Here is a 46,140-nt window from a genome sequence, read left to right on the forward strand (position 1 = left end):
CCCCGACATCCACCCCCACCTCCACGCCCACGCCGACGCCGACCGCGCCGGCGGGCTGTGTGACCGCGTCCAACGCGGACCACAAGGCGGCGGGCCGCGCCACGAGCTACGGCACCAACCCCTACAACCCGTACTACGCGGTCGGGAGCCTCGACTACCTGGGACAGGGGGATGCGACCGTGACGAGCCTGCAGCAGGTGTCGGCGACGCGGTGGACCAAGGTGGCCGGCTGCTGAGCCGACCCGCATAGGCTGGCCGGATGGAACGCGCCGAGCTCACCGCCCTGCTGACCGCCGACGGTCTGCGGCTGGTCGACGAGCTCGGCGCGATCGATTCCGCCGACGACGTCGCCCGCACGGTCTCACGGCTGCGCGCCGCGGGGCTGTCGCCCGAGCTGGTCTCGGCCGCCGTCGGCCAGGCGCGGCTGCGTACCCGCGCCCGCGCCAAGTTCGGCGAGTTCGCCGACCGCATGCTGTTCACGAGGGCGGGGCTGGAGCAGGCGACGCGGCTGTCGATCGCCGCCCGTCACGCCGGCCGCTTCCGCGATGCGGGCGTACGGCGCGTGGCAGACCTCGGATGCGGCATCGGCGGCGACGCGCTCGCCCTGGCCGGCATCGGGCTGGAGGTGCTGGCCGTCGACGCCGACGAGACCACCGCCGCCCTCGCCGCCTACAACCTGGCACCGTTCGGCGACGCGGCGACGGTGCGCCACGCCCGTGCCGAGGATGTGCCGCTCGACGGCATCGACGCCGTCTGGCTCGATCCCGCTCGGCGCACGGCGGGACACGTCGAGACCGCCCGGCTCGGCGCGGCCGACTGGTCGCCGTCGCTGGAGTGGGTGTTCCCGCTGGCCGCGCGGATGCCCGCGGGCATCAAACTCGGGCCCGCCTTCGACCGCGCCCTCATCCCGGACGATCCCGCCGGAGTGGAGGCCCAGTGGATCAGCGTCGACGGGTCGACGATCGAGCTCGTCCTCTGGACGGGCGCGCTGGCCCGCCCGGGGGTGCGGCGGGCCGCCCTCGTCCTCCGCGCGGGCGCCGCCTCCGAGCTGACGGCCGACGCGGACGCGCCCGACGCCGAAGTGCGCCCGCTCGGCAGATTCATCCACGAGCCCGAGGGCGCCGTCATCCGTGCCCGGCTCATCGGGGAGGTCGCGCGCCGGCTCGACGCCGGCATGCTCGCCCCGGGCATCGCCTATCTCACCTCGGATGCCGAGGCCACGAGCCCCTTCGTGCAGACCTTCCGCGTCCGCGAGCAGCTGCCGACCGATGTCAAGGCGCTCGCCCGCGCACTGCGCGAGCGCGAGATCGGCACGCTCGAGATCAAGAAGCGGGGCGTCGACGTCGATCCGGCCGCACTCCGCACGAAACTGAAGCTGCGCGGCCACGGCACGGCCACCCTCATCCTCACCCGCGCGGGGACGTCACGGGTGGCGGTGCTCGCCGACCGGGTGTGACCCCACGGCGGCGCCGTCAGCCGAACAGAGGCCCCTGGGTGGAAGCCCACCACAGCCATCCCGCGCTGTAGGCGAGCGAGAGCAGGCTCAGACAGAGTGCCCACACCGCGACGGCGCGACTCTCCCACGGCCGGCGAATCGCCACGATCGCCAGCACCGCGCCGACGAGGCCGATGAGGAAGCCCCAGCCCACGAGCATCGAGACGATGAGGCCCAGCACGGCGAAGGTGAGCGCCCACGGGGCGCTGCGCGGCAGGACCTCGGGCGGCGGCGCCCAGCGCACCTCGGGCTCGGGCATCCAGTTCGACTCCCCCTCCCCCGCGACCACGGGCGTCGCCAGCGGCACGGGCTGGGTGAACTCGCGCTGGAAGCCGCCCCGGTGCTCACCGGGGAGCGCCGCGGTCGCCGCGGGCGCCACGTCGTCGGAGGGCGCCTCGACGCGCGGCTCGGGCGGAGGTGCGGGGGTACGCTCGTCGCTCATCCGGCCACCTGGATCTCGGTCACGGGCAGGGTCGAGTCCGCACCGAAGCCGAGGTGCGAGGCCGGGCGTCCGTGAGCGATGAGCTCTGCAGCCAGCGCGGCGATCATCGCTCCGTTGTCGGTGCACAGGCTGAGCGGCGGGATGCGCACCGCGACGCCGGCCTCCGCCGCGCGCGTCAGCGCGACCTCGCGCAGGCGCCGGTTCGCGATGACCCCGCCGCCGAGGAGCAGCCGCGGCACGTCGTGACGCGCGCACGCGTCGAGCGCCTTCGTGACGAGCACGTCGACGACCGCTTCGCGGAACGAGGCGGCGACGTCGGACACCTCGGGTGCCCGCCCGTCGGCCTCGGCTTGCTCGACCCATCGCGCGACGGCCGTCTTCAACCCGGAGAACGAGAAGTCGTAGCGGTGCGCAGCCATGTCCGACGCACGCGACAGCCCCCGCGGGAACCGGATCGCCGCCGGGTCTCCGGTGGCCGCGGCGCGATCGGTCTCCGGGCCGCCGGGATAGGGCAGCCCGAGGATGCGCGCGATCTTGTCGAAGGCCTCCCCCGCCGCGTCGTCCAGCGTCTCGCCGAGCAGCTCGACGTCCGACACGAGGTCGCGCACGAGCAGCAGAGAGGTGTGACCGCCGCTGACGAGGAGCGCGATCGTCGGGTACTCCACGTCGTCGCCGGTCAACAGGTCGGCGGCGATGTGGCCCACGAGGTGGTTGACGGCGTACAGGGGCTTGTCCAGCCCGACGGCGAGCGCCTTCGCCGCGCCGATGCCGACCATGAGCGCGCCGGCCAGGCCCGGTCCGCTCGTGACGGCGACCGCGTCGAGGTCGGACAGAGCGATCCCCGCCTCCGCGACCGCGGCGTCGATCGCGGGCTGCAGCGCCTCCAGGTGGGCGCGGGCGGCGACCTCCGGCACGACGCCGCCGTAGCGGGCGTGCTCGTCCATGGAGCTCGCGATCGTGTTGCTCAACAGGGTGCGGCCGCGCACGATGCCGATGCCGGTCTCGTCGCAGCTCGTCTCGATGCCGAGGACGAGGGGTTCGGTGGCCGTCACGAGCACGCTCCCGCATCCGTCGAGGTGGCGCCCGCCGCCGCGGTGCGGGCGGCGGCCCACCCCACGAGGTCGAGCTTCATGACGACGGCGTCCACGTCGTCGGGCTGGTAGTAGCGGGGACGGCGGGCGATCTCGATGAAGCCCTCCGAGAGGTACAGCGCGGACGCCGTCGGGTTGTCGGCGCGCACCTCGAGGAACACCTCGCGGGCGCCGCGCTCGCGCGCCGCGTCGAGCAGGGCGCGCAGCAGCAGGCGTCCCCGGCCCCGTCCACGGGATGCCGCGGCGATCGCGATCGTCTGGATGTCGGCGTCGGCCGCGCGCGCGACGGCGCGCACCCCGCCGTAGCCGACGAGCCGGCCGCCCTCGACGTCGACGAGGTAGCGCGCGTGCGGCGACGCGAGCTCCTCGCGCATCATCGCCGCGCTCCACGCGTCGGTCGGGAACGAGGCGCGCTCCAGCTCCATGATGGCGGGCAGGTCGTCGGCCGCCGCGGGTCGCAGGCTCATCCGGCCGCCCCCGGCGGACGGGCGGCGGCGCTGCGCGGGAGGGTGACGTCGGGAGCGCGCAGATACAGCGGCTCGGGACCGGCGAGGGTCCGCCCGGCGGCCACCGCGCGCGCCGCGAGCACGGCGAGCACGGGCGCGCTGACCGCCGCGACGTCGTGTCGCACCGCACCGGTGCGGGCGAGGAGGTCGTCGATGTCGGCGCGGGGGCTGAGGGCGGGGCCGTCGGTGCGGATCGGGATGCCGTCGGCATCCACCCCCTCGTACACCGAGTACGCGACCTCGCGCCGGCGTGCGTCCGTGACGACGGCGAACCGCTCCGGCTCGGCGAACGGGTCGACCAGGGCGATGGCCAGAAGGATCTCGAGAGCGGCGGCGTCGTGGCTGGGCACGGCGACCACCGGCAGCTCCCGGGCCAGGGCGAAGGCCCGCGCCGCGGCGATGCCGACCCGCAGCCCCGTGAAGGGTCCCGGACCCATGCCCACCGCGACGTGGGTGAGCACGACCGGCTCGCTCACGCCGGTCTGACCGAGCGGACCGCGTTCGGCCTCGACGAGCGCCTGCCGCAGCAGGTCGCCGATGACCTCGGCATGGCCGAGCGGGTTCGCGCTCGCGCTCTCCGCCCGCACGGCCCCGTCGGGATCGACGATGCCGACGGCGGTGCCGAGCGAGGTGTCGATACCGAGGATCATCGTTCCAGGGTAGTCGGGGTGCGCGCGCCGGCGGGCAGGACGGCTCAGCCGTGGCGGGTGATGCGGACGAGGCGCGGGGCGGCGTCCTCCATCGCGGCCGCGTGGGGGCCGGCCGTGCCGCAGGCGTTGTCCACCCCGGTGCCGCTCCAGCCGCGGTCGATCTCGACCTCCCACCAGCGATCCGCCACGGCATCCGCGAAGGGCGCCGCCCACTCGGCGATGACCACGGCGTTCTCGAAGTCGATGTCGAGGTCGTCGAGCTCGCCGTCGGTGCCGAGACGATACGCGTCCACGTGGACGAGGGCGGGGCCGTCGCCCAGCGACGGATGGGTCCGCGCGATGACGAACGTCGGACTCTGCACGCGTCCGCGCACCCCGAGGGACGCGGCGATGCCGCGGGTGAGGGTGGTCTTGCCCGCCCCCAGCGGCCCCGTCAGCACGACCAGGTCTCCCGCGCGCAGGGCCGCTCCGAAGCAGCGTCCGAGGTCCTCCATGTCCGCGGGCGATGCGACCTCGCGCTCGCCGAGGAATCCGTCCAGTCCGCTCATGCGCTCCCCTCCCGCCGCGGCACGCGCGGGCCGATGCGCGTCACGATCTCGTAGTTGATGGTGCCCGCGGCATCCGCCCACGCCTCCACCGGCGGGGCGCCGAGGGTCGGGTCGCCGAACAGCACCACCTCATCGCCGACCGCGACCGGATGATCGCCGACGTCGACGACGAACTGGTCCATCGCGATCCGGCCCGCGACGGGGAACACCTCGCCGCCGATGCGCACGGCCGCCCCGCCCGAGGCGGCGCGGGGGACCCCGTCGGCGTACCCCGCCGGCACGAGCGCCAGCGTGGACTCCTGCGCGGTGCGGTGACGGTATCCGTACGAGACGCCCTGCCCGGCCGGCACCCGGCGGACGGCGGCGACGGCCGCGCGCAGCGTCATCGCGGGACGAAGGCCCAGGTCTGCCGATGTGCGCTCGGGGAACGGCGACAGCCCGTAGATCGACACGCCGAGCCGCACACAGCCGAAGCGCGACTGCGGAAGGGCGATCGCCGCGTGCGAGGCGGCGATGTGTCGCAGCTGCGGGGCGAGGCCGTGGGATGCCGCGAGCGCGAGCGCGTCGGTGAACCGCCCGATCGCGGCACGGTCGTCGTCGGCCGACGCGTTGGAGAGGTGGCTGAAGATCCCGATGACGCGCAGCCGCCCGATGCGCTCGAGCCGTGCGGCCTCCGCGAAGGCGGTGGCGTAGGCGGCCGGAGCCAGACCGTTGCGGCCGAGGCCCGTCTCGAGCTTGAGGTGCACGCCGACGGGACGGTCGCCGGATGCCGCGGCCGCGGCGGCCTGCAGCTGGTCGAGGCTCGACACGCCCAGCTCGACACCGCGGCCGGCGGCCTCGGCGAAACGGGCTCCGGGGGCGTGCAGCCACGCCAGGATCGGGGCGTCGATGCCGGCGCGTCGCAGCGCGAGCGCCTCGTCGATGTCCGAGACGCCGATCCGCCGCGCGCCGCCGTCGAGGGCCGCACGGGCCGAGCGGACCGCGCCGTGCCCGTACCCGTCGGCCTTGACGACGGCGATGACCTCGGATGCCGTCAGCTGTCGCAGATGACGCACGTTCGCGCTGATCGCGGACGTGTCGATGAGCGCTTCGCGCAGCACGCCCTCCGGAAGTCGGCTCACGCGTCCCCCTCGATGTCGCGGATGATCGGCCCGCCGCCCACCGCGGACTCGGCGACGACGTAGGCCGCGGCCAGTCCGGCGTCATGGCTGAGCGAGAGGTGGATCATGCCGATGCCGCGGGCGGCGACCGTCGCGGCGGTGTCGCCGCTGAGCGCGAAGACGGGGCGTCCCGAGGGCTCGCTCGCGACCTCGATGTCGGTCCAGTGCACGCCGTCCGAGCCGCCGAGCGCCTTGATCAGCGCCTCCTTCGCCGCGTAGCGCGCGGCGAGCGAGTGCGGCTTCAGGCGACGCTCCGCGGGCGCGAAGAGGCGCTCGCGCAGTCGCGGCGTGCGCTCCAGCGACCGCTCGAAACGCGGGATGTCGACGAGGTCGACGCCGATTCCGATGATCACGGCATCCCCCTGTTCTGCTCGGCGGCGTTGTGGTCGACCTGTTCTGCTCGGCGGCGTTGTGGTCGACGCCGCGTCGCCCGCGCCCCCGCCAGCCTACTGGCGCCGCATCCCGATCGCCGCGGCCGGCCTGCCCGCGCTCGCGCTCCCGAGAAACCACTCCCGCGCCGAGAAACCCGCCACGGAGTGGTTTCTCGGCACGCAAGATGCGTCTCGCGGTGCGGCGCGAGGCGCGCGGGTTACTCGACCGTGACGGACTTCGCGAGGTTGCGCGGCTGGTCGACGTCCAGGCCCTTCGCCGTGGCGAGGCCCATCGCGAACACGTGCAGCGGCACGACGGCCAGCAGCGGCTCGAACAGGGGCCCGGCGAGCGGGATGCGCAGCACCTCGTCGGCGAACGGGAGCACCGCGGCATCCCCCTCTTCGGCGACGACGATCACGCGGGCGCCGCGAGCGCGGATCTCCTGGATGTTGGAGACCACCTTCTTGTGCAGCTCGGCCGACTCGCGCGGCGACGGCACGATGACGAACACGGGCTGGCCGGGCTCGATGAGCGCGATCGGGCCGTGCTTGAGCTCGCCGGCGGCGAAGCCCTCGGCGTGGATGTAGCTGATCTCCTTGAGCTTCAGCGCACCCTCGAGGGCGATCGGGTAACCGACGTGACGGCCGAGGAAGAGCACCGACTGCGTGTCGGCCATCCAGCGCGAGAACTGCTCGATGTGCGCCTGCTCCTCGTCGAGCACGCGCTGGATCTTGCCGGGGACGGCCTCCAGCTCGCGCACGTGCAGCGCCTGCTCGGCGTGCGAGATGGTGCCGCGCACGCGCGCGACGTGCAGCGCGAGCAGGTACAGCGCGGTGATCTGGGCGACGAAGGCCTTGGTGGATGCCACGGCCACCTCGGGTCCGGCGTGCGTGTAGATCACGGCATCCGACTCGCGCGGAATCGTCGCGCCCTGCGTGTTGCAGATCGACAGCGTCTTCGCGCCGTGCTCGCGCGCATACTTGACCGCCATGAGCGTGTCCATCGTCTCGCCGGACTGGCTGATCGAGACGACGAGGGTGTCCTCGCCGATCACCGGATCGCGGTAGCGGAACTCGTGCGCGAGCTCGACGTCGACGGGGATGCGCGTCCACTGCTCGAGCGCGTACTTGCCGGTCTGGCCCGCGTACGCGGCGGTGCCGCACGCGATGACGACGATGCGACGGATGCCGGTGAACAGCTCGTCCATGCCGTCCAGCTCGGGGATGGTCACGGCGGCGTCGTGGAGGCGCCCGCGGATGGTGTTCGCGACGGCCTCGGGCTCCTCGGAGACCTCCTTGGCCATGAACGACGACCAGCCGCCCTTCTCCGCGGCGGAGGCGTCCCAGACGACCTCGAAGGGCTCCACCTCGACGGGCGCGCCGGCGAAGTCGGTCACCTCGACGCCGGCGGGGGTGATCGCCACGATCTCGTCCTGCCCGATCGCGAGGGCGTTGCGGGTGTGCTCCACGAAGGCCGCGACGTCGGATCCGAGGAAGTTCTCCCCGTCGCCGAGGCCGATGACCAGCGGCGAGTTGCGGCGGGCGCCGACGACGAGTCCCGGCTGGTCGCGGTGCATCGCGAGCAGGGTGAACGCCCCCTCCAGGCGCGCGACGACCGTGCGGAACGCGGCGACGAGGTCGCCCGAGGCCTGGTACTCGCGGCCGAGGAGGACCGCCGCGACCTCCGTGTCGGTCTCGGAGCGGAACGTGAAGCCCTCGCTGAGCAGCTCGGCCTTGAGCTCGGAGAAGTTCTCGATGATGCCGTTGTGGATGACGGCGAGCTTGTCGTCGTCGGCCAGGTGCGGATGCGCGTTCGCGTCGGTCGGGCCGCCGTGGGTCGCCCAGCGGGTGTGGCCGATGCCGGTGGTGCCGTCGGGCATGGGGTGGGCCGCGAGGTCGTCGCGCAGCACCTGGAGCTTGCCGGCGCGCTTGCGCATGTCGAGATCGCCCTGACCGTCGATCACGGCGATGCCGGCGGAGTCGTAGCCGCGGTACTCGAGGCGGGCGAGCCCGGACAGGAGGATGGCCTGGCTGTCGCGCGGGCCCACGTATCCGACGATTCCACACATGGGGTCCATGCTAGGTCCGGGTATTTGCGCGGATCCCTCACAAACGCCGTGAGATTGTGCTCAGAGTTTGCGCAGCCGCACCGACTCGACGGCGTGCGCCGCCGCCTTCTTCAGCACGAGGGTCGCCCGATGCCGCGTGGGCGCGACGTTCTCGCGGAGGTTCGGCAGGTTGATGTCGTTCCAGTAGCCGAGCGCCGTGGTCACCGCCTCCTCGTCGGAGAGCTCCGCGAACACCTTGAAGAACGAGTGGGGGTTGCTGAAGGCGCCGCGCCGCAGGGCCAGGAACCGGTCGACGTACCACTGCGCGATGTCGGCCTCGTCGGCATCCACGTAGATCGAGAAGTCGAACAGGTCGCTGACGGCGACGTCGTTCGGCGTCGGGGGCGGCGAGAGCACGTTCAGGCCCTCGACGATCACGACGTCCGGGCGGCGGACGGTGACGTGGGCGTCCGGGACGATGTCGTACCGCACGTGGGAGTAGAACGGCGCCCGCACCTCCGCCGCACCCGACTTGACCTCGGTGAGGAAGCTGACGAGGGCGCGCCGGTCGTACGACTCGGGGAACCCCTTACGGGCCATCAGCCCGCGCCGCTCGAGCTCGGCGTTGGAGTAGAGGAAGCCGTCCGTCGTGACCAGCTCGACGCGCGGCGTGCCGGGCCAGCGGCTCATCAGCTCGCGCAGCAGCCGCGCGATGGTCGACTTGCCCACGGCCACCGAGCCGGCGACGGCGACCACGAACGGCGTCGTCGAGTCGGGCTCGCCCAGGAACGCCGCGGTCTCGGCGCCCAGCCGCTTGGTGTTCTCGGCGTAGGTGCTCAGCAGTCGGCTGAGCGGGAGGTACACCTCGCGCACCTCGGCGAGGTCCAACCGGTCGCCGATGCCGCGCAACTGCACGACCTCGGTCTCACTGAGGGGGGTGGGGATGCCGGCCGCCAGCCGGGCCCACTCGGAACGGTCGATCTCGCGGTACAGCGAGTCGATGGCAGTCGTCTCGTCTTCGGTGGACATCGGGCCTACTCTATCCATGCGGCGGCTCCGCCCCGCGAGGGGATGCCGGGCCCGCGTCGGCTGTGACGGCGCGGAACCCATCTGTGGATACGCTGAACGCATGCGTCTCGGAGTCCTCGACATCGGCTCGAACACCGTCCACCTGCTCGTCGCCGATGTCCACCCCGGAGGACGCCCCCAGGCCACCACGAGCCAACGCACGGTGCTGCGCCTGATGCGCTACCTCGAGCCCGACGGATCGATCAGCGAGACGGGCGTGACGGCGCTGGTGGATGCCGTCACCCAGGCGCGCGCGGTCGCCCAGGCCGAGAACGTCGTCGAGCTGCTCGCCACCGCGACGAGCGCCGTGCGCGAGGCCACCAACGGTGCCGACGTGATCGCCCGGATCGAGGCGGCGCTCGGGCAGGAGCTGCAGGTGCTCGGCGGCGAGTCCGAGGCCCGTTTCACCTTCCTCGCCGTGCGTCGCTGGTTCGGCTGGTCGGCCGGCCAGATCCTGCTCTTCGACATCGGCGGCGGATCGCTCGAGGTGGCCTCGGGCGCCGACGAACTGCCGGACGTCGCCGCCTCCGTGCCGCTGGGAGCCGGCAGGTCGACGGTGGAGTTCCTGCCGCACGACCCGCCCGGGGAGGATGCCGTCGAGGTGCTGCGCGACCACGCGCGCGGCGTCCTGGCGCCCGTCGCCGAGCTCATGTCCGGCCAGCCGCGGCCGAATCACGTGGTCGGATCGTCCAAGGCGATCCGCTCCCTCGCCAAGCTCGCGGGCTATCCCGCCCCCGGCTGGAGCGGCAGCGAGCGGATGCTGCTGCCGCGCGGCGCGCTGGGCTCGTGGATCCCGCGGCTCGCGCGCATCCCGGCATCCGCTCGGCAGGAGCTGCCCGGCATCACCGCCGATCGCACGTTCCAGATCGTCGCGGCGGCCGTCGTGCTGCACACCGCGATGACCGCACTGGACGTCGACGAGCTCGAGGTGAGCCCGTGGGCCCTGCGTGAGGGCGTGCTGCTGCGGTACATCGAGTCGCTGAGCTGGCAGGAACCGGCCTGACGCCGCGCATCGACCGGTCGGGAGCTTCCCCGGCCGTCCGCGCGCGGCATCCCCGGGTCAGGAGGGGGAGCGACCCCTCCGTCTGGGGGATGCGGGGGGACATCGACGGAGGGGTCGCGCACCCCAGTCGTCAAACCCGTCGCACCCCGTCCCTGTCGGGTCAGGGCGCGGGGAATGGGCATGTGAGTGCACGCCCAGGGTAGAGTCGCCGCCGATCACGGCGCCACTGCTGCGGCGACGTTTAACAGACGCTTAACGTGCGGCGCCCACGGCGTTCAGCCGCGGACGATGTCCGCGAGCTCGTCGGCGATGCGCTGGGCGTCCTCCTGCGAGGCTGCTTCGACCATCACCCGCACCATCTGCTCGGTGCCGGAGGGGCGGATCAGCACCCGTCCGCTGTCGCCGAGGGCCGCTTCGGCGACCTGCACGCCCGCCAGGACGTCCGCATCGGTCGCGCGCGAGCGCTCGACGCCGCGCACGTTGATGAGCACCTGCGGGAACACGGTCATCACCGCGGCGAGCTCGGCGAGAGACCGGCCCGTGCGGGCCATCTCGGCGCACAGGTGCAGGCCCGTCAGCACCCCGTCGCCGGTGGTCGCGTAGCGGCTCATGATGACGTGCCCGCTCTGCTCGCCGCCGAGCGAGTAGCCGCCCTCGTTCATCCGCTCCAGGACGTAGCGGTCGCCGACGGCCGTCTGCTCGACGGCGATGCCCTGTGCGGCCATCGCGCGGTGCAGTCCGAGGTTGCTCATGACGGTCGCGACGAGCGTGTCGTTCTTCAGCCGCCCGTCGCGCTTCATCGCCACGGCGAGGATCGCCATGATCTGGTCGCCGTCCACCAGGGTGCCGTCGGCATCCACCGCGAGGCAGCGGTCGGCGTCGCCGTCGTGGGCGATGCCGACGTCGGCGCCGGTGCGCACGACCTCCGCGGCGAGACGCTCCATGTGCGTCGAGCCGTAGCCGTCGTTGATGTTGATGCCGTCGGGGTCCGCGCCGATGACGGTGACCTTCGCCCCGGCGTTGCGGAACGTCTCGGGCGAGACCCCGGATGCCGCGCCGTGCGCGCAGTCGAGCACGACGTGCAGGCCGTCGAGGCGGTGGGGAAGGGAGGCGAGCAGGTGGATCGCGTAGCGGTCCTCGGCATCCGAGAAGCGCACCACACGACCGACGTCGCCGCCGGTCGGGCGCAGCTTCTCGCCCGACATCGCCTCTTCGATGCGCCGCTCGACCTGATCGGGGAGCTTGACGCCGCCGCGCGCGAAGATCTTGATGCCGTTGTCGGGCGCCGGATTGTGGGATGCCGAGATCATGACCCCGAAATCGGCGTCGATGTCGCCGATGAGGTAGGCCGCGGCCGGCGTGGGCAGCGTTCCCGCATCGAGCACGTCGACGCCGGAGGAGGCGAGACCCGCCTCGACCGCCGCGGACAGGAACTGGCCCGACACGCGGGGATCACGCGCGATGACGGCGGTGAGCCGCTTTCCCGCGGCCTTGCGCGCCTCGGCGATACGGCCCTGGCCCAGGACGACGGCAGTCGCCTGGGCCAGGGTGAGCGCGAGGTCGGCGGTGAGGGGGCCATTGGCCAGGCCCCGCACACCGTCCGTCCCGAACAGCGCCATGAAGCTTTAGCGCTTCGAGTACTGCGGAGCCTTGCGGGCCTTCTTGAGACCGGCCTTCTTGCGCTCCTTGACGCGAGCGTCGCGCGAGAGGAAGCCGGCCTTCTTCAGGGTCGGGCGGTTGTTCTCGGCGTCGATCTCGTTGAGCGCACGGGCGATGCCCAGGCGCAGAGCGCCGGCCTGGCCCGAGGGGCCACCACCGGAGATGCGCGCGATGACGTCGTAGCCACCGGCGAGGTCGAGGACCGTGAACGGGTCGTTGATGAGCTGCTGGTGCAGCTTGTTGGGGAAGTAGTCCTCGAGGGTGCGACCGTTCACCGTGATGGTGCCGGAGCCCGGGATGAGGCGGACGCGCGCGATGGCCTGCTTGCGGCGGCCGACGGCGGCACCGGGAACCGACAGCACCGGGCGGGGCGCGGCAGCGGCCTCGACCGGGGCGCTCTCGGTGGTGTAGCTCTCCGCGTTGTCGAGGGTGTTCTCTTCGATGGAGTCAGCGATCTTCGCCATGAGTTGTCCTTATGTCTCTCGGCGCGCTTACTGGGCGACCTGGCCGAAGGTGTACGGGGTGGGCTGCTGGGCCGCGTGCGGGTGCTCGGCGCCCACGTAGACCTTCAGCTTCGACAGCTGCTGGCGGCCCAGGCTGTTCTTGGGGAGCATGCCGCGGATCGCCTTCTCGACGGCGCGGACCGGGTTCTTCTCGAGGAGCTCGGCGTACGAGGTGGCCGTGAGGCCGCCCGGGTAGCCCGAGTGGCGGTAGGCCATCTTCTTCTGGAGCTTCTGACCCGTGAGGGCGACCTTCTCGGCGTTGACGACGATGACGAAGTCACCGGTGTCGATGTGGTTCGCGAAGGTGGGCTTGTGCTTGCCGCGGAGGATGGCGGCGGCGTGCGAGGCGAGGCGTCCGAGGACGACGTCGGTCGCGTCGATGACGACCCACTCACGGGTCACTTCACCGGCCTTGGGGGTGTAGGTGCGCGTCACAGTAGTGCTGCTTTCTTGATTCGAACGGAGAGGTTCGTGAATCCCGCTCCGGGGTGGTTCGCTGCGCGGTGACGGTGCACGATGCAGGGGAACACGCCAGTGGAGGGCTCACGTTCGCGGTGCCGGCCGCAGGCAGCGCGAGCACCAAAGGGAGAGTCTACGCCATGCGGATGCCGCGGCAAAACCGGACGTACGACGGGCGCCGTGAGAAAAAGGGCGACCGAGGGGCCGAAGGGATACTCCGGGCCCCTCGGTCGCGGCGGCCGCACGCGGGGGGTCGGCGACCGCCAACCGGTCGTGTGGGGACACTACCGGGGGCTGAGGGATCTTCAGCGGACGCCGGTGACGGCGCCGCGTTTATCGGTAACCAGCCTACCGGGCGGAGGGGCTCTGCACCGTAGCCCCGGCCGGAGAAACATCCGTCGCCGCGAGGCCCGCTGCGAACTGCTTGATCCAGGGTCGTAGCTCGGGTCCGAGGTCGTCGCGGTCCACGGCCAGCTGCAGGATCGCCTTGATGTAGTCGACCCGGTCGCCCGTGTCGTACCGGCGACCGCTGAAGACGACGCCGTAGACGCCGGGGCCCTCGGGGTCGGCCGCGAGCTCGCGGAGGGCGTCGGTGAGCTGGATCTCGCCGCCCTTGCCGGGAGCGGTGTGCGCGAGCACGCCGAAGACCTCGGGGCCGAGCACGTACCGGCCGATCACCGCGAGGTTCGACGGCGCCTCCTCGCGGGACGGCTTCTCGACCAGATCGAGCACCCGGTACGAGCCGTCGGGGTCGCGGTCGCCGACGGTGGCCACGCCGTAGAGGTGCACCTGTTCGGGGTCGACCTCCATCAGGGCGACGACCGCTCCGCCGGTGCGCTCGTGCACCGCGAGCATGGTCGGCAGCAGCGGGTCGCGCTCGTCGATCAGGTCGTCGCCGAGCATGACGACGAAGGAGCAGTCGCCGACGTACGAGGCGGCGCGGGAGACGGCGTGACCGAGGCCGCGCGGCTCGCCCTGGCGCGTGATGTGGATGTCGGCGAGCTGCGAGGAGTGGGCGACCTTGCCGAGCTTGGCCGTGTCGCCCTTCGTCGTCAGCGCCGTCTCGAGCTCGGGAACCGAGTCGAAGTGGTTGGCGATGTTGTTCTTGTTGCGGCCGACGATGATCAGCACGTCGCGGATGCCGGCGGCGACCGCCTCCTCGACGACGTACTGGATGGCCGGCTTGTCGACGACGGGGAGCATCTCCTTCGGCATCGCCTTGGTGGCGGGAAGGAACCTCGTGCCGAGACCGGCGGCGGGGATGACGGCTTTGTAACGGGGGGACATGCGATCTCCTGCGGGGCGTAGGGGGGTGTGCTCCGAGGCGTCCGGGGACGCGCGCGTATCGCGAGCATAGCGAACGACGTCACATCGTCTGTGACGGGGATGCGACGGCTCGATGACGAGCGCGGACGTGGCCGACGAGGGCGGACTCAGGCGTGCGCCGCGAGCGCCGGAGCCGGGATCATCGACTCGAGCACGACGTCGTCGCCCTCCTGATACAGGAGCGTGCGGCCCGCGAACGGGCGCATCGGCATGACGGCGCGCGGCAGCGCGCCGGAGGACGCGACACGCACGTGCAGCACGCCGTCGGCGCCTGTCGTGATCTCGATGCGCGCCGCGCGCGCACCGGAGTGCTTGACCGCGTTGACGAGGGCCTCGTTGACGACCTCGGTGACGATCGGTGCCGCCTCGGAGCGTTCGACGGCAGCGACGGCACCGTCGTCGATGCGGGTGTCGAGATGCATGATGGGCTCCCAGCCCGCCAGCATGCGTCGCAGCTCGCCGCCCGACTCGATCTCGGCGGCGCGCACCGGGGCGATGACCTCGTCGAGGGCGCGATCCGTCTCGGAGCGGAAGCGCGCGATCTCCCGCGCCGTCGGGGCGTTCTCGTCGACGTGTGCCGCGAAGATCACGCACCGCCCCTGCACCCGTCCGTGCAGGGTGGATGCCGCCTGGAGCAGCGGCAGCTGCGCGCGGCGGGTGCGGTCGGCGAACTCCCCCGCGGCGCGGGCGAGCTCGACGGTGGAGCGCGCCGCCTCCTCGCGTGCGCGCCGGCGCGTGTCGATGGCGAGCGCCAGGACGGTCGCGGCGAGCGGCATCGCGACCAGCGGGATCAGCATGATGGCGCCCGTGTCGGGCAGCAGCAGGTGTCCGACGGCGGTCGTGGCGGCGCCGGCGAGGATCCAGACCAGCAGGAAGGCGATGCCGCGGGTGCGCGGCGCAGCCGTCGGCAGCGCGCGCAGCACGGCGCCGGCGGCGAGGTCGACGAGCACGACCGCGACGGCCGCGGCGAGCACACCCACGACGTCGGGCAGCGTGACCAGGAACGGCGCGCACATGAAGAGGTAGAGGACGCCGACCCACAGCAGCGGCGTGGGCTGCAGCCGCTCCACGCCACGGCGGCGCGCGGCCGACAGCGGCCGCGGCGTCCACAGCGCAGGCACCGGAGGGCTGGCCGCAGCCAGCTCCTCGAGGCGGTGGCTGGCGGTGCGCACCTGCTCGGAGAAGTCTCGGACGGCGTCGAAGTCGACGGTGCCGGCGAGCATCGCGTCGCGTTCGGTGCGCAGCTCGGCGACCATGCCGCGCACGACCAGTCGCGCATCCCGCTCGTCGTTCAGGACCTGCTGGCTCGCGGCATCCAGTCGACCGAGGGCGTGCGCGAGCCGGTCGACCGTGGCCCGCGTCTGGGAGTACTCGGTCGTGATGATCGCGATCAGGGAGAAGAGGCCGAACGCGACGACGAGGTTGGTGCCCGTGCGGGCGAGCCACACGCCGTTCGAGTGGCCGTGGAAGACGATGCCCACGAGCATCTCGTTCAGGACCGGACGGACGAGGGCGACGGCGACGAGGGTCGTCGTGACGAGGATGCCGCGCGCACGGTGATCGCGCATGCGGCGTTCGGCTGCGGCGACGGCGAGGACGGGCAGTGCCAGCAGGGTCCATGCCATCGCGGCGGCCGCGACGCCCTGGCCGTAACCGTCCGGACGGCCGTCGACGACCGGGACGAGCAGGAGCGTCGCGATCGGCAGCGACACGATGGCGCTCCAGCGCGTGAAGAAACGACCGCTTCCCGCCGCATCCCAGTACGCTGACACGACGTTGATCGTGCGCGACCCACCGCGGGCCATCAGGTGCACCCCAACATTCCTACCCCCAAGTAGTAGTCAGTGTAGCCATTCGTCTACATGATGGGGAGAGGAAGTTCCTTATAATCCAGCGTCTATTCCGTCGCACCGGAGCGGCCCCGATTCGAGGAGCCTGACATGACGGACGAGCCCGCTCCGGCACACCGCCGCACCCGGTGGGCGGCGCGCGTGAGGGATCCCCTCGCCTGGCTGTCGGTCTACGCGGTCGCCCTGGCGCTCGTCGCGTTCTGGCCTGTGCCCGTCGACTCTGGCGCGCGCCCCTTCCTGCGGGCGGTGACGGCGCTGTTTCCCGCGCTGACCTCCGCGCGGATCGAGTTCGTGGCGAACATCGTCATGTTCGTCCCGCTGGGGTTCCTGCTGACCGTGATCCTGCGACGCCGGCGCTGGATGGTGCTGCCGATCGCGTTCCTCACGACGGTCGTCATCGAGACCGGCCAGGCGGTCGCGCTCGCCGCCCGCACGCCGAGCGTGCTCGACGTCGTGGCGAACACGGCGGGTGCGTGCGCGGGGATGCTGCTGGCCGCCCTCGCCGAGCGGCTCGCGCGTGCACGCACGCGGCCGCCCGCGGACGCTCCCGAGCCGCCGCGCGGCTAGCGACGCGGGCGGACGCCGGGCTCCGGAGGGCGCGAGGCCTCCTCGACCGCTTCCTCGAGCCACGTCTGCAGGCGCCACGCGGGGACGCGGAACATCCGCGAGATGGTCGACAGCGGATAGCCCGCCTCGAGCACGGCGGCCACGGCGAACTGTCGCATCGAGTCGAAGTCGCGGTCGGCGAGCGCGCCGGTGCGCAGATCGGCGAGCGAGCGGGGACGCGATACCGGCGCGCCGGATGCGGCGCCGGCGTCCGCCGCGATGCCCGGTGACGGTGCGGAGGCGGAGGCGGAGGCGGAGGCGCGCGCGCTCGTGGCCGGTCGCGCCGGGTGCGGCCGCGCGGGCGGCGGCGTCCGAGGTCCTTGCGGCGCGGGCTCGGCGGGCGCCTCGGGGGTGACCGCAGGCTCGGCCGATGCCGGCGCCGTCGCCGGCGCGGCTGCGGGCTCCTCCGTCGATGTCACCGTCTCATCGACGCCGTAGGCCGCGATCCGCTGCTGGCCGTACTGCACGATCGCCTGCTCCAGCAGGCGTCGGAGCTGCCGGTGCCGCACGCGCCGACGCCACAGCAGCGGCACGCCGACCAGGGGGATGACGAGCACCGACAGCCACATCCACGCCATGGGGTGGGCGTTGAGCCACGTGACGAAGTCGGAACGGAACTCCCACGTGCGCGTGTCGTTGCCCTGGACGGTCGGGGCGGCACCGTCCGAGGTCGCGACGGCATCCTGACCGATGCCGCCGAGGACGTTCTTCGCGACGGTGACACGGCCCTCCCCCACGACGGCGACCGCGTTCCCGAGCCCGACGGTGATGTCGTTGTGCTCCACGTCGGCGACCGAGGCCGCGACCCGGAGCGCCGCCCCCTGCCCGTGGAGGACGTTGCCGGTGACCACGGCCGGCACGACGCCGTCGGCGATGACGACGGCGGGCTCCGCCGAGGAGGTGAGATCGCAGCCGACGATCTCGAGGCGTTTCGCGGGGCCGTTGGCCCGCACGGCGGCGGCGGTCTCGCGGGCCGTGACGCCGGTGAGGATCGTGCCGTCCGCCTCCTCGAGGAGCAGTCCGCCGCGGGCGTTGTCCGCGAACGTTCCTCCCTTGACGGCGAACCCGCTGCTGCGGTCGGTGCCGTAGCCGGCGGCCGTCGGCCCCGTCGCGAGCGCCCGTCCGCTCAGGCGCAGGCCGTACTCGCCCGAATCGCAAACGGTCGCGTCGCCGATGCCGACGGTCGAGGAGCCGCCGCCCACCTGGATGCCGTCATCGCCGGACGCGTCGACGTCCACGCCCGAGAGCGCGACGCGCTGCGACTGGCCGGTGACGGCCACGCCGGAGACCTCGGCGGCGATCGACGAGAAGGAGGTCACCGTGGTGTCGACGACGCCCGAGAGGAAGAGCCCGTAGTGCGAGTCCTCGCTGGACACCCGCGCGAGGTCGGCCCGCGCCGATCCGGTGTCGCTGCCGGTGACGGCCAGCCCGCCGGTGCGTCCGCTCCAGAACCCGAGGTGGTCCACGTGCACGTCGGACATCGTCAGCACCCCGTCGCGCACGCGGAGGTAGGCACGCCCATCGTCGGTGGCGTCGTCGGGGGCGCCGGCCTCGGCATCCCACCCCGTGATCGTGAGCGGCGCATCGGCGCCCCCGTGCAGGTCGAGCGACCCGCCCCAGGCGACGATGCTGACGAAGCCGTCCGACCCGCTGTGCAACCGCAGCGTCGCACCGGGCTGCACGAGGGAGAGGGTGGCACCGGCACGGACGACGACGTTGCGCGTGAGGGCCCACGTGTTCTCGCCGTCGGGGGCGGCGGCGCCGGCATCCACGAGGTCGCTCAGTCCGTAGGGCGCGTCGCGGGCCGCGAGCACGACGGTGCCGAACGTCGAGAGCGCCGCCGGGTCGCCCGGCGCGACGCGGCTCAGCCCCGCGAGGCGTCCGTCCTCGCGGGCGACGGCGACGGCGGGATCGGGGGCGACGGGCGGCGCGTACGTGCCGGCGGTGACCTGCGCGGCGAGGCCGCTCATCGCCGTCGCCACGGCGGTGGCGGTTCCCGGAGGAAGCGTCGGCACGGGCGCGGCCGTCGGCGACGCCTGATCCCACGGGTACCCCTTCTGGTGGATGAGGGGGCCGACGAAGACGATGAGGAGGACGAAGACGGCGATCGCCGACACCACGACCACCCGCCCGAGCACGTGGCGCGTGAGCGTGGTGTCGCCGCGCTCTTCGCGGGTGAAGCCGTCGGGCGCGCTCATGACGCGGCCGTCGCCGCCGGAGGGCCGTCCAGACTCGCCTCGGACTGCCCCTCGCCGCCCTGCTGCGTGGCGGAGCGGGTGAGCCAGCCCTGCTTGTTCATCGTGAACAGGGCATAGACCTTGATCGGCAGGGCGATGAGGATCGTGACGGCGGCCACGAGCGGCAGGACCACGATGTCCTCGGGGCGACGCCAGAGGTGCGAGACGCCGCGGATGCCGCGACCGATGACGACCCACACGAACGCCAGGAGGAGGGCGAGGGCGGGTTGGGGCGAGCGGATCGAGAGGATGATGTAGGCGACCGCCACTCCCATCGTGAACGGCGTCATCAGGATCTGCATCATCGTCAGCTGAGAGATGAAGGGCGTGCGGAACACCCATCCTTTCCCGATGGCCGTGAGGTAGCAGCGGTAGGAGTTCCTGCTCCACCGCACCCGCTGCTTCACGAAGGCGCGGAAGGTGGAGGGGAACATCGAGAGGGCGCGCGCATTGTCCTGGTGGGTGACGCGGAAGCCCTGCGAGAGCACCAGCCAGGTCATCCGCCCGTCGTCGCCGGCGACGCACTCGCGGCCGAAGAAGACCTCGTGCTCGAGCTGCTCGACCTGTGGGACGATCACGGCCGCTCGATACGCCGCCGTGCGGCCGGACGCGCAGATCACGCCCCCGTAGCGCGCCATGGCCGGAACGTAGTCGTAGTAGCGGAGGTCGATGATCCAGTCGGCGACCCGCCGCCACACGCTCGACCGCGGGCGGTAGACGTTCTGCCGCGTGCTGACGGCGCCGACCGCGGGGTCGATGAAGGGCATCTGGATCGCGTCCAGCATCCCCTCCTCCCACGCCGTGTCGCTGTCGACGAAGATGACGAGCTCGGTGTCGACCATCCGCATCCCGTGACCGAGGGCCGATCTCTTGCCGTGGTGGTGGAACAGCACCGCCTCGACGCCGCGGAGGGCCAGGGCGTCGATCCTGGCCTTCGCCTCCAGGTCGGCGACGTCGAGCACGATGATGATCCGCGAGGGCCCCTGGCGATGCCAGGTGTGCAGGCAGCGGATGAGGACGTCGGGGTCTTCGTGGTACGACGGCACGACGACGGTGACGGTGGTGCGATAGTCGTTGACGACCGGTCGCGTCATCATCGCGAGCACCTTGCGGAGGATCCAGAACGACCAGGAGATCAACCCGAGCACGCCGAAGGGCAGCATCCAGAGCGCATGCTGAGTCAGCAGTTCCATCGATCCTCCGGGGCTTCGGGGGGTCCCCACATCGTGCACAGCATATCTACGGCGTGTTCGCGCACGCACGCACGCGCGCAGGCAGCAATCAGCGGCAGGACGGCGACATCGGCGGCGGGGTCGAGGCACCGTCGGACACGTTGTCGCACGTGACCGTGTTGCCCGCCCGCCGCGCGGCGCCGACGACGGTGACGGCGACGGCGGATGCCGAGAGGTCGAAGGTGTTCCGTGACACGGTGTTCGACGCACCGCTGCGGACCTCGACCGGAGTCGAGATGCTGTGGATCTGGATGCCGTCGCCTGCCGCGACGGTGAGGCGATTGTCCGCCACGAGCCAGCCGGTGCCCTTGAGGTCGACCACCGAGTCGACGGCGGCGGCATCCGCGATGGAGAGCGTGTTGCCGGTGATCACGCCGTCCGACGTGCCCTCCTTGACGTCGATGGCCTCGGCGGTGACGTCGAAGACGGTGGTGCCGGTCACCCGGTTGCGGTCGCTGCGGTCGGGTTCGCACGCGGTGACGGTGCACCAGTTCGATGCGGCGGTGCCGATGTAGACGCCTTCGCCGAACTCCGGCGTGGAGCGGCCGGTGCCGTGGATGACCAGTCCGTCGATCACGTTGTCGCTGCTGCCCGCGCGGAGGTGGACCGCCTCCTGGCCGGTGCCGGACACCTCCAGACCCGTGAGGGTCGTCGTGGCGACACCGTCCAGCACGATCCCCTTCTGCCCGCCGGTCACCCGGAAACCGGTGAGCACCCAGTCGGCGACGTGGTCGAGGTGCAACGCGTAGCCGCTGTCGACCGATCCCCCGTCGAGCACCGACGCGCTCGTGCCGCACAGTGTGATGGGCTCGTCGGCGCCGGAGGTCGTGATCGTGAACGGGCCGCGATAGGTGGCTGCGGCGAGCGCGAGCACGTCGCCGGGTCGCGCGTCGTCCAGTGCCCGCTGGAGGGCGTCGGCCGAGGGATCGACGGCCCGCGCCTGCGGTCCGCAGGCACCGACCGCCGCGCCGGCCGCGGAGCCCGGAGCGTCCGGAGCGCATCCCGCGAGCGCGGCAACGAGGACGCCGAGCGCGGCGACAGCCGCGGCGGCTCGTGTTCGCATGCGCACGAGTATGACATCCCGGGCGCGCGGGTCCGCGCCCGGCCCGGACGGGCTTCTCAGACGCTCGGGAGGCGGCGCGTGCGCCGCAGGCGAGCGGAGTGGATACGGTCGCCCCGCCGCAGCCCCCCGGCAGGGGCAGGGCGACCGTCTTCCCGGGCGATGTGTGGGGTCACATCGCTGGTGGGGATGGGGCATGCTCATCATCGACGATGCGGGACCCGTTGTGGGGCTAGATGAGAGGAATCTCACCTGCACCGGGCAACGGCGTCACTCCCGCGTGCGCGAGATACCGGCGCGCGGCCTCGACGCGGGCGTTGCGCTCGGGGTCGGACCCGACACCGAGCAGGGCGTAGGACGTCCGCAGGTGCGCTTCGACCGAACGCGGCGAGATCGCGAGCCGCCGCGCGATGGCGGCGTTGCTCAGCCCGTCGGCGACGAGAGCGAGGACCTCGCGCTGGCGCGGGCTGAGGCGGCTCAGCGGGTTGTTGCGACGCGTCGCGCGCTCGGCGCGGATGGCGGGGTCGAGCACGCTGCGCCCCTCCGCCACGGAGCGGATGGCGTAGACGAGCGCGGATGCCGTCAGCGACAGGTTCTTGGACAGCACGCCCCATCCGGCGGTCTCCGAGCAGTGCACCTCCCGCAGCTGGTCGTGCACGTCCGGCGCCGACAGCACGATGATGCCGAGCCGCGGCGAGCGTGCGCGCAGCGCGTGCCCGAGAGAGATCCCGTCGCCGTCGGGCAGGCGCGGCCCGAGCAGAGCGACATCGATCGCACGGTCGGTCGCGGCGAGCGCGTCATCCATCGAGGCGCAGGCGCGCACCGTGCGCATGTCGTGCTGCTGGTCGACGAGACCCGCGAGAAGATCGCGGAACAGGGGCTGACCCTCGACCACGAGCACCCGCAGCGGTCGCCGACCCTCCGTCACGCGGGTGGGGAGGCGTCGTCGCCACGATGCGTCGTGGTGGCGAGGTAGCGGGCGACCGAGATGTCCCGTCCGACCAGGCCGGCCGAGCGACCGGTGACCCGACTCCACAGGCTCGGCACGACCCGAACCATCGTGATGCCCTCCAGGCGCAGCTGACGCGCGGTGGGAGGGTCGAGGTAGCGGCGGGCCGGCGCCGTCTGCCAGTGCGCGTCGACGTAGATCTCGACGATACGGGCGCCGCCTGCTCGGCTCATCGTTGGTCCTCTTTCCCCAAGGCACGACCCGCCACGGGCACACGCGCGCACCCCGATCGAGCGGGTTGCGCGGCGTCGCGAGTGCTCCGTTCCCAAGGACGGAGGGGTCACGCGGGGCCCCATGACCTCGCGCAGGATCATTGTGGCGCAGGCCGAAACACGCATCCGACCGAACGCCGCGATTTCACGAGAGTTTTACGTGAAATCACCTAGCGCTCCGGGCGGGCGCGGCGGGCGCGTCGATCCGTGAGCGCTCCCACGGACCGTCGGCGGCGGCATCCCGCGGCGCGCCCGGAGCCGTGGTCGCGTCGACCACCGCGCGACCGTCAGCGCGGCGCGTCTTCCAACGGGAGCCGGAGCGTCAGCCGCGCACCCGGCGACGGGCGCGCGCCGGCTCCCGCGACCAGGGCGAGCTCGCCGCCGAGCACCTCCGCCCGGCGGCGCAACCGCGCGAGCCCGGACCACGGCGCATCGGGACGGGGCGGAGCGCCGTTGTTGCGGACGGCGACCCGGAGGTGATCGGCATCGGCCCGCGCGTCGATCGTGATCTCGTCGGCGCCGCCGTGACGCAGCGCGTTGGACAGGGCGTCCTCGATGACGCGGATGACGAGCACCCTCGCCTCGTGCGACAGCCGGTGCTCGACCGTCGCGAGCACATCGGCGGCGGGCGCCCGCACGGCCACCGAGGGCGGCAGGCGCACGACGAGGGCGCGCACGGCGGGCGCCAGTCCGCGCTCGAGGTCGACCGGGTAGAGCCGAGCGCTGAGCGCCCGCAGCTCTTTCTCCCGCAGGCGTTCGAGCTGCCCCGCGATGGCGGTGAGCTCGGCCGCACCGTCCTCGTCGCGCGGCCGCACACCCGCGGCGAGGTGGCGCAGCCTCGTCTCGATCACGACGAACGTGCCCTGCACGCTGCCGTGGATGGTCTCGGCCAGTTCGTACCGGAGACGCAGCTCCTCCTCCTGCAGCTCGGCGACGAGCCCCGCCGCCCGGGCCTGCGCGACGGATTGCCCGCGCTCGGCATGGCGGATGCGGCGGGCCACGTCGACCTGCACGAGACCCAACCCGATCGCGCAGGCCGCGGCGAGGGTCGCGCTCGCGAACTCGCCCGCCCCGACCGAGGTGCCCGCGTCGTCGGCGGCGAGCAGGGAGATGACGACGCGAACCCCCGCCAGGGTGAGGGCGGCGCCGAGGGCCAGCACGAGGACGAGTCCGCAGCGCGCGAGGAGCCCATAGCGCTCGGGGCGCAGCACGTGGACGGCGGCCAGCATGGCGATCGGCGCGACGACGGCCGCCGTGGCCGGCGCGGCGACCCCGACGTCGCTGCCCCAGGTGCGCAGCAGCACCGACTGCAGGCTGGTGTACAGCGTGATGGCGACGGTGGCCGCGGCGGTCGCGACCAGCGCGATGCGATGGTCCGTCGCGGCATCCGACGAGGGATGGCGCGACTGCGACGCGCCGCTCATCCTCCGGCTGTCCAGGGCGACGCGGTGTGCTCCAGATAGCTGCGCACCGCCTCGACGCGCGGGTTGCGCTCGCGGCTGGCGGGAAGTCCGAGCACCGCGTACGCGACGTTGAGGTGCGCGTCGACCGACCGCGGTGAGATGCCGAGACGGTCGGCGATCGCGGCGTTGGTGAGCCCCTCGGCCACCAGGGCGACCACCTCGTACTGCCGGGCGCTGAGGCGCGACAGCGGGCTGTTCCGCCGCACTTCGCGCTGCGCGCGGATCGCGGGGTCGAGCACCGCGCGCCCGGCCGCGACCGCGCGGATGGCGTACACGAGCGCGGATGCCGAGAGCGAGGAGTTCTTCGAGAGGAAGCCCCAGCCCGCCGCTTCGGCGCCCGGCACCTCCAGGAGGGTGCTGATCGAGTCGGAGGCCGAGAGGATCAGCACCCCGAGACCGGGACGACGGCGGCGGAGCTCGCGGCCGAGGCTGATCCCGTCGCCGTCCGGCAGTCGCAGGTCGAGGAGGGCGACGTCGAGGCTGCGGACGTCGACGATGCGGGTGCCTTCGGCGCTGCGCGCGACCGCCGCCACGCGCAGACCCTTCTGCTCGCCCAGGAGCACCGCGAGCATCTCGCGGAACAGCGGCTGGTCCTCGACGACCATCACGTCGAGGGTCGGCAGGCGCCCGTTCACGGCCGCGGCACGGAGGCGGGACGCGGAACCAGAGTGGAGGTGCCCGAGGTGCGCGGATGCCGCGGGCACGAGAGTCGGGGGCGCGCTTGTCGCATGTGAGGTCTCCTGTCGACGTCTCCCCCGCCGCGCACCATTGTCACGCATCCGCTTCGACGCGCCGGTCGAAAAGTCGGCAGAACACGGCGTCCTCGGGCGGAGAAGCGCAGATTCGCTCGGTGATTCCACCTAGGGGCGGGCGGCGCAGAGCGAGGTCCGCGCCGACGCTCTGCTAGAACCGGGGAGGGAGGAAGTCCGTGGCGAGCACGGGATGGGACCCATGAATCTGGCGAGCAGGAGCGCGAACCAGCCGGCCTCTCCTCGGGGTCGGCGGACACGTCACGCCGCCGCGAGCGACGCGTCCGTCCTCGCGACGGTCAGCGATGCGGTCAGTGATGCCGTCGTCGTGACCGACGAGCGCGGCATCCCGGTGCGCCTCAACGCTGCGGCCCGCGAGGCCTTCGCCCGGGCGGGCCTGCCGGAGCGGATCCGCGCCGACGCGGAGTACCGCGATCTGCGGTTCTTCCATGCCGACCGCGTGACCCCGATCACCGTCGGCCCTCCCCTGCTGCACCACGTCACGCACGCCGGTTCCCGCATCCCCTATACGACGTGGGTGGGAGAGGGCGACGACCAGCGGGCGATGTCGATCACGGCCCGGCCCTACGCGGACGCGCGCGGCACCCGTCGCGGCGCGGTCATCGTCGCACGCGACATGACGGTGATGTTCGAGGCGGCCCGCATCCGCGACGACTTCCTCCGTGACGCCGCACACCGCCTGCGCGGACACCTGACGACGGTGGCCGGCTACGCCGAGCTGCTGGAGACGGATGCCCATCTGGGGGAGATCGGCGAGCGGTTGACGCGGGTGACCGGTCAGCTCGTCGACACGGTGGACGACCTCTTCCGCACGGCCCGCGAAGACATCGCCCGATCGATTCCGCCGGCCGATCTCTCCTCGGCCCTGGCCGACGTGTGCTCCGTGTTCCTGGCCGTCGCGGCGGCGCGGGGCGTCACGCTCCAGGTGATCGACGAGGGATGCGGGCGGGTGCGCTTCGAGCAGGCGGAGCTGCGTCAGGTGCTCGCCGATCTCCTCTCGCACGCGATCGGCCATTGCGCCACGGCGGGGAAGGTGGTGGTGCGGGCGCACCGGGACCACCACCGCACGACCGTCTCGGTGAGCGACGACGGACTCCACACGAGCCACGATCAGCGTCGCCGCGAGCTGGCGCAGCTGACGGGCGGGCCGGCGCCGGAGGAGGCGGCCCCGGGCACCGCCCGGCGCAACGTCGTGCGCGCCAATCAGGCGACGCTGTCGGTGCGACCCGACCACCCGGTGGGGACGATCGCGAGTCTCGTGATGATCGCGGTGTGAGGCCCTGCGGGCGGGGAGGCGGCGGGGGTTCGTGCGCCGCGCCTCACCGCGTGTGGATGAGGGCGACCCCGGCCTCCACGAGCTCACGAGCGCCGGGGTCGGTGTCGGGGATGTCGGCGATGATCGCCGTGACGGCGTCGAGGCCGAGCACGCCGTAGCGCGAGGCGGTGCCGATCTTCTCGTCGCTGCCGAGCACGTAGGTGTCGGCGGCGCGCGCGGCGAGGGTGCGCTTCATGGCGGCCTCGTCGGCGTCACCGGTCGTGAGTCCCGCGGTGGGATGGATGCCGGTCACTCCCAGGAAGAAGAGGTCGGCGCTGATGCGGTTCGCCGCTTCGACAGCGGCGGCGCCGCACGCGACCGCCGAGTGCTTGAAGAGCTGGCCACCGATGAGGAAGACGTCGACCGCGTGGTCGAGCAGTGCCGCCGCGATCGTCGGGCTGTGGGTGATGATCGTGCCCGGCTGGCTGCGCGGGAGTGCGGCGACGAGGGCGAGGCTCGTGGTGCCGCCGTCGAGGATGGCCGTCGCGCCCGGTTCGATGAGGGCTGCCGCGGCCGTCCCGACCCGGCGCTTGCTGTCGGGGGCGACGCCGGTGCGGGCGGCGTAGTCGACGACGGCCGGGGATGCCGGCAGGGCGCCGCCGTACACGCGGACGGCGAGACCCGCGGCGTCCAGGTCGCGCAGGTCGCGGCGGATGCTGTCTTCGGACAGGCCGAGCTCCGCGGCGATCTCCTTGGCGACGATGCGACCGTCGCGGCGGAGGCGATCGAGCAGCAGGTCTCTGCGGGCGGCAGCGAGCATTCACGTTCCTTCTTTTTTTTGCACGTTCTTGTCGTATTGTAGCCGACATGACCGCATCTCTCATGATCCTCATCGCCGGCCCGTACGCATCGGGCACCGACGGCGACCCCGCCCGGATGGCGCAGAACCTGAAACGCCTGGAGACGGCGGCCTGGCCGCTGTTCCAGGCGGGGCACGTGCCGATGATCGGCGAGTGGGTCGCATTGCCGGTGCTGGAGAGCGCCGGCGCGTCGGGACCGACCGATCCGCTTGCCGCGCAGGTCATGTACCCGACGGCGGAGCGCCTGCTGCAGCGGTGCGATGCGGTGCTGCGCCTTCCCGGCGCGTCCCGGGGAGCCGACCAGGACGTCGCGATCGCCGAGGCGAGGGGCATCCCGGTGTACTACGCCCTCGAGGACGTGCCCGGGGTGGCGCCGTCAGCGGGACAGGAACGCCGCGCCTGAGGCCGTCGCCGACCTGCGCGACGGCGGCCCACTCGGGACCACGCGGCATCCAGCCCACTCACGACCCGACGTCGACGCTCAGAACGGTGCCGCCACGACGGCGGTCGCGTTGCGGCCCGGCGGGGACGTTCTCGTGGGCGGCGCGACGGCATCGGCCACGAAGGCGACGAGCGGAGTCGGCGCATCTTCTCGGTAGACCCGCCCCGTCGGCGAGGTCCATTCGAGCACTCCCCTCCCGCGCTGTCGCACCGCCCAGGGGGTGAACTGCTTCATCGAATGATGTCGTTGACAGAGGTGCGCGAGGTTCCAGAGCGCGGTGGGTCCGCCTCGAGCCGCATCGACGGTGTGGTCGATCTCGCAGCGGATCGCCGCCCGCCGGCATCCGGGGAACCGGCAGTGCTGATCGCGCGCCCGCAGGAACCGCCGCTGCGGCCAGGGCGTCCGGTAGCGGTCGACCGCGACGACCGTGCCGTCGATCGGGTCGGTGAGCACGCGCGAGAGGCTGGGGGCGTTGGCCGCGAGACACCGCGCCGTCTCGGCATCCACCGGGGTACGTCCGACGAGGTCGACCGGGCCCTCGTCCGCTCCGAGGAGCGCGAGGACCGGCACCACCACCTGTACCTGGGCACGAATGCCGCCCAGCACACCGGGGCCGTCGCCGTGGGCGGTGGGGTCGAGGGCGGGCGTGGCGGTCAGGAGCAGGTCGCTGAGCACGTCGGCGCGGATCTGGTCCACCGAACGCGCGTCGTCGTCGCCCGGCTCGCGGGCATCGACGATCACGGTCGCCTGCCGGGTCAGCCGATCGAGGATGCCGTCGGCGATCACCGTCGGCACGGTGGCGACGACGTCGGACATCCCGTGCGCGCCGGGAACGACGCGAACCCGTCGGCCGGCGCTCGCGTCGCGGTGCCGGTCGGTGAAGGAACGTTCCGCCGCGCGTTCGGCGAGGATCTCGACGGCGGCGCGGACCCGGTTGGGAGTGTCGCCCTCGCAGCGCCGGATCGCTTCGGCCTCGAAGTCGGGCCGCCGATCGACGGGAACCACCGCGCCCGCGTCGACGATCACGCGGACATGGCCGCGCGTGATCCTTCCCCCTTCCCAGGCGTCGAGCGTCGCCGGAAAGCCCTCGACGAGTTCGCGCGCCTCACCGATGCGCTGCTGCACCGTGCGGTCGGTCACCCGCAGCACCCCGCCGAGCTCCGCGGCGATCGAGCGCAGCACCATGTCGTGCTCCCGCACCGATCCGCGCTGGCCGGCCGCCTCACGCTCCGCGAGTCGACCGGCGCGCGCCAGCATCCGGACCTCGGCGACCTGCGCCTGCGTCAACGCGGCCGCCACCCCCTCGGCGTCGGATACGAGGCCGGCGAGCGCGGTCACGTACCCGCCGCCCGCATCAGCCTGGAAGACGCCCCCCGGCGTGAACTCCGTCATGCGTCCATCATGCCGCGACCCCCGGACATTCGTTCGAATGTCCGGACGAGCACGCCGGTCGCGGCGCGGGCCGGCGACACGTCCGGCAGAGGCTTCGCCCAGATGATGACGGCGAGGATCACCGACACAGCGACCAGCGCGCCGGCCGAGACCGCATCCCACCACTCCCGCCACCACCTCGCGGCGACGAACTCCGCCGCTCCGCGAGAGCGACGCCGTCGGGACTCCTCCGTCACGGCATGCGGCTTAGGGGCGCCCCATCCCGTAGTACGTCCAGCCCGCGGCGCGCCAGGCGGCGGCGTCGAGCCCGTTGCGCCCGTCGACGACCACGCGCCCCGCGGTGAGCGACGACGCGTGCTCCGGCGGCAGCTCGCGGCGGTACTCGTCCCACTCGGTCACGAGGACGAGCGCATCCGCATCGCGGATGGCGTCGTCGCGGTCGTCGACGTAGGTCAGCTGAGGGTGGATGCGCCGCGCGTTCTCGATCGCGGCCGGGTCGGTCACGGTCACGTTCGCACCGAGGCCGTGCAGGCGCACGGCGACGTCGAGTGCGGGCGAGTCGCGGATGTCATCGGAGTGCGGCTTGAACGCCGCGCCGAGCACCGTCACGTTCTTCTCGTAGACCGAGCCGCCGAGACCATCCACGACGAGCTGCACGGCGCGGTCGCGGCGTCGCAGGTTGATCTCGTCGACCTGTCGCAGGAACGCCACCGACTCGCCCCGGCCGAGCTCCTCGGCTCGCGCGGAGAAGGCGCGGATGTCCTTCGGCAGACACCCGCCGCCGAAGCCGATGCCGGCGCCGAGGAAGCGCCGGCCGATGCGGGCGTCATGGCCGATGGCGTCGGCGAGCTGGGTCACGTCGGCTCCGGTCACCTCGGCGATCTCGGCCATGGCGTTGATGAAGCTGATCTTGGTCGCGAGGAAGGCGTTCGCCGACACCTTGACGAGTTCGGCGGTCGCGTAGTCGGTGACGATGAACGGCGTGCCCTTGGCGACGGACGGGTGGTAGACCTCGCGCAGCACGGATGCCGCGACCTCTCCCTCGTCACCGGCGGGGACGCCCGCGACGAGGCGGTCGGGGTCGACGGTGTCCTGGACGGCATAGCCCTCACGGAGGAACTCCGGGTTCCAGACCAGCGTCGCTCCGGTCGCCGACACCCGCGGCGCGAGGCTCGCGGCCGTTCCGACCGGGACGGTCGACTTGCCCGCGACGATGTCGCCGGGTGCGAGGTAGGGCAGCAGAGCGTCGAACGCCGCGTTCACATACGTGAGGTCGGCGGCGTAGCTGTCCTTCTGCTGCGGAGTGCCGACGCCCACGAAGTGCACCTTCGCGCCGGCCGCGTCGGCCATGTCGGTGGTGAACCTGAGGTTGCCCGACGCGATCCCGGCGGTGAGGATCTCCTGCAGACCGGGCTCGAAGAACGGCGCCTCCCCCTTCGACAGGGCGGCGATCTTGCGCTCGTCGACGTCGATGCCGACGACCTCGTGACCGATGGATGCCATGGCGGCAGCATGCACCGCGCCGAGATAACCACAACCGATGACGGACAGCTTCATAGGAGCTCCTGTTGGGGGGACGGTGCGTGCGAGGAGAAGGAACACGCAAGACTGTTCCTACCAGAGACGCGTATCCGGCATGTAAACGAGGGAGCGCAAAAAGGAACACACGCGCGAGCGGGCCGCGGGTGGACTCGAACGGACGAGTGCTGGCCGCCAGCGCCGCGGAAATTGCGCACCTGGGTATCTGAATCGCAGAGACTCTGACCGGGGCGCCGTGCGTCCGCGCTTTGGCGCGGACATGGGTTCATCAGATGGGGCCGCAGCCTTGCGGAGGCGTGTCCAGAAGTAGCCCCGACGGGAACAGGGCGTACGCGTCGACCAACGCCGTGCGCTCGTCATCCAGGGGGGCAGTGCGGAAGGACGGAGCGGACGTCGCATTCTTCGCCAGACTCCGCCAAATGTCCGGCTAATCGAAGATGAGAAGATTCTCACCTTCTGCTACATTCGGCGGCACGCGGCGGACATCGGGAGCGCGGGAACCGAAGTGCTGGCTGCGAGAACTGGGGCACAGGGTGACGGAATTCACCGAGATCGACGCGGCGCCGCCGTTGAGGCACCCACGTTCTGACGGGGTCTCGCCCACCTGCAACGAGTGCGAGCACCCCGCAATCATCAAGCCCCGCCGCCCCAGCTTCCTCCGAACGTTGTTCCGGAGGCATCCCCGCCCTGCGGAGTGCCAGGTGCGTGTGCACGACGTCTCCGGCCTCGGAGCCATGCCATGCGGGTGTCGCAACTCCCTGCACGGTTCATAAGATCCGGGGAGGTGCCGACGACCCCACCTGCTGGAAGATCGTTTCCGAAGCCTGCGAGCGTGCGCATGGGCGTAACACTCGGTAGGTATCCTTTCCGGGTCCCCGACTCGAAGGAGCCCTCGTGCCCGCTGGCCCCGCCCAGAGCGTCCACGGATCGTTCGCAATACCCTCGCTGGACGGCATACGCGCGGCTGCCGTGCTCATCGTCTTCATCGGGCACGGCAAGACGATCGGCGGTCCGTGGCCAGGCGACGTCGGGGTGACAATATTCTTCTTCCTTAGCGGCTACCTCATCACTACTCTGTTGCGCCGAGAATACGACCGCAGCGGCCGCATTTCGCTCGGGAAGTTCTACCTGCGGCGCCTACTTCGCATCCAGCCTCCCGCGCTGATTTCGATCGCGCTGTGCGTCATCGTCGGCGCAACAGGGCTGCTGCCGTCGACCATGAACCTGTGGGGCATCGTCGCTGAAGCACTGAACATCACGAACTACTACATGATCTGGGCGGATGGGTCTCAGGGGTCGGCGCACTTCGGCCTACCGCCGGAGTCGAGCATGTTGTGGTCACTCGCAGTGGAAGAGCACTTCTACCTGATCTTCCCGGCGCTGATGATCGGGATGCTGTGGCGAAGGCTCAACTACCGCACGATCGGCTGGATCCTCGTCGCAGCGTGCGCTGTCGCGCCCGTCTGGCGTGTGTGGTTGGCACTCACCGGAGCCGAGTTCTACCGGCTCTACATCGCGACGGACACGCGGTTCGACGGACTCTTGGCCGGTGCGGCGATGGCGCTTCTCGCGAACCCGTCCCTGGGCGACAAGTCACCGTTCGGAATGGCCGACCGTACGATCAGGTACATTGCGGCGCCTATCGCTGCAGTCGTCTTCTGCGTGATGGCCTTCGTGCCACAGAGCCTCGGCCTCACCGTTGGCGACACAGTGATCTACGCATGCCTCGTACCGCTCTTCTGGTACGCAATAGTCCATCCCGAAGGAGTCTCGGGTCGCGTTCTCAACAGCGGTGTCGTCACCCAGATCGGTTTGCTGTCGTTCTCTATCTACCTGTTGCACCGACTCGTGCTTGGCCTCGTCGAGCAAGTTGTCCACGTTGCGCCGTTGATCGATGCGATCTCTCTGGTCGTGGTGATCGGCGTGGCTCAACTCATGTTCATTTCGGTGGAGAAGCCGCTCGGCAAGGTGCGCAAGCGCCTCGAGTCCCGATTCACCGCTCCTACTTCCACGCGGGCCTCGTTCCAGTAACCTCTCTCGCGCGCAGCGGCCTTCCTTCAGCCGCGGCGGTAACCGGGTGATCACGCAACGTAACGTCGCGTTCTCGCCGAACACCTAGAGTTGGGGGCGTCCGGCACGTGACTGGCAACGACGCGTGCCGACGACACGCTCTCGACCACAACCAGAAGAGGTCTCAAAGTGGACGGTGTCTCGCTCGCGTGCATCGCGCTTCTGTTCATCCTGCTGGCGATACTCAGCGCCCACCGCTCACAGTCGTGGCTCGCACCAGCACCAGTGTGGAATCTCTGCTGGGCAGCCCTCTTCGCGATGACTGCTGCTCTCGGATACGGTTTCTACTTTCCGACGACTCCTGTTGCCGCACTCGTCCTCCTCGCGGCGACGTACAACGTGCCAGCCTTCGTCCTCAACTCGGCCGTGACCCCGAGGGGGACGCCCGAGCAGGACGAGCAATCGCGCCGCTATGCTCCGCCTGCCTGGCTTCTGTTGGTGACCGCAGCGATCGGATTCCTCGGGCTCGTCAAGCTTGGACAGGATTTGGGGACGTCTCTCTTCTCCCTCCGATCTCTCGACCAGCTATTCAGCCTCGGTCAGCAGAACGCGGTGACGATCTTCCGAGGAGAAGCCAGCTTCTCCTTCGTGGTAAACATCACTTTCGCCGTCCTCCAGCTCGGAGGCGCCCTCGCCGGAGTCAGGATTGCGCTGAGGCCAACGGCACGCACCGTCTGGGCGACCCTCCCCATCTTTCTCATCGCCTTCCTTTGGAGCTCCGTCACCACCCAGCGCTCGTACCTCCTGGTCCCGGTCGTGTGGTTTGCGGCCGGGTACATAGCCGCCGAAGTGTGGAAGGGTAAGAGATCGCTCCCTTCCAGGGCGATTGCCAGTGCTGCCGCCGGCGGCGCCGTGATGCTCTTGCTCATCGTCTTCCTGAGAGCTGTCCGGACAGGAGGCACCAGCGCAGAGCTGTCCGAACAAGCGTTCGCTCCGACACGTCTGTGGCTCGCTGGCTACGTCCCCACGTTCTCGGCGTGGTACGAGCAATCCGAATCGACTGGACTCAGCTTTGGCTTGTTCAATGGCGTCGTCGCGCTCGTTCAGCCTCTGCTCGGGGGCCGCTCAGTCGATGACAGCGGCGACGGCAACTTCTACTACATCGGTGAGGGCCTGACTTCCAATGCAGGAACGATCATGATGCGCATCGTCGGAACAGGCGGACTGGCATGGGGGGCCCTGACCGTACTCACACTGGGTCTCATCGCGCAGGTGGTATATCGTCGCGCCGCGAGAGGCAGTGCCACAGCGGCCGCGTTGTACGTCGGAGTCATAGCTTTCACGCTGTGGTCGACGAATGCCTGGTTCCTCGGTTACGGCGGGCGGGTGCTGGCGCTGGCGGGTCTTCTCGCCATGGCCTGGCTCGCGGGATCAGCGCTGAGACGTGAACGGAACAAACTCGGCGCCTCGACACCTGTGCCACCGGTGGCGCATAGGAGCCCGGCGGCGCTTCTCTAGCTGCGCCTCAGCCTGGTTCAGAGCCGGGCTGCACGAACCCGCCTCAGCCGTGAACGCGCCCCGGTCGCAGTCCGCCAGAACGGCACGTATGCACGCCGGAGGAGCAGCACGACGGACGAGCGCAACGCAGTCTTCGGTCTTATCGTCGCGACCTCTACGAGCTCACGCCAGCGCATGGATGCGGCCCCGTTCGACACCTCCGCGCGCGCAGTCTCGGGCTTGCTGAGGCGGAGGGCGGTGTTGACCCGAGACAGCATCCAGAACTCGTAGTCATAGACCAGCTTCAGTCGGCGCGTGCGCGATGTGTCCGGCAGCACCTCATCGGCGACAGCCTGAATCGCCTCACGACACCGATCGAGGTTGTCGAGCTGCGGCTCTCTCGAGTTCGTGATCGATCCTTCTCGGACGATGTGCCAGTAGAGGTCCTCGCGAAGAATCGATACCCGTTGCGCCCGGGCAACGATGGACGTGAGCCCGCAGAAGTCGCTTTGAGACCGCTGGAGGGGGAACGCCGGAAGCTGGATGAGGTCGCGTCGAATCAACTTCGTCCAGAGGTATCCCTTCAGACCGCCCTGGAGCATCTCTTCGATCGCCTCCGGACCCGTGAACGCGTCACGGCCCGGCAGATCCTCGACGCGGCCTCGCACAAGCCCATAGGCCGACTTCCACCTGCCGCAGCAGACAACGATGTCGGAGTCGGTCGTCCGGGCAGTACGCAGGAGGGCCCGGACGATGTCTGCGCTCCATTCGTCATCCCAGTCAACGAACCAGATGTAGTCACCCCTCGCTCGTTCGAGGGCCGCGTTCCGCGCATTGGCGACACCCCGATTGTCGGGCATCGTGATGACGGAGACATTCGGCTTGCCCTGAGAGAAAGCAGTCGCTACATCGGCGGACCCATCAGTCGACCCGTCATCGACCACGATGATCTCACCATCTTCCGGACAAGTGTCGAGCACCCGCTCAAGAGCCGCGTCGAATCCCGAACCAGCGTTATACGCAGGCAGGATGATCGAAACGGAAACGTGCACACCGGCGATCGAGCTCATTTTCTTGCTCCCGTCATCTCGACTTCGGTGGTGTCCAGGTGGCGAAGGTCCGGCCGCGTGCACCCAGGAACAGGCCGTGCATCGTGGAAGTCAGGGCAAGAAGCACTTCGCGCAAAGTCGCCAGAGCATGAATGCGCCGGGCACCCACGGTGAGCGAGAACGCAGCCAGGAGAATCGCCGCCAACGCTACGAGGGGGTTGAGGAACGCAACCGCCAGGAGGCCGGCCACCGCAGATACGAGGACGAACGCGCCGCCCCACCAGCGGAGGACCTTGTGCGAGGCGTACTTCCAGCGATCGACTGCTGTCATTGCGTGCAAGCGCGGCCGCATCACCATGTGGGTATGAAATGCGCGCGCTGCGATGCGCACCTTACGCCGGTACTCCTCGGCTGACTTCGCGACCAATCTCTCTCGCGCGACGACATCTTCTGCGTAGATGAGACGGTATCCGCCAAAGACCACAGACATCGTGACGGTGAAGTCGTCCTGGACCGTATCGGGAAAATCGGGGTACAAGATGCGTCTCACGGAGAAGATCGATCCATCGCCACCCATCACACTCCCGGTCCTCGACTCCAGTCTTTTGAGTTCCTCGTCGATCGACCAGTACCGACCGCCTGCCGCCTGCGTTGCAGTACCTTCGGCTCCTTCGTAGACGAGGTGGCCGCACACCCCGCCGACGCGTTCGTCCGCATAATGCTTGAGGAGAGCGTCGGGAACTCCGTCGTCGATAAGCACGTTCGCGTCGGTGAAGATGAGGAACGGGCGGTTCGTCTCCATGACGAGTCTCTTCATCCCGTGAGCCTTGCCGGTACGTCCCGGCCCCCTCACGACGCGAACATTCGCACCGACCGACGCGTAGATGTCGCCGCACCCGTCCGTCGAACCGTCGTCGTAGACAAAGACGACAAGCTCTGGGTAGCGCCCAATGAGCTCCGTGAGGTTTGCCGCCTTCTCCATTGCGGACCCCGCCTCGTTGTAGGCGCAGAAGAGAAGCGCGAACTGCGAACCACTCGATGAGGAGCCTTCAGCAAGCACATTCTTCGCACTCTCTACAGGCGGAAGACGTCGGAGCACACGTGGATAGATGAAGTACGGGTAGAGGAAGAGAAGCAGTGACGCCACGCTGATGCTCAGCAGCACGATCACCGCGGGGAGCGCGGCGAAACTCATCTGGTCCCTCCCGCTGCCAGCAGCGCGCGCACCGGCAGGATGTGCTCATCCCAAGAGAATCTCTCGCTCGCCTTGTGCTGCGCACGCTCGCCGATCCGGCGGACGAGCGCGGGGTCGCCGACGATACGTTTCAGTGTGGCCGCCAGTTCCTCGACGTCGCCACCGTCCACCAGGAGCCCATCCACCCCACTGTCGATCAGCTCGGCGGGCCCGCCGGCCAAACCCGAGACCGCGACGCATCCGAAGAGCATGGAGTCCGCAATCACCAGTCCGAAACCCTCGAAGTCATTGCCTTCGCCCTCGTTGGTGTGAGGGTGCAAAAAGACGTCCGCCCACTTGTACAGCTCAGGCACGTCGTCGTCGTCGACATAACCCAAGAATTCCACCCGATCCGAGAGCCCCAGCCGTGCCACCTCTTCCTCAAGGCGCGCACGCTGGTTTCCGGTCCCTGCGATGCGGTACACGAACTCGCGTCCCGTCTCCTCGCGCAGAAGCCTCAGTGCCTGGAGGGCCGAGATGTGGTTCTTCCGCGGCACCAGCCGCGAGAGGGAGAGAATCCTCAGCGGGCGCTCGCCGTCGAACCAGACCGTTCGGCTAGCCGACTCGGAGCCCCAGGACACGCCGTTATAGCTCACCTGCCAACTCTCGGATGCCTGGGCCATGCCTGCGCTGGCGCCGAGGTCTCGCGTCGCAGATGAGACCGTCATCACCAGATCCGATCTCGTGATGATGCGACGCATCAGTCCTCCGACACCGCGAGGGTGGTTGAGTATCTCTCGCCCGTGCACGGTTATGATGCGAGTCGCACCCGGTGCCGCGAGATAGGGAACTGTCGCGACCCTCCACGTGGTCGCATGAGTCGGCGCCTCTCTGAGTGCCTTCGGAAGCCTCGCATAGGCGCGCATCATCTTGAAGAAGGCAGCAAGCTGCCCGCCTGCTCCGACGTTGTACACGCGAGGAGCCGGCGCGCTCCCCGTGGAGCGCCATCCGGCCGGCCCCTCGGTTTGCGTGATGACATACACGTCGAACCCCGCCCGCTGATACGCGAGTGCGACTTGCTGGGAGTATTGCTCCACCCCGCCAGGAGTCGGAGGGAAGCCCTTCGCGAACAGAACGATCGGCTGCTCCGCGATCATGTTCGAAGTTTCCACGTTCTCTATCTCCATCGCAGTCGTCCACCCTCGCGTGTAGCCCGCGTTCTTTGATCGCGCCCTCTCACACCTCAACCTCCCGATCGAAACGTCGAGCTTGCTGAAGCAGGACGAAGATGAGCAGAGCGTATCCAGCAACAACTCCGGCACCGTACCCGGCAGCAGTCCACAGCAGATCTCCTGTCAACGCGCTCGCTATCGCAATCGAGAGGACTGCCACTGCGAGTCGTGTCACCTGAAGAATGAAGAGAAGCCGTTCTTGGCCGAGCATCGGAAGTAGAGGCATCAGGGGTCCTGCAAGCAGCTGGAAAGAAATCGGGATGGCCAGAATCGCGGTTACCGTCCCTGCCGGCTCCCAACCCGCTCCCAGAATCGGAGCCGCGAGCGGCGGGGCCAGCGCGATGAGTGACGCAGATATGAGCAGCGAAACGGCCGCCAAGACCACGATCTGGCGGCGAACTTGCGCATGCAGGCCCGGCCGCCTCTCTCGGATGAGGGGAGCCGAGTGACTTTGGAGCGCCTGGCTAAGACCTTGACCCAGAAGGCCGATCGGCGTACCAGCGATCCGCTGCGCCACGCCGACATAACCGCTCGCACCGGAACCGAACAAGGGGCCAGCGGCCACCACGATTGCTTGCCCGGTCGCGGACGCCGACACACCCGAAGCGATCGCGAATGACGCGCGGTGCCATGTGTAGGGGTACCGCTCGGCAGGCGCAAGTGACTCTCGCCACCTGTCATCACGCCGGCGAGTGCACAGCACCGCAAGGACCCGCCCCAGGAGGAGCGCAGCGGCGAGGTACACGACGGGAAGTCCCGCCGCGAGGACTCCGCATTGCAAGGCAGCCGTCACGACGCCGGCGAGAGCATTGCGGACAGCGAGCCGCTCCCGCGCACCGCGTCGGATCAGGACGGCATTGTCGAGCACTGTCAGCGCGAGTGCAGAAAGGATGAGCGCCGTCATCAGGAGCACGCTCGGAGCATCTTTGACATCCGCAACGAAGGCCACGCCGGCGGCAATCGCCAACCCACCACTGGCGAGCACGGCCGCTGCGGAGGCACGTCGCATGAGGGTCCTCGCGTTCGCATCATGAGTGAACGCTGGCAACACGAACTCGGCTCTCAATGTTGCTGCTGGTTGGGCCGTGGTCGCTATCGCCATGGCTACCTGGTAGAGGCCGAGAATCGACGGGCCATATGCACGCGTCAGGAGCGGGACCACCGCAAGCATGCTCACCTGCCCGACGACCTGCCCTGCGACGAGGAGCAGGGTGCCATGCTTTCGGCTTCGACTCACCGCGCCTTCTTCCATGTGCGAGGGAAGGCGGAGAGCGTTCTGCGCGCGGAATCGAGCGCAAGATCGAGATCGGCAACGCGCGCGTCCACGGCCTCGGGTGTGAGCGAGGCCAGCGCCTCCAACGAGTCGGAATCGCTGAGACTCACGTCCCCCATGTCGACCGCTTGGAAGTGGCGCGCGACCTTCACGCTCCCCAGATCCGTCCATGCGAGCGGGACAGCCCCTTCTGTCGCCGCAAGGATCAATGCGTGAAGGCGATCAGAGATGATGAGCTTGCAGCCCGCGTAGAGTTCGCGAAGCTCGCGCTCGCGGACATCGTGGGCGCCGGGCTCCCAGGCGAAGATATTCGCTCCGAGAAGATCGGCGACCTCCTGAGCGCGTTCGCGGTCGCGGACGACTTGGACGACGACCACGATGTCCAGCCCGAGACGATCGGCAGTTTCCCGTACGGAATCCAACCATTCCGCAGACGGGGCGGGGCGGTCTCCCCTCAGCGAGACCGCGATCAGACTGCGGCGACCGGGCTCCTCAGGCTCGGCTCGCTCGATCGAGAAGGCCCAATCCGGCACAGTCGGGGCCTCGATACCGATGCGGTCCGCGCTTGTCGGTTCACGCCACGTCACCTCGTGGGCGAGCCGGGCGTAGAGGCGGTAGGGCCACGTGAAACCGCGACGGATCGACTTGACCCCAGCGCCGAGCCACACGAGGTGTCCGCCGGACACGCGCACCACCAGCGACAGCGCCAAGAGAGGAATGAACAACAACGTTCCCTTGCGCGTGACGGTGAACTCACCAGCGTTGAGAGCGAGAGAGGCTCTGCCCGTAACGGCCGCTACGAGGAGGGCGCCCAGCCAGCCTGAATAGCTTCTCGCTCGCTCACCCTCTTGCAGGCTCAGACCGGAGACGTAATCGTCGTTACGCCCTGCCCACACATAGATCGGGCCGGCGCTACGCAGTCTGTTCGCGTACGGTCGCCGGAGGAGTGAGTCCCCGACGTTATCCTCCTGACCCGTGAGTACAACGAAATAGCGGCGGCGTGAAGTCGTCAAGAGAGATTCCTTGGATCGGGTCGTGAGTTCGTGGGCCCGCGGAGGCGTATTCAGTGGGCTGTCTCGCCCGGCGCAATGACCGCTCTGGCGGTCTTAGCCAGAATGACGAGGTCGCCGACCAAGGACCAGTTCTCCACGTAATAGAGGTCAAGCCGGACGGCATCTTCCCAGTCCAGGCTCGAGCGACCGCTCACCTGCCACAGGCCGGTCAAGCCGGGGCGGGCGAGCAGACGTCGACGCGCGGCATCCGTGTAGAGCGCGACTTCTGCGGCGATCTGCGGGCGAGGGCCCACGAGACTCATCGATCCGCCAAGGACGTTGAACAGCTGCGGGAGCTCGTCCAGCGAGTATTTGCGGATGAACTTACCCACGGGAGTGATGCGCGGGTCGTCCTTGATCTTGAACAGCGGCTTCTCGCTCGTGCCCTGCGCCTCGAGGAGCGCTTTCAGCTCCTTGTCGGCACCAACTCGCATAGAGCGGAACTTGAGCATCTTGAAGGGCTCCCCGTTGCGACCGACGCGCTCCTGCTTATACAGAAGGGGACCAATACTGGTCCAGGAGACCGCAACTGTCACGACGAAGAGGACGGGCGACAGCAGCAGGATGAACAGCGAGGCGCCCATGACGTCGAAGGTGCGCTTGACGAAGAGCTGCCCCCGGGTGAAACGCGGGGTCTCGACATGGATCAAAGGCAGACCCGCGACAGGTCGCGTGTGCAGTCGAGGCCCAGCAATATCGACGATGCTCGGAGCGAGGACGAGATGCTGCCGCCCGGCCTCGAGACTCCAGGAGATTTCCTTCACCTTGTCGGGCGGCAGCTCATCCGTGCTGGTAATAGCGACCGTGTCAGCGTTGACGGCCGCCATCGCTGACGGCACCGAGCTGACGCTGCCCATGACAGGAACGTCAGTCCCGTCGACGACATCGGCGACCTTCCCGTGCGGCACGCACGCACCGACGACCACGTAGCCGGATCGCGGTGTCCGTTGGAGCTCACGAGCGATCTGCGCGACGGAGGACTCCGAGCCAACGAGCAAAAGCCTCGCCGACCATTGACCGTCGCGCCGCTTCGAGAGCAACCAGTGCCGCCAGAGCCACCGCGTCCACAAGAGAACGCCCAGGCCGATGGGAAGGCTCAGAAGGAGAAAGCCGCGCGCAACGTCGATTTTCAGGAGGAACGCCACGATCGCGATCACACCGAACAAGCGGAAGCTCGACGAAGCGACCCGCACGTATTCGCTGGTCCCGATACCGATCACCCGATAGCTGCGGGAGTCGCTCCACGAGAGCGCACCCATCCAGAGTGCGATCAGCACGAAAGAGAAGGCCCAGTAAGACACATCCGTGATCCGAGCGTCGTCACGGATCGACAGCTGCGCGTTGCCGAAGCCGAACCACGCGATCTGGGTGCCGAACACGACCCATACGAGCACGAGCATGTCACTGACAACGAGGCGACGTTGATATCTGCGACGCCAATCGTCGCGGGGTGGGAGAGCGGGACGCATGATGCTGGCGGCCTGAGTCGACGTTCCCACTGAAGCTGAGGCGCTGAAGCCGCTGTTCGCGCGGGATGCTGTCGAGTCGTGAGGCGACTCCGTCGTCGCATCGACCTGGATATCGGTCGACACTTCGGCGTCCTCCTTCTGTTCCTCTGGTCCTGGGCCCCCCGGCTCTCGGGAGATTATCAGCCGAATGTGTCAGGCGTGTGACGCCTGCCAGCTCGGTTACTCCCGGTGACACCTGAGCGTAGGGGCCAAGGGAGGCCGGCTCATCATCCTTTTGGTGAAAACTTGGTGACTCAGGTGACTCAGATGAGAGCGGTACCGACGACCACGAGGGCGAGATACGTCACGTTGTAGACGACGTGGGTGAGCACCGCACCCCAGATACGGCCCGTCAGGAGCACGACGAGCGCGCACGTGGCACCGACGGCGAAGAGTTGGATGCCGTCGCTCAGCGTCAAGACGCCGGCGGTCGCATGCAGCAGCACGAAACCGCCCGCCGACACCAGCAGCGCCGTCATTCCGGCGGCGACACCGCCCACGCCGCGTCGCAGCAGCTGGTAGACCGCCACGAGCACGACCGTCCGGAAGAAGAACTCCTCCACCACGGGCGCGATCACCCCCGCGGGGAGGGCGTCGGTGAGCCACCATCCGGACGGCAGGGATCCGTCGAGGCTCACGGCGGAGGGGAAGGACGCGGCATCCGCGCCGCTCACCCATCCCTGCATCATGCGCAGTGCGATCCCCAGCCCGAGGCCCCACAGCAGATCGGTCGGCCGGAAGCGCAGGAGCCCGGCAGGCCGGCCGCGCAGGAAGGCGAAGGCGATCGCAGCACCGAGTCCCGCCCACAGCACGACGGTCGACGCGAGCGGTGCCCACGGCGCCGCGATGCGACTGACCGCCCCTCCCCCGACCACCCCGATCCCGACGCCGATCAGCGCCGCCGACAGCACCGTCAGGTCCCACCGCCGCACGGCACGGCCGCCCTCGCGCCAGTCGGTGCGCTTGCGGCGCCGGCGCGGCCGATGGGCGGCATCCGGGGTCGACACGGGCGTGGCCCGTTCCGACTCGCTGCGCTCGCTCGACGACCGGGACGCGCCGGCGGGAGCGGGATGTTCCGGCGCGCCGGACTCCCCCCTCGGCCGGGGGGAAGGCGAAGCGGGGTCGCTAAGCTGATCGGGCACGTGGCCAAACTACCGGTCGCGCAGCGAGCCACACACTCCCCCCGCTCCTCCCGACACCGGAAGTCACCGTGCTCGAGATCCTCACCGTGTGCACCGGCAACATCTGCCGTTCCCCTCTGGCCGCGCAGCTGCTGGCCCTCCGCCTCGCCGACATGGACGTGTCCGTCACCAGCGCGGGCACGCGCGCACGCGAGGGGATGCCGATGACACCGGAGGCCGCCGATCTCGCCGCCGCCCGCGGCGTCGGCCCCGCGCTCACCGCGGCGCACGGCGCCCGCTACCTCACGCCGGCTCACGTGCACGGCGCCGATCTCGTGCTGGCGATGGCGCGCGACCACCGCCGCGAGATCGTCGAACTCGATCCGTCGCGCACGCGCAGCGCCTTCACCGCACGGGAGTTCGCGCGGCTCGCGGGCGACGTCACCGACGAGGAGCTGCGGACGGCCGCGGCCGACGCGGGCGATGCGCCCGGTCCGCGGGAGCGGTTCGCGGCGGCGCTCGCCGTGATCGCCGGCCGTCGCGGGATCACTCTGCCCCCGGCATCCCCCGATGAGGACGACGTCGTCGACCCGTACGGACGCTCCGCGGCGACGTACGAACGCTCCGCGGCGGAGCTCGAGCCCGGACTCGCCGCCGTCGAGCGCGTGGTGCGGATCGCGCTGACCGGTCGTTGAGCGAGCGCAGCGAGTCGAAACGCCTGTGGATAACTCACTCCAGTGTCGAATCTATGTTCTAATGTCGAAGGCATGGAGAACCGACTCGATGGCATCGCCGCAGCGCTCGACGCGCTGACGGCCGCCGGTGGTGGCCGGGCTCCGGAGGCGCTCTCATCGGGCGAGCTCATCGAGGTGAACCGCATCTTCGGTCAGCTCATGCGACAGGTGGATGCCGCGTTCGCTCTCGTCGCCGCGGAGATCGCCCGGCAGTCGCGACCGCAGCTAGGCGGCGACTCCCTTGCGAAGCGGCAAGGCTTCCGGTCTCCGGTCGCGCTGATCCAGGCGACCACCGGCACGAGCGTCGGCGAGGCGATCAGGCTGGTGCAGGTCGGCGAGGCCACGGCGTCGCGGGCGACGTTCGGCGACGACGAGCGGCCGGCGGCGCATCCGCATGTGGCGGCGGCGGTCGCGACGGGCACGCTGGGTATGACGGCGGCATCCGCGATCATCGGGCTGCTCGATCGGCTGGCACTGCGGGTCGACCCAGACCGTCGAGACGCGGCCGAGCAGGAGTTGTGCGAACGGGCACCGGGGCTCCGCGCCGACGAGCTGTCGCGGCTGCTCGCGCGGGCCGAGGCGCAGCTCGATCCCGACGGCATCGCCGCCGCACACGAGGAGCACCGGTCGCAGCGTGCCTTGCGCGTCCAGGAGCGCGACGGGATGCTGCATCTGACCGGTGTGTTCGACGTGGCCAGCGGTGCGCCCATCAAGACCGCGCTCGATGCGATGGTGACGCGGGTTCTCCAGCAGAACGAGCATCGCGATGACGCGGCGCGAGACGAGCGCACGTTGCCACAGATGCGCGCCGACGCTCTCCACGAGCTGTGCGCGCACGCTCTCGGATGCGATCGGGTGCCGACTGCGACGACGACCGTCGTGGTGCGGATGACCCTCGACGAGCTCGAGTCGGGGCGAGGATTGGCGAGCATCGACGGGTTCGATGCCGCGCTGCCCGCGGCCGAGGTGCGGCGGCTGGCGGCGGATCTGCAGGTCATTCCGTGCGTGCTCGGCGGCGACAGCGAGATCCTCGATTGGGGACGCGCGCGGCGACTGTTCTCCTCGGCGCAGAAGCTGGCTCTCGCCGAACGGGACGGCGGCTGCGCCTTCTGCGGGGCGCCCCCGCCGTGGACGCACGGTCATCACCTCTCCTGGTGGGATCGAGATACCGGACCGACCGACATCGACAACGGCGTGCTGCTGTGCACCGGATGCCACCATCGCGTGCACGACGACGGTTGGGAGATCCGCATCGACGGCCGCGGCACGGCGGCAAGCGTCTGGTTCGTGCCGCCGCCCTGGATCGATGCGGACCGCACACCACGGCTCGGCGGGAACGCGCGGTATGCACTCCGGGGGTGAGTCCGGGTGCGAACGACCCACCCGCACGGCATCGTGCCGTTGCCGCCTGGACACCGGCACGAAACATGGCCTATGGCAGACTGAGTCCGATCGTCCGGCCTCCACCCCCCTCTTGGCCGGCAGCGCGTCTTCGAGAGGCACCATGGAGCTCAGCGACTACATCCGCATCCTCCGCAAGAACTGGCTCGTGATCGTTGTCCTGACCCTCCTCGGGCTCGGGGCGGCCGCGGGGTACTCGCTCACGCGCACGCCGATCTATGAATCGTCGAGCACGGTCTTCGTCTCGACCCAGACGGCGGGCACGGCTGCGGAGCTTCAGCAGGGCTCCAACTTCACTCAGGCCCGCATCAACACGTACGTCGGTCTCGTGAGCACGCCCGTGGTCCTCAACCCGGTGATCGCCGACCTCGGTCTCGCCGTGACGGCGGAGTCGCTGGCGGGGCGCGTGAAGGCGTCGGCCACGCTGAACTCGACCCTGATCACCATCAGCGTGTCGGACCCCGACGCGGTCCAGTCGGCGAAGCTGGCGAACGCGATCGCGGCCAGCCTCGCGTCGGCGGTGCCGCAGCTCGAGCCCGAGACCGCGGCGGGCGGGAGCCCCGTCCGCCTGAGCCGCGTCAGCGACGCGCAGCCGGCGCTGAAGCCGTCGAGCCCCAACGTCCCGCTGAACCTCGCGCTCGGAACGCTCATCGGGCTCGCGCTCGGCATCGGTGTCGCCGTCCTGCGCACGACGCTCGACAACCGCGTGCGCACGCCGCGCGACGCCGAGCAGATCACCGGCGCCCCCGGCATCGGCGCGATCGCGTACGACGCGAAGGCGAAGGAACGCCCGCTCATCGTGCACGCCGACCCCCTCAGCCCGCGAGCCGAGTCGTTCCGGGCACTGCGCACGAACCTGCAGTTCCTCGACATGGGCGGCCGGTCGAGTTTCGTGATCACCAGCTCCATCCCGAGCGAGGGCAAGTCGACCACGACGATCAACCTCGCCATCGCCCTGGCCGACGCCGGAAAGCGCGTCGCCCTGCTCGACACCGACCTCCGCAAGCCCAAGGTCGCCGAATACCTCGGCCTGGAAGGCGGAGCGGGCCTCACCGACGTTCTCATCGGACGCGCGAAGGTCAGCGAGGTCATGCTCCCGTGGGGTGGCCGCAGCCTCTATGTGCTCCCCGCCGGCAAAGTGCCGCCGAACCCGAGCGAGCTGCTCGGATCGCACCAGATGAGCATGCTCCTCGACATGCTCGAGCAGGACTTCGACGTCGTCCTGTGCGACGCGCCGCCCCTGCTCCCCGTGACGGATGCCGCGATCCTCGCGCGCGCCACGAGCGGCGCGCTGCTGATCGTCTCCGCCGGCAAGACCACCCGTCACCAGCTCACCGGGGCGACCGAAGCACTCAACACGGTGGGCGCCAAGCTCGCCGGGTTCGTGATGTCGATGGTGCCCACACGCGGTCCCGACTCCTATTACTCCGCCTACGGGTACGGATACGGCTACGGGTACGGGTACCGCGAGGCCCCCGCGAAGAGCGACAAGGCCGGCCGCAAGGCGGAGAAGCGCCGCGGACGGTCGACGCCGCTGGCCACCGTCCCCGCAGCGCCGACGCTGGACGAGCTCGGGTTCGACTCCCGCCGCGAGGCGCGCGAGGCCGACAGGGAGAGCTGACACGTGCCCCGCCAGCGCCGCTTCACCGCGACGCGGGGCGGTGTCACCGTCATCGCGATCGGGCTCACCGTGCTCGCTGTCGCGGTCGCCGCCCTGAGCATCGCCGCGCTCCGTCAGGGGCGCGGTCCCGCCGACGCCGAGACGACCGCCGGCCCGGCGCCGACCTTCACCTACGTCCAGCGGACACCGACGGCCTCCGCCGTCCCCACCCC

43 protein-coding genes and 1 pseudogene are annotated in these 46,140 nt (G+C 70.3%); 12 read left to right on the forward strand and 32 right to left on the reverse strand.

All coding sequences use genetic code 11. The annotated features are described in order from the left end of the window. Positions 1-236, forward strand: a pseudogene (locus AC1Q49_RS10805) (plasmid partitioning protein); the annotation flags it as partial. A 23-nt stretch (positions 237-259) separates the two neighbouring features. Then, complete coding sequence (locus AC1Q49_RS10810; RefSeq protein ID WP_492492104.1) at positions 260-1,456, forward strand: THUMP-like domain-containing protein; 1,197 nt, start codon at positions 260-262, stop codon at positions 1,454-1,456. Positions 1,457-1,472: 16 nt separating this feature from the next. Here AC1Q49_RS10810 and AC1Q49_RS10815 read toward each other — a convergent pair whose 3' ends face one another. The 9 genes from AC1Q49_RS10815 to coaA all read right to left on the reverse strand — a co-directional run bounded on the left by AC1Q49_RS10815 (position 1,473) and on the right by coaA (position 9,340). Further along, positions 1,473-1,937, reverse strand: a complete 465-nt coding sequence (locus AC1Q49_RS10815; RefSeq protein WP_492492106.1) for a hypothetical protein — start codon at positions 1,935-1,937, stop codon at positions 1,473-1,475. After that, a complete protein-coding gene (gene tsaD / locus AC1Q49_RS10820) occupies positions 1,934-2,989 on the reverse strand; it encodes a tRNA (adenosine(37)-N6)-threonylcarbamoyltransferase complex transferase subunit TsaD (protein ID WP_492492108.1) in 1,056 nt (351 codons plus the stop codon). The genes AC1Q49_RS10815 and tsaD overlap by 4 nt, the downstream gene beginning before the upstream one ends. Next, entirely contained in the window at positions 2,986-3,495 is a 510-nt protein-coding gene (gene rimI, locus AC1Q49_RS10825; RefSeq protein ID WP_101306839.1) for a ribosomal protein S18-alanine N-acetyltransferase, read from the reverse strand. Before rimI ends, tsaD begins: the two co-directional genes overlap by 4 nt. Next, positions 3,492-4,184, reverse strand: a complete 693-nt coding sequence (tsaB, locus tag AC1Q49_RS10830; protein WP_492492111.1) for a tRNA (adenosine(37)-N6)-threonylcarbamoyltransferase complex dimerization subunit type 1 TsaB — start codon at positions 4,182-4,184, stop codon at positions 3,492-3,494. Before tsaB ends, rimI begins: the two co-directional genes overlap by 4 nt. Positions 4,185-4,228: 44 nt before the next feature. Then, on the reverse strand, positions 4,229-4,732 hold the full coding sequence (gene tsaE / locus AC1Q49_RS10835; RefSeq protein ID WP_492492113.1) for a tRNA (adenosine(37)-N6)-threonylcarbamoyltransferase complex ATPase subunit type 1 TsaE: 504 nt from the start codon (positions 4,730-4,732) through the stop codon (positions 4,229-4,231). Then, positions 4,729-5,853, reverse strand: a complete 1,125-nt coding sequence (alr, locus tag AC1Q49_RS10840; protein WP_492492115.1) for an alanine racemase — start codon at positions 5,851-5,853, stop codon at positions 4,729-4,731. The genes tsaE and alr overlap by 4 nt, the downstream gene beginning before the upstream one ends. Further along, a complete protein-coding gene (locus tag AC1Q49_RS10845; protein ID WP_205283434.1) occupies positions 5,850-6,245 on the reverse strand; it encodes a holo-ACP synthase in 396 nt (131 codons plus the stop codon). The genes alr and AC1Q49_RS10845 overlap by 4 nt, the downstream gene beginning before the upstream one ends. Before the next feature lie 236 nt (positions 6,246-6,481). Next, entirely contained in the window at positions 6,482-8,332 is a 1,851-nt protein-coding gene (gene glmS, locus AC1Q49_RS10850) for a glutamine--fructose-6-phosphate transaminase (isomerizing) (RefSeq protein WP_101307271.1), read from the reverse strand. Between the two features lie 60 nt (positions 8,333-8,392). After that, positions 8,393-9,340 (reverse strand): type I pantothenate kinase, encoded by a 948-nt coding sequence (gene coaA, locus AC1Q49_RS10855; RefSeq protein WP_060960316.1) that lies wholly within the window; start codon positions 9,338-9,340, stop codon positions 8,393-8,395. Between the two features lie 100 nt (positions 9,341-9,440). Here coaA and AC1Q49_RS10860 point away from each other — a divergent pair, with 100 nt between their 5' ends. Further along, the gene (locus AC1Q49_RS10860) at positions 9,441-10,382 is read left to right on the forward strand and encodes a Ppx/GppA phosphatase family protein (protein WP_492492118.1); all 942 of its coding nucleotides are present in this window, start codon (positions 9,441-9,443) and stop codon (positions 10,380-10,382) included. 275 nt (positions 10,383-10,657) lie between these two features. On the opposite strand, the gene glmM is transcribed toward AC1Q49_RS10860, so the two are convergent. The 5 genes from glmM to AC1Q49_RS10885 form a co-directional block, all read right to left on the reverse strand. Beyond that, positions 10,658-12,001, reverse strand: coding sequence for a phosphoglucosamine mutase (gene glmM, locus AC1Q49_RS10865; RefSeq protein ID WP_060960314.1), 1,344 nt, complete (start codon positions 11,999-12,001; stop codon positions 10,658-10,660). A gap of 6 nt (positions 12,002-12,007) precedes the next feature. After that, complete coding sequence (gene rpsI / locus AC1Q49_RS10870) at positions 12,008-12,505, reverse strand: 30S ribosomal protein S9 (protein ID WP_005050408.1); 498 nt, start codon at positions 12,503-12,505, stop codon at positions 12,008-12,010. 27 nt (positions 12,506-12,532) lie between these two features. Then, positions 12,533-12,979 carry a 50S ribosomal protein L13 gene (gene rplM, locus AC1Q49_RS10875; protein ID WP_060960312.1) on the reverse strand — a complete coding sequence of 149 codons (447 nt, stop codon included), beginning with the start codon at positions 12,977-12,979 and terminating at the stop codon, positions 12,533-12,535. A gap of 372 nt (positions 12,980-13,351) precedes the next feature. Then, positions 13,352-14,290 carry a UTP--glucose-1-phosphate uridylyltransferase gene (locus AC1Q49_RS10880; RefSeq protein WP_060960311.1) on the reverse strand — a complete coding sequence of 313 codons (939 nt, stop codon included), beginning with the start codon at positions 14,288-14,290 and terminating at the stop codon, positions 13,352-13,354. Positions 14,291-14,436: 146 nt separating this feature from the next. Continuing rightward, positions 14,437-16,134, reverse strand: a complete 1,698-nt coding sequence (locus AC1Q49_RS10885) for a sensor histidine kinase (RefSeq protein ID WP_492492162.1) — start codon at positions 16,132-16,134, stop codon at positions 14,437-14,439. Positions 16,135-16,269: 135 nt separating this feature from the next. On the opposite strand from AC1Q49_RS10885, the gene AC1Q49_RS10890 reads away from it, so the two are divergent. Further along, positions 16,270-16,746, forward strand: coding sequence for a VanZ family protein (locus tag AC1Q49_RS10890; protein WP_492492122.1), 477 nt, complete (start codon positions 16,270-16,272; stop codon positions 16,744-16,746). Here AC1Q49_RS10890 and AC1Q49_RS10895 read toward each other — a convergent pair. The 7 genes from AC1Q49_RS10895 to AC1Q49_RS10925 all read right to left on the reverse strand — a co-directional run bounded on the left by AC1Q49_RS10895 (position 16,743) and on the right by AC1Q49_RS10925 (position 24,633). After that, on the reverse strand, positions 16,743-18,983 hold the full coding sequence (locus AC1Q49_RS10895) for a right-handed parallel beta-helix repeat-containing protein (RefSeq protein ID WP_492492124.1): 2,241 nt from the start codon (positions 18,981-18,983) through the stop codon (positions 16,743-16,745). The genes AC1Q49_RS10890 and AC1Q49_RS10895 overlap by 4 nt on opposite strands. Next, positions 18,980-20,215: a glycosyltransferase gene (locus tag AC1Q49_RS10900; RefSeq protein WP_205283439.1), complete on the reverse strand. Its 1,236-nt coding sequence runs from the start codon at positions 20,213-20,215 to the stop codon at positions 18,980-18,982. Before AC1Q49_RS10900 ends, AC1Q49_RS10895 begins: the two co-directional genes overlap by 4 nt. Before the next feature lie 88 nt (positions 20,216-20,303). Further along, a complete protein-coding gene (locus AC1Q49_RS10905; protein WP_492492126.1) occupies positions 20,304-21,317 on the reverse strand; it encodes a right-handed parallel beta-helix repeat-containing protein in 1,014 nt (337 codons plus the stop codon). 229 nt (positions 21,318-21,546) lie between these two features. Continuing rightward, on the reverse strand, positions 21,547-22,242 hold the full coding sequence (locus AC1Q49_RS10910) for a response regulator transcription factor (RefSeq protein ID WP_060960303.1): 696 nt from the start codon (positions 22,240-22,242) through the stop codon (positions 21,547-21,549). Further along, positions 22,239-22,496 (reverse strand): hypothetical protein, encoded by a 258-nt coding sequence (locus AC1Q49_RS10915; RefSeq protein ID WP_060960302.1) that lies wholly within the window; start codon positions 22,494-22,496, stop codon positions 22,239-22,241. The genes AC1Q49_RS10910 and AC1Q49_RS10915 overlap by 4 nt, the downstream gene beginning before the upstream one ends. Before the next feature lie 326 nt (positions 22,497-22,822). Further along, positions 22,823-23,959 (reverse strand): sensor histidine kinase, encoded by a 1,137-nt coding sequence (locus AC1Q49_RS10920; protein ID WP_492492129.1) that lies wholly within the window; start codon positions 23,957-23,959, stop codon positions 22,823-22,825. Further along, complete coding sequence (locus AC1Q49_RS10925) at positions 23,956-24,633, reverse strand: response regulator transcription factor (RefSeq protein ID WP_492492131.1); 678 nt, start codon at positions 24,631-24,633, stop codon at positions 23,956-23,958. Before AC1Q49_RS10925 ends, AC1Q49_RS10920 begins: the two co-directional genes overlap by 4 nt. 442 nt (positions 24,634-25,075) lie before the next feature. Here AC1Q49_RS10925 and AC1Q49_RS10930 point away from each other — a divergent pair, with 442 nt between their 5' ends. Further along, positions 25,076-26,044: an ATP-binding protein gene (locus tag AC1Q49_RS10930; RefSeq protein WP_223848734.1), complete on the forward strand. Its 969-nt coding sequence runs from the start codon at positions 25,076-25,078 to the stop codon at positions 26,042-26,044. A 43-nt stretch (positions 26,045-26,087) separates the two neighbouring features. On the opposite strand, the gene AC1Q49_RS10935 is transcribed toward AC1Q49_RS10930, so the two are convergent. Then, positions 26,088-26,843: a DeoR/GlpR family DNA-binding transcription regulator gene (locus tag AC1Q49_RS10935; protein WP_205283443.1), complete on the reverse strand. Its 756-nt coding sequence runs from the start codon at positions 26,841-26,843 to the stop codon at positions 26,088-26,090. A 47-nt stretch (positions 26,844-26,890) separates the two neighbouring features. On the opposite strand from AC1Q49_RS10935, the gene AC1Q49_RS10940 reads away from it, so the two are divergent. Then, complete coding sequence (locus tag AC1Q49_RS10940; protein ID WP_492492134.1) at positions 26,891-27,286, forward strand: DUF4406 domain-containing protein; 396 nt, start codon at positions 26,891-26,893, stop codon at positions 27,284-27,286. Between the two features lie 78 nt (positions 27,287-27,364). Here AC1Q49_RS10940 and AC1Q49_RS10945 read toward each other — a convergent pair whose 3' ends face one another. The 3 genes from AC1Q49_RS10945 to AC1Q49_RS10955 are packed head-to-tail and all read right to left on the reverse strand — an operon-like array spanning position 27,365 to position 30,274. Further along, positions 27,365-28,717: an HNH endonuclease signature motif containing protein gene (locus tag AC1Q49_RS10945; protein WP_492492136.1), complete on the reverse strand. Its 1,353-nt coding sequence runs from the start codon at positions 28,715-28,717 to the stop codon at positions 27,365-27,367. Then, positions 28,714-28,953: a hypothetical protein gene (locus AC1Q49_RS10950; RefSeq protein WP_492492138.1), complete on the reverse strand. Its 240-nt coding sequence runs from the start codon at positions 28,951-28,953 to the stop codon at positions 28,714-28,716. Before AC1Q49_RS10950 ends, AC1Q49_RS10945 begins: the two co-directional genes overlap by 4 nt. Before the next feature lie 10 nt (positions 28,954-28,963). After that, positions 28,964-30,274 (reverse strand): UDP-glucose dehydrogenase family protein, encoded by a 1,311-nt coding sequence (locus AC1Q49_RS10955; RefSeq protein ID WP_205283446.1) that lies wholly within the window; start codon positions 30,272-30,274, stop codon positions 28,964-28,966. Positions 30,275-31,150: 876 nt separating this feature from the next. Between AC1Q49_RS10955 and AC1Q49_RS10960 the strand changes: the two genes are divergently transcribed. Together AC1Q49_RS10960 and AC1Q49_RS10965 are read left to right on the forward strand one after the other, a co-directional pair. Beyond that, positions 31,151-32,287: an acyltransferase family protein gene (locus AC1Q49_RS10960; RefSeq protein WP_275891111.1), complete on the forward strand. Its 1,137-nt coding sequence runs from the start codon at positions 31,151-31,153 to the stop codon at positions 32,285-32,287. Positions 32,288-32,455: 168 nt separating this feature from the next. Further along, positions 32,456-33,784, forward strand: coding sequence for a hypothetical protein (locus AC1Q49_RS10965; protein ID WP_492492140.1), 1,329 nt, complete (start codon positions 32,456-32,458; stop codon positions 33,782-33,784). 17 nt (positions 33,785-33,801) lie between these two features. Here the strand turns inward: AC1Q49_RS10965 and AC1Q49_RS10970 are convergent, their stop codons facing one another. The 7 genes from AC1Q49_RS10970 to AC1Q49_RS11000 form a co-directional block, all read right to left on the reverse strand. Then, positions 33,802-34,833, reverse strand: coding sequence for a glycosyltransferase family 2 protein (locus AC1Q49_RS10970; RefSeq protein ID WP_492492142.1), 1,032 nt, complete (start codon positions 34,831-34,833; stop codon positions 33,802-33,804). Positions 34,834-34,846: 13 nt separating this feature from the next. Continuing rightward, complete coding sequence (locus AC1Q49_RS10975; protein ID WP_492492144.1) at positions 34,847-36,007, reverse strand: glycosyltransferase; 1,161 nt, start codon at positions 36,005-36,007, stop codon at positions 34,847-34,849. After that, positions 36,004-37,143: a glycosyltransferase family 4 protein gene (locus AC1Q49_RS10980; RefSeq protein WP_492492146.1), complete on the reverse strand. Its 1,140-nt coding sequence runs from the start codon at positions 37,141-37,143 to the stop codon at positions 36,004-36,006. Before AC1Q49_RS10980 ends, AC1Q49_RS10975 begins: the two co-directional genes overlap by 4 nt. 79 nt (positions 37,144-37,222) lie before the next feature. After that, on the reverse strand, positions 37,223-38,470 hold the full coding sequence (locus AC1Q49_RS10985; RefSeq protein WP_492492148.1) for a lipopolysaccharide biosynthesis protein: 1,248 nt from the start codon (positions 38,468-38,470) through the stop codon (positions 37,223-37,225). Continuing rightward, complete coding sequence (locus AC1Q49_RS10990; RefSeq protein ID WP_492492150.1) at positions 38,452-39,504, reverse strand: polysaccharide pyruvyl transferase family protein; 1,053 nt, start codon at positions 39,502-39,504, stop codon at positions 38,452-38,454. The genes AC1Q49_RS10985 and AC1Q49_RS10990 overlap by 19 nt, the downstream gene beginning before the upstream one ends. A gap of 50 nt (positions 39,505-39,554) precedes the next feature. After that, positions 39,555-41,135: a sugar transferase gene (locus AC1Q49_RS10995; protein ID WP_492492152.1), complete on the reverse strand. Its 1,581-nt coding sequence runs from the start codon at positions 41,133-41,135 to the stop codon at positions 39,555-39,557. Positions 41,136-41,314: 179 nt separating this feature from the next. Then, positions 41,315-42,058 (reverse strand): CPBP family intramembrane glutamic endopeptidase, encoded by a 744-nt coding sequence (locus AC1Q49_RS11000; RefSeq protein WP_061781874.1) that lies wholly within the window; start codon positions 42,056-42,058, stop codon positions 41,315-41,317. Positions 42,059-42,261: 203 nt separating this feature from the next. On the opposite strand from AC1Q49_RS11000, the gene AC1Q49_RS11005 reads away from it, so the two are divergent. The 4 genes from AC1Q49_RS11005 to AC1Q49_RS11020 all read left to right on the forward strand — a co-directional run. Next, positions 42,262-42,867 (forward strand): arsenate reductase/protein-tyrosine-phosphatase family protein, encoded by a 606-nt coding sequence (locus tag AC1Q49_RS11005; protein ID WP_492492154.1) that lies wholly within the window; start codon positions 42,262-42,264, stop codon positions 42,865-42,867. A 72-nt stretch (positions 42,868-42,939) separates the two neighbouring features. After that, positions 42,940-44,268 carry an HNH endonuclease signature motif containing protein gene (locus AC1Q49_RS11010; protein WP_492492156.1) on the forward strand — a complete coding sequence of 443 codons (1,329 nt, stop codon included), beginning with the start codon at positions 42,940-42,942 and terminating at the stop codon, positions 44,266-44,268. Positions 44,269-44,410: 142 nt separating this feature from the next. After that, complete coding sequence (locus AC1Q49_RS11015; protein ID WP_492492158.1) at positions 44,411-45,928, forward strand: tyrosine-protein kinase domain-containing protein; 1,518 nt, start codon at positions 44,411-44,413, stop codon at positions 45,926-45,928. 3 nt (positions 45,929-45,931) lie between these two features. After that, the coding region (locus tag AC1Q49_RS11020; protein ID WP_492492160.1) for a hypothetical protein at positions 45,932-46,140 on the forward strand (209 nt) is incomplete at its 3' end.

It is taken from the genome of Microbacterium sp. MPR-TSA4, assembly GCF_058792815.1.

Bases quoted from the DNA above. Each gene is read 5' to 3' on its own strand.
- AC1Q49_RS10810 (WP_492492104.1), top strand. From the start codon at position 260: ATGGAACGCGCCGAGCTCACCGCCCTGCTGACCGCCGACGGTCTGCGG.
- AC1Q49_RS10815 (WP_492492106.1), bottom strand. From the start codon at position 1,937: ATGAGCGACGAGCGTACCCCCGCACCTCCGCCCGAGCCGCGCGTCGAG.
- rimI (WP_101306839.1), bottom strand. From the start codon at position 3,495: ATGAGCCTGCGACCCGCGGCGGCCGACGACCTGCCCGCCATCATGGAG.
- tsaB (WP_492492111.1), bottom strand. From the start codon at position 4,184: ATGATCCTCGGTATCGACACCTCGCTCGGCACCGCCGTCGGCATCGTC.
- tsaE (WP_492492113.1), bottom strand. From the start codon at position 4,732: ATGAGCGGACTGGACGGATTCCTCGGCGAGCGCGAGGTCGCATCGCCC.
- glmS (WP_101307271.1), bottom strand. From the start codon at position 8,332: ATGTGTGGAATCGTCGGATACGTGGGCCCGCGCGACAGCCAGGCCATC.
- coaA (WP_060960316.1), bottom strand. From the start codon at position 9,340: ATGTCCACCGAAGACGAGACGACTGCCATCGACTCGCTGTACCGCGAG.
- AC1Q49_RS10860 (WP_492492118.1), top strand. From the start codon at position 9,441: ATGCGTCTCGGAGTCCTCGACATCGGCTCGAACACCGTCCACCTGCTC.
- glmM (WP_060960314.1), bottom strand. From the start codon at position 12,001: ATGGCGCTGTTCGGGACGGACGGTGTGCGGGGCCTGGCCAATGGCCCC.
- rpsI (WP_005050408.1), bottom strand. From the start codon at position 12,505: ATGGCGAAGATCGCTGACTCCATCGAAGAGAACACCCTCGACAACGCG.
- AC1Q49_RS10880 (WP_060960311.1), bottom strand. From the start codon at position 14,290: ATGTCCCCCCGTTACAAAGCCGTCATCCCCGCCGCCGGTCTCGGCACG.
- AC1Q49_RS10885 (WP_492492162.1), bottom strand. From the start codon at position 16,134: ATGGCCCGCGGTGGGTCGCGCACGATCAACGTCGTGTCAGCGTACTGG.
- AC1Q49_RS10890 (WP_492492122.1), top strand. From the start codon at position 16,270: ATGACGGACGAGCCCGCTCCGGCACACCGCCGCACCCGGTGGGCGGCG.
- AC1Q49_RS10895 (WP_492492124.1), bottom strand. From the start codon at position 18,983: ATGAGCGCGCCCGACGGCTTCACCCGCGAAGAGCGCGGCGACACCACG.
- AC1Q49_RS10900 (WP_205283439.1), bottom strand. From the start codon at position 20,215: ATGGAACTGCTGACTCAGCATGCGCTCTGGATGCTGCCCTTCGGCGTG.
- AC1Q49_RS10905 (WP_492492126.1), bottom strand. From the start codon at position 21,317: ATGCGAACACGAGCCGCCGCGGCTGTCGCCGCGCTCGGCGTCCTCGTT.
- AC1Q49_RS10915 (WP_060960302.1), bottom strand. From the start codon at position 22,496: ATGAGCCGAGCAGGCGGCGCCCGTATCGTCGAGATCTACGTCGACGCG.
- AC1Q49_RS10920 (WP_492492129.1), bottom strand. From the start codon at position 23,959: ATGAGCGGCGCGTCGCAGTCGCGCCATCCCTCGTCGGATGCCGCGACG.
- AC1Q49_RS10935 (WP_205283443.1), bottom strand. From the start codon at position 26,843: ATGCTCGCTGCCGCCCGCAGAGACCTGCTGCTCGATCGCCTCCGCCGC.
- AC1Q49_RS10940 (WP_492492134.1), top strand. From the start codon at position 26,891: ATGACCGCATCTCTCATGATCCTCATCGCCGGCCCGTACGCATCGGGC.
- AC1Q49_RS10945 (WP_492492136.1), bottom strand. From the start codon at position 28,717: ATGACGGAGTTCACGCCGGGGGGCGTCTTCCAGGCTGATGCGGGCGGC.
- AC1Q49_RS10955 (WP_205283446.1), bottom strand. From the start codon at position 30,274: ATGAAGCTGTCCGTCATCGGTTGTGGTTATCTCGGCGCGGTGCATGCT.
- AC1Q49_RS10970 (WP_492492142.1), bottom strand. From the start codon at position 34,833: ATGAGCTCGATCGCCGGTGTGCACGTTTCCGTTTCGATCATCCTGCCT.
- AC1Q49_RS10975 (WP_492492144.1), bottom strand. From the start codon at position 36,007: ATGAGTTTCGCCGCGCTCCCCGCGGTGATCGTGCTGCTGAGCATCAGC.
- AC1Q49_RS10980 (WP_492492146.1), bottom strand. From the start codon at position 37,143: ATGATCGCGGAGCAGCCGATCGTTCTGTTCGCGAAGGGCTTCCCTCCG.
- AC1Q49_RS10985 (WP_492492148.1), bottom strand. From the start codon at position 38,470: ATGGAAGAAGGCGCGGTGAGTCGAAGCCGAAAGCATGGCACCCTGCTC.
- AC1Q49_RS11010 (WP_492492156.1), top strand. From the start codon at position 42,940: ATGGAGAACCGACTCGATGGCATCGCCGCAGCGCTCGACGCGCTGACG.
- AC1Q49_RS11015 (WP_492492158.1), top strand. From the start codon at position 44,411: ATGGAGCTCAGCGACTACATCCGCATCCTCCGCAAGAACTGGCTCGTG.